The following is a 57,671-nucleotide window of genomic DNA, read 5'->3' as shown; positions in this document are numbered from 1 at the left end:
GGTCAATGCTATTTTCTACAATGACACTCATCCGCGTCAAATAACGAAGGGTCTTATCCCAAGCAGTCTTGAGTTCTTCATAGGACTTCATGTTGACAAAGCGACCAAATTCTGGGGCAAAGCGTTTGCCGGAAGCTGGATCAATACCATTATTCATAGTAATGAGCAATACTTTAGGAAAGTTCATATAACTCATACCAGTACAGCGATAGCCCCATTTACCAGGAACTGCCGTTTCCACACAGCCAATTGCTGAATAATCATAAGCATCTTCTTCTGTTACACCCTTGTTGATAAAAGACGGAATGATGATTTCATCATTGTTAAAGGCTGGCATACCAAAGCCTAGTTTCATCACTTCAATAGCTTCATTCATGAAATCTGGATCAAGTCCAGCATGGTAACGAACCGTCAAGTTAGGCTGCGGCAAATGTGTTTGGGCAACTGATTTCAAAACAAGGAAAGACAAAGGGTTAACCGCATCTTTTTTATCACGTGTCTGACCGCCGATAGTGACATTTTGATAAAGCGGTGAGCCCGCAGATGAGAAGGTGTGGGCTTGGCTGCGCACTTTATTAATCGTCAGTGTCTTAATCCAAAGATTGGTTAAGCGCTCAACAATTGACTCTTCAGTTTCACGACCTGCTTCTATATCTGCCTTCATATATGGATACATATATTGGTCAAAACGACCGTAGGAAAGAGAGTGACCATTTGATTCAATCTGAAGAATACATTGGATAAACCAGACAGACTGCACAGCTTCTGCAAAGTTTCTAGCTGGATGGTAAGGTACGTGTTCACAAATCGCTGCAATGTCAAGCAGTTCTTTGCGGCGCTTAGCATTAGCTGTCTCTGCCATTTCTTTTGCCAAAGCTGCAAAACGCTCTGCATAAGTCTTGACAGCCTCTATTGTAATCAAGATAGAATCATAAAAATGGTATTTATCAATGCTGGCTGGATCTGTCAAATCAAGATTGGCCTTAGCTTCACGCGTACGCTTTTCAAAACCGATAAGTCCTTGTTCAAGTAGTTTTTGATAATTGACAGCCAAATGAGCATCTCCGGAATTCATCTTACCTTCCATGCCGAAGAAACCTGTTTCCATATACACCTGCACTTCATCCGGAAGCATAGCACTTGCTCGAGCACGCAAGTTATTATTTTCCCAGAAAGGAGCAATTTCACGAATTTGCTTTTTGGTTTCTTCTGTAATGTAGAAAACATCCCCATCACGCTTTTCAAAAAGATCCAGTTCGTTTAAAACAAATTCAAGGGTGTATTCAGGGAAGATTGGTGCGTCTTTATCACTAGAAGCTTGGTTGCCAACAATCAAAGTTTCATCATCAATATAGAGGGACATTTTTTCCAAGATATTTTTAAGCATGTAAGCACGCTTAAGAACATTTGGTTTTTCCTGATGTTCTTTATAAGCTTCAGTAGCAAGAAGGGCACGTTCTGCATCAATGTAAGGCTTCTTGTCAAGAACCTTATCACGGTAGTTATACATGCGTTCTGTTAAATAACCAAAGTGTTTTTGAGAATTTTTTTGAACATCATTGGTATATTTTTGAGTTAAAAGTTGAACTGTCATTTCCTCCTCCTTTTTATGTTCGTAATATAATAGATTTCTTTCGTAACTATAATAACAGTATCTTTTCCAAAATGCAATTGTTTTTCGTAAAATTCAATTGTTTTTTAAAAGAGTCAGTTTTTGCAAATGAGACTACTGACCCTTTATTACTTTTTATTCAGATTTTACAGCTTCAAGTTCAGCATTGTAGGTAATTCTATCTTGTATTTTAAAGAATGGGAAATAGATGAGAGTTGATAATACCAAGATTACGATCTGAATGACAGCGCCTTGCCATCCTGCAACCGTAAAGCCTGAGATAATGGCAGGTATTCTCCAAGGCAGGGTAACACCTAAGAAAGGTTGCATAAAGCCAATAGCAATTGAAGCATAATCAATCAAGGCTGCAATAATAGGAACTAAGATAAATGGCAGGAACACAGCTGGATTCAAGACAATAAGAAAAACAAAGACAAAACGATCTTTTGAAAATTTAACTCAATCAGCTTTTCCCCTCAACTAATCAGCAACAAGTTCCACTTTTTTTAAACCATATTTTTGACGAATATATTCTTCCAAGGCAAATAGATCGGAATCATAATCTTTAATACTGATTTGAACGATCCCCTCAGCTCTAGCACGATGCAACATGCGGCTGACTGTTGTTCGATAGATATCCATTTCTTTTGAAATCTTGTCCTGACTTTTGCCTTCAATATAATAAAGGTATGCTGTTTTGGCCAGCAAGCGTCTTCTTTCTTTATTCATAGCAGCCTTTCATTATTATTTTATTTTTAGTCCACCAACTTTAGATTAATATGATTCGCCTTTAAGTGCTCACGTAAAGTTTTCGAAACATCAGAATCTGTTATGACTTGCGAGACTTGGCTTAAAGCAAATTGATTGACCAAACTGCGTTTAGCAAATTTACTTGAATCTGTTAAGACAATTAACTCATCAGCTGATTTAGCCATATATTGAACAACCTCACAGCGCATCATGTCTTTTCCCATAAAACCTAAATGCTCATCAAAACCATCAGTGCCTACAAATAATTTTTCAACATGAAATGACTTGACCATCTCTTTTAACAAGGGGCCGACAGTGACTTCGGAATTAGGCTGATAATTGCCACCAAGCAAAATCACATGGCAAGAATCATACTTTCGAATATAAGTCGCAATAAAGCAAGAATTGGTAATGATTTTAACATTGCGTCTGTGTTGACAAATAGCTTCCGCTAATAAAGCACAGGTCGATCCTGATTCAATCATAATCGTTTCATTATCACTGACCATTTCAACTGCCTTTTCCGCAATGGCTTTTTTGATCTTATAATGATAAGAAAGTCTGACATTTAAATCATCACCGCTATTCAATACTGCATAACCATGCTCACGATGCAGCAAGCCTTTGCTTTCTAATTTGTCCAAATCTTTACGGATAGTTACTTTAGATACACCTAATTTTTCAGACAAGGTATTAACATCTATTTTTTTAACCTGAGAAACTAAATTAATAATGTCATCTAAACGTTTCATATAATCACCTCTGAGTTCATTTTATCAGATAAACAACAAAAAAGAAAACAAGTTAGGCTTTACGTTCGTAATTGTTTATGTTTCGTTTTTATGATAAACTAATGTTAAGACAAAAAGAAAGGTAAAACCATGACTAGTGAAAAAGGAATCATTTTCAATATTCAGCATTTCTCTATCCATGATGGCCCAGGCATTCGTACAACTGTTTTTTTAAAGGGCTGTCCCTTGCGATGCCCTTGGTGTTCCAATCCTGAATCTCAAAAACGTCAGCCCGAACAAATGCTGGATGCTGAAACAAAGCTTCCAACGATTATGGGAGAAGTAAAGACAGTGGACGATATTATATTTGAAGTAAAAAAAGATGTCGATTTTTATGAAGAATCCGGTGGCGGTCTTACTCTATCTGGCGGTGAGATTTTTGCACAGTTTGAATTTGCTAAAGCCATTCTCAAACGTGCTAAAGAAGAAGGGCTTCACACAGCCATTGAAACAACAGCTTTTGCCGAACACGAAAAATTTACTGACTTAATCCAATATGTTGATTTTATTTACACAGATTTAAAGCACTACAATACGATTCGTCATCGCAAGGTGACGGGTGTCAATAACAATCTTATTATTCAAAATATCAATTATGCCTTTACACACAATAAAACAATTGTTTTAAGAATTCCCGTTATTCCTGATTTCAATAACTCATTAGAGGATGCCAAACACTTTGCAAAACTATTTAATGATATTCAAGTGGACAAAGTTCAGCTGCTCCCTTTTCATCAATTTGGAGAAAATAAATATAAACTTCTAAACCGCAAATACGAAATGTCTGACTATACAGCTCTTCATCCAGAGGATCTTTATGATTACCAAGCTGTTTTTCTGAAACACGGCATTGACTGTTATTTTTAAAATGCAGAGCAAAAAACGCTGGAATATTCCAACGTTTTTTCATTTATCTTGCCTAAGGCTCAGTGCTCTCACTTGGTTAGTTCTGCTAGACCGATGGGGTTGCGTCCCAAGACGCGCTCGATGTCATTTGAAAGCCCAGCCTGTTCTCCTTTGGCAATGGCCGTATAAGTGGACACCCAAGCGTCATACTCCCAATCCTCTGCTGACCAAGCCTTGCGGGATTCGTAGGCTTCTTCGACCGTCTCTGGGACATAAGTGACCGTTTTCCCCAGACTTTGGCTGAGAATCCGAGCTATCTCGCCCATTGTCAGCTCTTCAGGCCCTGTCATATTCAAAGTTTGGTTGGCCCATTTACTTGGATTTTCTAAAATCTTGGCCAAGACCTGAGCAACATCTTGACGGGCCACCGCTGAAACTTTGCCATCTCCAGCAGGGCCCTTAATTTGACCATAGGCTCGACCCAATTCAACAAAGAAATCCAAGTAAAAATTATCACGAACAAAGGTATAGGTAAAGCCCTGCTCTTTGATATAATTTTCTGTCCCTGCATGGGTGCGGCTGAGCGTAAAAGTCGCATCAGGCTCAGCACCATAAAAAGAGGTATAGACAATCTGCTTGACTCCAGCCTTTTTGGCACTATCAATAAAAGCCTTATGCTCCTCTAATCTATCCATACTTTCACTAGCCGAGACCATGAGGAGAACATCCACACCAGCCAGGGCTTCTAATGTTTTTTGAGATCGATCGTAGGCCGATTGAAAAACAGGAACACCAGCAACCTTGGGAGCCCGCTCTGGGCGTCTGGCTAAATAACGCAAATCCATCTTTTTTCTGTCTAGTGCTTGAGCAACCAGACCGCCTAGATGGCCTGTCACCCCTGTTAAAGCAATAACCGTCATAGTTTGCCTCACTTTCTTTTTTCATTATAGCACGCCTCAGATAGTCTGTCCGTTTTTTAAGTTGCTAAAAGACCCCCACCTCATGGAGGCGAGAGTCTTCATAAACGAATTTATCAGCTCCAAAAACCTAGGCTTTAGAAATGACCAACTGTCCGTCTACCATATCGGCCTTAAGTGCTTTAACATCAAGATGATCAAGGTAGAAATCTGTTACCTTATCACGAATTTGGCCTTCAATAACCCGACGCAGAGGCCGAGCCCCCATGGCTTCATCGTAACCTTCCTCAATCAGGTAGGCCTTGGCTGCTTCGCTCACTTCCAATGTGATATTCTTTTTAGCCAGAGTGTGGTTAACTTCATCCAGCATAAGATCAACGATTTCTTTCAAATCTTCTTTCGAGAGGTGAGAGAACTCAATGACACCGTTGAAACGGTTGAGAAATTCTGGACGGAAGAATGGGGCCAATTTATCGCGCAGACTGAGTTCTTTACCATCCTCTTCTGAGGCAGCCCCAAAGCTATAACCAGCATTAGAGGTTGCGATAATCACAGTATTCTTGAAGTTGACGGTGTTACCTTGACCGTCAGTCAGACGGCCATCATCCAATACTTGCAAGAGCAGAGTAATAACTTGTGGATCAGCCTTTTCGATTTCATCTAGGAGGATAATGGAGTAAGGATTGCGGCGGACCCGTTCGGTCAAGGTATTGGCGTTATCATCGTAGCCTACATAGCCGGCAGTTGTCCCAATCAGCTTAGAAACGGCTGTTCGATCGCTGTACTCTGACATATCCAGACGGATAACCGCATCCTTGGTGCCAAACATATCCAAAGCCAATTGCTTAGCCAACTCAGTCTTACCGACACCAGTAGGTCCGACAAAAAGGAAGCTACCGATTGGACGATTTCCTTCGTCAAAGCCCGCACGGTTTCGGCGAATGGCCTTACTAACAGCCTGTACAGCTTCATCTTGGCCGATGACTTTACCTTTAAGGCGGCTGCCCATTTCTTTCAGGCGTTCAATATCAGAAGCACCCATTTGCGAAACAGGAATACCGGTCATACGCTCAACAGCTTGAGCAACATCATTAATAGTCGCCACAACCTTTTGATTTTCAGTGTGGTTATCGATTTGTTTTTGCAACTCATCGATCTTAACCTTTTCAGCCAAAGCTGCTTCATAATCTTCCTTATCAGCCGCGGCTTGCTGACGATCACGCGCCTTAGCTATATCAGCTTCTAGGGTTTTAACATCGGTCGCTGGATGTTGAGCTGCCAAGTGAGCTGCAGTGACATCAATCAAATCAATAGCCTTATCAGGCAGGGCCCTTTGTGGCATATATTGAATAGAGTAATCTACCGCAGCCTTCAAGACCTTATCTGGTAATTCCACATTATGGTGTTGTTCATAGAGAGGTCTAATGCCTCTCAAAATAGCAAAAGTGTCTTCTGCCGAAGGAGCATTAACCTTGACCTCATTGAAACGGCGAGCCAAAGCCGCATTCTTCAAAATGGTGTTGCGGTATTCATCTTGGGTTGTTGCCCCAATAACCGTCAGCTCGCCACGAGAGAGGGCGGGTTTGATAATGTCGGCCAAACCCTTTGAACCTTGACCGTCACCAGTACTACCAGCTCCGAGGATTTGATGAATTTCATCAAAGAAGAGAATAATATTTCCAGCAGTCTTGACCTCATCTATCAGTTTTTGGATATTTTCTTCAAAGGCCCCCCGATATTGGGTACCAGCTTCCAAACCAGAAATATCGATAGAGATGATTTCCTTATTCTTGATTGACGCTGGAACATCCCCAGCGACAATGGCTTGAGCCAAGCCTTCGACAACCGCAGTCTTACCAACACCGGCATCCCCCACCAAAACGGGATTATTCTTAGTCCGGCGAGCCAAGATTTCAGCCGTATCCTGAATTTCTTGATTCCGCCCGATTACAGGATCCAGCTTACCCTGACGAGCTTCCTCAGTCAAGTTACGGCCCAATTTAGCCAAAATACCATCCTGTTTGAGCTGACCTTTGCCAGCTTGAGCAGATTCTTCTTGCACCGCTTCTTGATTAGGCAGGTGACCGGTTTGACGGTAATAGTTAAATTCTTCAGGAGTGACTTCCCGGCCATTGATACGATATCGGCGAGTTTCCGAATTGAAACCACCCATATTCCCCATCAGTTGATTGAAAATATCATCCATATTATTAAATCCAAAATTGTTGTTCATAGCTTTACCTCTTCTACTTTTCTATTTAAATTTTTGACCATTACTGACCTTTAGCTGAAAAATTTTTCAGAACAGCTAGCTCTACGAGTAAAGCACTGTTCTGACCTTTATATAAAAAATAAAAAGCCAAATCTAATTTTTTAGCTGCCAGCTTCTTCATCAGGGCTCTCCTCTCATCTCCTAACCCTGTGATACTAATATACCACTTTGGTCAGTAAAGGTCAATAGTTTTTCTGACTTTTTTTGACCTTTTTTATCAATTCCATCAAATTAAGAATAATTGCACTAATACCTTAAATAGCCACAAGAAAGTTATTTATAAATATGTCATTTTATATTTTAATAATATCTACAATTTACAATTCTTTATCATTTTAAAATTTTTCAGGAAATCGATTCCAAAAAATGCTAGAATAATCTAAAAATTATTTTAAAGTGAGGGTATTTTCTATGGAAAAACAAACACGCTTCAAACTGCATAAAGTCAAAAAACACTGGGTGACTATCGCGGTAACTGCAACAGCTGCTACAGCACTTTTTGCAGTGGGCAGTCAAGCCAGCGCTGACCAAGTGGCACCAGCTCCTCAAGAACAGGCAGCTGCTCAGCAAAACACACCAGCCAATCAGGCTGGTGATCAAAAAGCAGAACAGGCACCTGTTGTGCAGCAAGAAACTCCAGTAGCCGAACAAAAACAAGCTCAAGACACACCTGAGGTGGCTCCAAACCAAGACGAAACGGGCGGTGACCAAGGTCAGCCTGGAGAAGTTAAGCAAGCCGCTGAACAAAACGACAAGGCAACTGATAATCAAGATATCCAAGCTAATAATAAACAAGCCGATGCCCAAAATGGCCAAGCAGCTGAGAAACAAGAGGGGCAAGCTGCCAATCAAGCGGCTGATAAAAATAACCAAGCAGCCCAAAAGCCAGAAGCACAAGGCAACAATCAGGCAGAACAAGCAGCAACTCCGGCTCAGCCTGCTGATCTAGCTATCCAAGCGCCACACAACAGCCGAGCTGCCAATTCCTTCAATGAAGAAAACGGTCAGTGGTACTTCCTCGATGCCAACAAACAAAAGGTGACTGGCTGGCAGACCATCGATGGCAAAAAGTTTTACTTCAATCAAGATGGCAGCCAAGTTAGGGGAAATATTGCTGAGAACAATGGCAAAATCTATTATCTTGATAAGGACAACGGACAAGTCATTACTGACAAAATTGGGATTACCCCTGATTCTAAAGCCTATTACTTTGCTGAAGACGGTAGTCGACTAGATGTCACTGGTTTACACGAAGTTAATGGGAAGACCTATTATTTCAACGATGATTTCAGTATTGCCGACAGCAAGGGTTTCTCTGGCTGGCAGACCATCGATAACAAACAAGTTTATTTCAATAAGGGCTACCAAGTAACAGATGGCTTTGCGGACATTGACGGGAAGACTTACTATTTTGATGAAAACGGTAATGTAAACCGCACAGGTGGACTCAGAAAAATTCAGAGTTCCCGTTACTACTTCGACAGCCAAGACGGTACACTCTTTAAGAAGCAATTTGTCCCTCACATTGATGAAGACTCAGGACAACTCGTTTACTACTATGCTGACGAAAACGGACGATTAGTTTATGGTTATCAGACGATTGACGGTCTGAATTACTACTTTAAACAAGACGGCCGTCAGCTCAAAGGAATCGGTTATGATAAGTATGGAAAAGCTATCGTCACAGATAAAGATACAGGTATTATCCTAGAAGGAGAAGCAGCCAGAACAGCTCAGTACCGTGACCAAGTCAGCAGAACCTTCACCAAAGGCCAGTCTGATATTATCTATTATGATGAAAACGGCAATACTGTCAGCAACCGTTTTGTCTATGATAAAGACTATCCAACTAACATCAAGCGAAGTGCCCATCAAACAGGCTGGCTCTATATTGGAGAAGATGGCAAAGCCGTTAAAGGCGATCAGCTTATCGACGGAGTGCTCTATCACTTTGACAAAAAGTACGGCGGACAATATAAAAATACCGTCTATCACCAGCAAGAACAAGGCTTAGACGGCAGTGCTGCCGGCTACTACTATCTTGACAGCAATGGCCGTCCTGTAAAAAATGCCTTTATTCAAGTGAATACCGAAGACTATCAGGGCTATTACTATGCTAACGAAGATGGACAACTGGCTGAAGGCTGGAAAACCATTGATGGTAAAACCTACTACTTCGCTAAACCAGAAGACACAACATACTATTATGATCATCGGACTAGATTTGGACAGATTAAGGGGCAAATGCTGATCATCGATGGTGCCAAATATTACTTTGACCCAAATACTGGTGAGCTGGTAAAAAATAAAACAGTAACTATTGATAAAAACAATAATCCTTCAGAGCCTCTGGGATATCCGAAGATAGAAACAGTAACTGTTGATGGAAAAGATTACACCCTAGGACAGGATGGCAAAGCCCAGGAAAACTACGGTTTTATTACCAAGGAAGATGGCAAAACTTATTATCAACTAGAAGATGGCAACTATGCCAAGGGCTTAATCGTTATCGATCATAAAAATTATTATTTCGATAAAGAAACAGGGGAAATGGTAAAAAATAAAATTATTTTGGACGAAGACCACGCTCTCTACGGTTTCCAGGGTAGTCGCTACTACAGCACCTATTACTTTGGCAAAGATGGCTATGGGGTTAAAGGTTTCCAAACTATCGATGGCAAACGCTATTACTTTGGAGATGGCGGTCAATCTGTTTCCAGCAATTATCCACGCCCTATCTATGTAGAAGATGATCTTTACTATATCAAGAATGACCAAGTAGTCACAGACACCTTAGTGCAGTATGGCCTCGCATCATTTGGCTATAATCCATCTTATAATAATCAGGTTGGCTACTTTGGTGCTGATGGTAAACTGCAACAAGGTTGGTATGAAAAAGATGGCAAAACCTACTATACCGTAGAACCCGAAAATGCAGATATCTATCAGCCGTCATACACACGTGCAAACGGAGTTCACGGCGTTGATCAGGATGTCTATGGTTTTGATAAAGACAGCGGAGAACTCAAGCCAAGCGGTTGGTATCAAGCATACCCAGATAGAAATGAGTGGCGCTATCTAGATGCCAATGGAAAAGTCCTGACCGGCTGGCAGGTAATTGATGGCAAAACCTACTACTTCAGTCTTGGTCATATTGATAAGGGTGTCGGTGACGAATATAAGCGCCTGCAATTTACAGAAAGCACTGGTATCCAAGTCAAGGGAGAATTGGTCGACATTGATGGCAATCAGTACTACTTCGACCCTGACTCTGGTGAACTTTGGGTCAATCGCACACTGGACTACGAGGGACATACCTACCAACTTGACGATAAAGGGAAAGCTACTTTAATTCATTAATCCTCACCAAAAAGAAAAGAGGCTGAGACAAAAGTTCTCAGCCTTATTTATTTGGTCAATTTTATTTGCTAGGCACAGTGGTTGGGAGTAAAACTTGTTGGCTGTGCCAGCTTAGTCTTACCCCTGCACAGTTCATTAGGTGCTTTAGCACCAATGAACCACTGCTGGTTGGATAGCCTTATCTTGGAGCGCCTGAAAATAAGAATATGCCCCCTTAAACAGTTCACTGGACTGTTTAACTACTCTACAAGTGATAGCTCCAACAGTTTGGGGAACTGTTGGAGGTTATCTAATATCATGAACTTTGTTCATCATATTTCCGGTCTCCCAGATCTTTGGAGCTATGCGGAGGTGGTAGTGAAACGGTCTGGCAGATCGTTTCAGGTCGAACGCCTAGAAATAAAAGAGCGGAGAGAAATCAAATTCTTGAAATGATTAATTTCTGTCCCACTCTCCTTTTTTATATACTCACTATAGGCAATACCGTTCAATAGCACGGCTAACAAAATCAGCAGTTCCTGCTCCGCCAGCTTGATCAATGGTTTGACTGAAACGATTATCAGTCGCATACATCTTCCCAAGTCCGGCTAAGATTTCTGGGCTACAAGGGTAGAAATGCTCTGAGATATAATCCTGCAGGAGCTTAACTTGGGCTTGAACCTTATCATCAACGACATCCAAATCTTTCAGGCGTCCAAATTCAGCCATGATAGCCAACATCTCATCAGTCACTTGGGCAAAAGCCTCCTTATCCGTCTTGGCCTCAAAAGTTTGATAAGCCTGAGTATCACCCCAACGCTCCTTAGCTTCAGTCTCAAGGGCTTGCAGCTGAGACTTATCATAAGCGGTAAATGTCATCGTATCTCCTCCTTCTTGCAGACGACGAGCATGAGCTAAAACGCCTTCCAAATGTGCCTTCTTGGCCTCCAAAAGAGCTATCTGCTTGGTCAAAGCTACCTTGCGGTCATAACTCGGACTATCCACAATCTTCTTAATGGTTTTGAGAGGAAATTCCAGCTCCCGAAACAGCAAGATTTCCTGAAGGCGCTCTATCGCCTCATGATCATAATAGCGATAGCCATTCTCAGCCACCTGACTGGGCTTGAGCAGATCGATCTCATCATAATAATGCAGCGTGCGCACACTGATACCCGACAGCTGACTCATCTCCTTAACGGTCTTCATAGGAACCTCCTCTCTACTGAGGATACTAAGCTCTTACACTCCAAGATCTTAACAAGCCCGACAAAAGTAATCAAACACTTAGAAAGACTTAGCTATGTTCACAGAAGTGTAGGCTCTGTTCACCTCAACTATGAGTATAGACCATGACGTGACGTGAGGGTCAAGGGGGAAGAAGGAAAAATCTCCAAAAAAATTTGGAGATTAGATTTAGTAATGATCTCGTAGTGAAATGAAAGTGACACCATCATCTTCAATTAGATAAACGAGACGATTTTCAGCATCAATTCGTCTTGACCATGCTCCTTGATAGTCGTGCCTTAAGGGTTCAGGCTTACCGATTCCTTCAAAAGGAGAACGTTGAACATCTTTTAAAATCCTATTAATGCGCTTGAGTGTCTTTTTATCCTGATTCTGCCAATAACAGTAATCTCTCCACGCAGAATCTGTAAATTTCATAGGCATAACTAATCCTCAATCTCATGAACTTCAACCTGACCCGCTCTTGCTTGAGCAAGCCCTTCAATAATCTTATCCGAAAGATATTTATTTTGTGAAATTCGAAGGGTCTCCTGAATACTGTCCCACTCACTTTTTGAAAGAACAACGATATCTTCATCAGGATTTTTATTAACAACTATAAGCGGTTCAAATTCATTATTGACCTTTTTCATATAGTCTTTGAGATTATTACGAAAAGTTGAATAAACGACTGCTTCCATGATAAAACCTCACTAATTCCTAATATTTAACCACAGTATAAAATAAAAGAAAAAACTTGTCAATAAATTGTACAAGTTTTCATATATAAATCCTTATCTATTAAATGTTTTCCATCGTGGTATATAAAACTAGTGATGAGACTGGAAAAATCTCAGCCTCATCTCAACTTTAGCTTTCCTAATCAACTTGATTGATAAAATCGTTGTTGTAATCTACATTTTCTGATTTATAATTACTCAGAAATTCTTCCAACTGTTCTCTTTCTCCACTTCCATTTGTTGCAAAGCGTTTTATTGGAATACCATATTTCTCTAAAATTTTATTTTTCATAGAATCTCGTTTAGCTTGGTCAGAACCTAGTGTATGATACTTATAGCCATCAACTTCTATTGCTAAAATTGGCTGTTTAGTTAGCGCATTAAACAGTAAAAAATCTAAGTGAGTGTTGCCATGACTAGCATACTGTCTCTCTCTATCATTCATAAGTGAGAAATTTTTAACTAATTTATTTAATGGATAATGTGACAATACACCTAATGTAGGATAATCAATTAATAAATCTTGTAACAAAGCAAACATTAAATTTTCTGAATCAAATCGTGATATTTTTGCTCTGCTCTTCAAATATTCTTTTCTTCTTTCCTCATATTGCTTATAAAGGTAATCAAAAATCGAACAAATTTGACTGTCTTTTACATCAAAATTTTGATACTTTATGTAACCAAGCAGATCACTGATATTTTTCCCAGATTTCTGCTTATTTCCAGAAGTAACTAAAATTAACTTATTCTTAGCTCGAGAAATAGCAACATTCAAAAGATGAGGATCATCAGTAAAACGAGTAATTTGGTTATCAACTGTGGTAATAATCATTGTATCATCCTCACGTCCTTGAAATTTATGCACAGTATCGCTTGAGTAAGTATTTAACTGTTGTCTTAAAAGATTAACTTGATTTCTGTAAGGTGCTATAATCCCTGTATTGTTGGCGTTTAAATGATATTTATCAATAATTTCTTGTTTAATAATATCTAATTCTCTCTGATTGGTATGTTGACGAGCATGATTTCCCTCAACTGATTTATGAACTATTAAAACATCCGTCTCATTATGATCCTCAGTCATTGCTAAAAGTTCCCCGTTATAAAACTTTTGATTACAAAATTGAATAATCTTAGGATGACATCGATAATGTTCTTGGAGTAATGTCTGTTTTGCTTCTGGAAAAAGAGAAATCATAGTTTCAAGAAAACTGTTTTTAAAACTATAAGTCGGTCCAATACGATACTCTTTCCTAATCTTCTCGGTTTTATCTCTCATTTCCTTCGTAACAATATTTGATAACTGCTGACTATCTCCTACCACAACTACATTTTTTGCACAAGAAAGTGCCAACGCACCTGTTACAATATCAACTTGGGAAGCTTCGTCTATAATCAAGTAATCATAAATAATATCTTTGTTCAAACTGGACTTGGCTGAAAAGGTTGTACTTAAAACAATCGGATAATCTTTCAAAAATTGCTTAGAACCTTTAAAATATTTCAACTCATCTTGAGTAAATACTTGACGTGCTTCACCAGCTTTATATTTTTTGGATAAGAAAGATTTTAATACCGATTTTGATTCTCCAATTAATAATTCAAGCCTTTCATCACCATTAGACTTATTATATTTGTCTTCTAAAATTCTTAATTCACTATTTAACTCTTTAATTTTTTGCTCATAAAAATGTTTTTGAACAGTTGCCGTTAGCTCTGAATACTCTTGCTCGTAAAATGACCAATCTCGAATCTTGTATTTAAAATAGCTCTTTATCTTAAAAAATAATCCAAGCTTTTTGTCTGAATTATAATGGTTCTCACAATCTGCTAATAAATCAAGAAATTTTTGAGCTGAAATACTACTTAGTTCAATATCTGAAAAATGATTTAATTTTAAAAAATCTTTGAAATGTTCATACTCAATTTCTATAGTAGATATTTCATATTTTAATGCAGCAATTCGTTCTCTATTCTCAAAAAGTTTTGCTAACACATTAAAATCGCTATATTTACTATTTTCCTCTATTGCTACTTCTGGTAAGTAATTTGGATAAACTTCTAATTGTTCCTCCATAAAACGACTCTTATTTTCTGCTTTCCCTAAAAAAGCTGATAAAAAATCTAATCTATAATCTGATTCCTCAAGCTTTTCTCGAATATTTTCAATAGCTGAATTATTGTTTGAAACAACAAGGGCAGTTTTTTCTTGGAGAATAATATTGGAAAGTATATTTAAGATAGTCTGTGTTTTTCCTGTTCCAGGTGGCCCTTGAATAATACTAATTTGATTCTCCATCGCATTTTTAGTTGCTTCACGCTGACTTCTATTACAACCAAATGGGAAAATTAAATTTTCTACATTTCTACACTGATGCTCTAACTTAGGATTTAAAAAATTGGAAAGAACTGTATCTTTTGACAAAAAGTTAATCTTTTTATAATAGTTTTCTAAAAGACTTGTTTCATCACTCTTTATTTCACTCAACTTAGACAACTCTTTTAAATAATTAAATACTTTACCTGCTTCTTCATTCTTAAAAAAAGACTCTTCAACTTGTAAATCTGCTTCATCTACTATGGCTTTTTTATTAGAATTAGTAAATGTAAAAAGAATTTTAGCTTTATTACCACATATATATCGCTTTACAACAGATACATTATTATAAAAATTATACCCTCTTCTAGCATATCTTAAGTTGTCCGTACTTAACTCACCGTAATATCTATAAATCTCAATATTTTGACTATTGTATGAATAGGACTCTCCATTAGTATGAGTTACTAAAATTCTTCCATCACTTTCAAACTTATAATCCAAAACCTGAGAAGTTTTATCTTTACCTTTGATAAATATTAGACTATTTAAATCTTCTTTCATGATTTCATCACCACTATCAATTTTATATCACTATAGCATAATTAATTAATTTACTTACTATACAAACCAATTTTTTTTATAATAATCGGCACCCGCCCCCAGTTTTGTTCCTGAATATCTAGGCTGCCTAGTTGATAAACTCTGTCAGCTTGCTGGGTCATGGCATCCCACGGTTTGGCACCGATACGAGTGATAATCTCCGCAGATTTTTTCACGGACTTGAGATGTTGCTGGCCTTTATGCGTGAAGCCCAAGACATGAATAGCCTCTGGTAAGGCTGTTTCTTTAGCATTGACCAAAATATAGGTCAGGATACGTCGCACCCGTGCCTTAGTGTAGCGTTTAGTCGCCACCTTATCCACCAAATCATCAAAGTTAACCGCCGTCTTAACAGCCTCTTTGATTCGGCTAGCCAGTTCCTCATTGACCTGAAAAATAGCAGTCAGATCAAGATTTGTCATAATTTGATACTTGAGTAGAGGAAAATAATTCGCCCAATTGACCTTCGTTGCCTGCTCTAAGAGCTGAGGAGCAGGCATAGTTTTCCCTAAAAACTCTCGATCATTCAAATGTTTACGAATAGCAGTGGCTGAGGCAATTTGCTCTCGCTTGCTGTCGGAATGATAGCCTGCTCCAATGCGCGAAATAGGCGCTAGTTTGATACCGTAGGCTGCGCAAGCCTTGGCATAAGCTAGACCCAGAATATGATTAGGAGTATTTCCAGAAAAATCTACACCTGCAAACTTTTCCCACATGTTCTGGGTCTTCTGGGGATAAGACAGACTGTCAGGTAACTGGGAAAGAAAGGTCTCCATCTCAGCCCCCTTAGCTGCATAAGTATCTGAAATAGCTTGATAATCCAAAGTTTCCTCAGTTCCAAAGACCAGCTGATCAATGCCCAATCGTGCCAATATATCCACAGCCCCCTGAGCAAAATAATCTGCTGACTGAACCGACACCAAAAACGGCAGCTCAATCACTAAGTCAGCACCGTTTTCCAAAGCCATCTGCACCCTTGTCCACTTATCAATAAGGGCAGGCTCACCCCGCTGGACAAAATTACCAGACATAGCAATGATCTTGACGCCTTCTGCCTGATCCAACAGATACTTGTGCCCATTGTGAAAGGGATTGAATTCAGCGATAATGCCTGTTGTGGTCATGAGGTTCCCTCCATTTTAGCCTAAAATCCAGTTATCTAAAAAACAATAAAAAGATAGATCGGCTATCAAGATGATAGCTGATAAAAAGATAATTCCTGTGACACCATATCTAATAGGTTGCCGATATCTTTTATAAAAAGCATTAAATTTATCAATAAAGACATGATGTTTGTTGCACATAACAGCTAAAATCAGCAGGAAGAGCGGACTTTGGCTGATCAGTACCCAGAGAAAATTGTAAAGCAGCGATAAGAAAGTATCATTTACTTGACCAGACAAAGCTAGCACGGCTAAAAAAGTTGGATCCACGATAGCTGTATAAATCATGAAGACCGCTGCTGCGTAGATTCCCTTGCTATTCTTTTGACTATTTTGACTGTCCAAATCTTCTACTGCCAGCAGACGTTTGGTTCCCCAAGCCATTAAGACAGCAATAAGCACCAAATAAATCCAAACCCATACTCTATCAGGAAGTTGACCAAGGGCTTGTGCTAGATTCAATATCTCATTACCCAATATGAGTGATAAAATGAAACCCAGCAAAGCCGTTCCAAACAGGACTAAGCCACCAAAAAGATAGACTTTTTTAAGGGATAAACCCACTGCCTGCATGGTCATCAGCAATATCATGCCAACAGGATCAATGCCCGCTAGCGCCAAGCCTATGACAAAAGCCAAATTCTTCATAACTGTTCCTTCCTACTTCTCACACACAAAGAACCATCTTTTGCTTGTTTCAGTAGGCTCTTTGTCTTCAAAGTCAGCATAGACCTTAACTGTTTTGAAACCTGCTTGTTCAAGGAGGATGTCGTAGGTTAAAAGCTCATAGGTGCGCTCTTCGTGGACTTCGTCAAAGCGGATAAAGCGTCCATCCTCATCTTGGATGAAGAAAGTCAGCTCATGCACCACTGAATGTGGCGCTTCATCTTCGTAGCTGTCCCAAACCATAGCAAAGTCTTCCGCATTTTCATGGTAAGCGTAGCCTGGAAAAACTTCATCTGTCTGATAGGTAGAATGCACATCAAAGATAAAAACACCACCGTCATTGAGATGAGCGTAAATCTGCGCAAAGACATCACCCACATCTACCTCATCTTCCATGTAGCAGATAGAGTCCGAATAGCAAGTCACCATATCAAAGATTCCGACAGGCGATAAATCCAGCATATTCCCCTGAATAAAGGGAATGTCAAGATGGGCAGACTGGGCACGTTTACGGGCTAAGTTCAGCATCTCGTCACTCAAGTCCAGCCCTGTCACATCGAATCCTGCCTGTTTAAAACGAATGGACTGAATCCCCGTCCCACAAGCCAATTCTAGGAGTTTGGCATTTTTTGTTTTTGGAAAATGGCGCAGCGAAAAGTCCGTCCATTGATCATAAAGTGAATCCTCCATGATACTGTCATAGACTCTCGCAAAAGTTTCATAAGTTGTCATATCTCTTATCCCTATTCTAAAAAAGCAGTCTCAGCGACTGCTCATTGTTATCCAAGATAGGCCGTCACATCCACCATCGGTGCTTCGTGCCAGAGTTTTTCCAGATTATAGTGGTCGCGCGCTTCTTCGGTAAAGATATGGACGACCACGTCATTGAGATCAAGGAGAACCCAACCGGTTTTGCTATCCCCTTCAATGTGGCTAGCATCACCACCAGCTTCCTTGACCTTTTCACGGATATTATCCGAAATAGCTTCTAACTGACGGCTGTTCATAGCACTCATGATGGCGAAATAATCTGTCAAACTGCTTAAACCAGCTAGATCAAGCACAACAATATCTTCAGCCCGCTTTTCATCAGCAGCTTTAACAACCAATTCTAAAAGTTCGTCTTTAGTCATTAATCTTTATTTCCTTTAATTAAATAGTCTCTCCAGAGGCAAAACCTGAGCAAAGCGGTCATGCCAAATCGTCTCATAGTAGTCAATCAAGATATTTGCTGGGATATCTGATGTCCCAAAGGTCGTCGTACCATGTTCCACCACAGCAACTTCATAACCCATCTCAAAAGCCACCTTGACCGTCGTATCGATGCAGTAATCAGTTGCCATCCCTACAATAATCAACCGCTCCACACCCTTGCTTGCTAAATAAGCTCGCAAACCTGTTTCTTTAAAAGCCGAATTATAGGCTTTATCAATAACCAATTCATTTGCTTGAGGCGCTACTGAGTCATGTATCTTCCACTCCCTGCTGCCCATTGGCAAGTCATCATCATGATGGCGGACATAAATTACCTCAGTCTGACGTGTACGTGCTTGTTTTATGGTTTGCGCCACAGTTTCTAAGAAAAGCGACACCTGATAAGGCTGCTCCGCCATTAATCCATTCTGCACATCTACAACCAATAAAGCTGTCACCATCTAGGTCTCCTTCAAATAACTGACATAAGCATTATAGGTCTCAATGGTCTGCGGATAGATGGGCACAGCTTGGTGAGCCAAATGCTCAATGGTATGGGCTGTTTCATAGGCAACAGCCTTATCCAAAGATACTTCGGCCAGTTGACGCGCTTCTTCAACGCCTGGAAAATGACGATTGTCTTCGATATAGTCAGCTACATAGACAATCTTAGCTAAGACACTCATATCCTTGCTTCCTGTCGTATGATCTTCAATAGCAGCTAGGATTTCAGAATCTGTTACCCCTAGATCTTCCTGAATCTTATAAATACCGACCTTGCCATGCCAAATATTATTGCCCCAGTTTTTCAAGTCTGGATCCAGCCCATACTTGTCAATCAGAGCCAGAAACTCCTCATCAGAGAGTTCCTTGGCATAGTCATGCAAAAGCCCTGCTAAACCTGCTTTTTCAGGTTCATAACCATTTTGCCTAGCTAATGTCATAGCTGATTTTTCCACACCTAGACAATGTTGAAAACGCTTCTGACTGAGTCTTGATGCCATAAGAGACAAAAGCCCATCTCGATCATAGCCAAAACCAATATAATCTTGATACATCAGCGATAGAGCCCCGCTTTCTTGATATAGGCTAAGACTGACTGAGGTACCATAAAGTTGGGGGTATGGCCAGTCTTAATCAACTCCCGAACATTAGTTGAGGAAATATCCATTAGGGGCACATCAACCCAGATAACCGGATAAGACGTCCCGACTTTATACTTGGGACGCTGCACCCCAACAAACTGCACCAGCTCAACCAGATCGTCAATGCGGTGCCATTTAGGAAGATATTCCACCATATCCGCCCCGATGATAAAGTAATAATCCGTATCGGGATTCTTCTCCGTCAGATACTTCATCGTATCATAGGTGTAGCTAATGCCTTGACGCTCCAGCTCAATCGTCTCGATATCCAAACCTTCGATACCATTGATAGCCAACATGAGCATATTGAGACGGTGCTGCTCAGCAATGGTCTCCTTTTTATCAACGTGAGGAGGAATGAATTCCGGCATCAGAAAAACTTCATCTAGACACAGCTGCTGACGAACCTGATCAGCGACAAGCAGATGAGCATTATGAACAGGGTTAAAATTGCCGCCTAAAATTCCAACCTGCTTACGACCAGTTTTCTCAACAGCTGTCTCCAATTCCACCTTAGTAAATGGCGTTACTAAATCAAGTGCCATAGACTTCTCCTCATGCTTTACGTATCAACTCTTTTAGCTTTCATTATAGCATAAATAGGGCAAAAGAAAAAGCCGACAAAACGGCTGGTTGAAAGCGATAAGACTACTTTTCAAGACTATTAACAAGGCTTATACTTTCACAAAACTATAAGACACTAAACGCTAAATTTCCTTGACTTTCTGAGATAGTTTTCGATTTTCCTTTTTGGCAGATTGCTTATAAAGAGTAAGGATGCGGCCAGTTTTGGCAACCGACTGGGCTCCAATTTCATCCTCTAAAATTTCAGCTACCTCATGAATCGTCTCATCAGTATTTTGCAACAGCTTGACCTTGATGAGCTCACGCGCATCTAAGGCATTGCGAACACTGGTCTTGATTTGGTCGTTGAGGCCGTTCTTACCGATTTGAACGATCGGCTTCATCGCATGAGCCTGACTATTGAGATAGGCACGTTGTTTTGATGTTAACATAATAATTTCCTTCTTTTTTAAATCAAAGCCTTGCGAACCAGCACTCCAACACCTTCAGGAGCCCAGCCAGCAACAAGGACAGGTTTGTCAGGCTTGGCAGCAATGCGTATCCAACCAAGACCAGAAAAGACCAAATCAGCCTTATCTTTAATGGTAAATTCGTGACGAACCAGTCTAGGAAAATTATCCTTGTCCTTAGCAGATGGTGGTGTCAAAAGACTGCCCGTATGCTTGTCGTAAAATTCATCGGCTCCCTCAAGTTTAGTCCGGTGGAGCTTGAGATTATTGTCAAAGTAGGCCGTAAAGCCCTGCTTATCTCCCTGAATAAAATCAAAGCGTGCCAGCCCCCCTAAAAATAGGGTCTGTTCAGAATTGAGCTGATAAGTCTTGGGTTTAATCTCCTTTTTAGGACTGACATACTTGAGGTCCTTGGCAGACAGGTAGTGGGCCATCTGGTGGCGATGAATAATCCCCGGTGTATCAAAGATATAAGAACCATCATCCAGTGGAATCTCAATCTTATCGAGTGTTGTCCCTGGAAAACGTGAGGTCGTGATAACATCCTTGTCTCCAGTGATTTCCTTAATGATAGCATTAATCAGCGTTGATTTCCCAACATTGGTCACTCCGACCACATAAACATCACGGCCAGCACGAAGCTCCTCGATCCGCTCAATCAAAGTCTTGATGGCATGATGATTTTGAGCACTGGCCAAAACAACATCTACTGGTCGCAAGCCTTCTTCGTGCGCGCGTTCACGCAGCCACTGGGTGACCTTGCCATCCTTAACAGACTTGGGCAGAATATCTTTTTTGTTCCCTACTAGGAGAACATCATTCCCAGATACAAAGCGGCTGAGACCTGGAATAACAGAGCCATTAAAATCAAAAATATCTACAACATTGACGACTAAAGCCTGACTATCCCCAACTTCATGAAGCAAGGTCAAAAATTCGTCATCGCTAATATGGACATCAACGATATCATTGTAGTGGCGCAGACGAAAACAACGCTGACAGTATAGTTCACCATCGCCTTCTGCTGCCTTCTCAATACTGGAGCGGGGCGTATAACCAGCAGCATCCTTATTCTCACTTTGAATCCTAGCGCCACAGCCAATACAATATAATTCTTCCATTAAATTTCCTTTTTGTAAGTAATTTCACCGTATTTCTCAGTAATCTTGCGCATAACCCGCCGCTCCCTAGCACGATTAAACTTGGTATTCCAGGCATCCGACCTCACCAACGGTTTGACCAAGATAGAACGGATACCTGCTCGGTGACAGGCCCTAATATCCGTCATAAGCTGGTCACCAACCATGACAACTTCATTGCGATCAAAGCTATAGCGCTCAATCGCCTTGTTAATACCACGAGTGAAGGGTTTCATGGCACGGCTGACAAAATCCACATGGAAAGGTTCAACCGCACGTTTCACACGTTCAAATTTATTATTGGAGACGACGACCACTGGGATACCAGCCTCTGTCATATCATCCAGCCACTCCCGCAGCTCTGGTGTGCCATCAGGATTATTCCAAGCAATCAAGGTATTATCCAAATCCACCAGCACCGCCGCAATGCCATGCTTACGCAAGCTTGCAGGCTTCAAATCATAAACAGCTTCCACCGCAAAGGTGGGTATGTAATCTTCAATACTCACAGCTTTCTCCAAAATATGATAGTACGCCCTATTATAGCATAATTTAGAGCTCTTTTGAGGGGAGAAAAAAATTTATCCTTAGTAGCATTCTTTACTATCCTACCTTTACGATAATAGGACTATGGCCTCTCAAATTATGATGCCATATACAAAAACATCTCTGTCCACGAATGAGTATGTAAAAAGCCCCAGTAGTACTAAGGCTTGTTTACATCTGAAAATGATACTCAAAAATCCAAATGTCCTATCACACAGAAAAAAACTTTACCGGTGCTGATCATTCAGCCAGTCAAAGAGATTATCGTAAGCTTTACCATCAACCTCAGCCTGAGCAGTACCGCCGGCTGATTGGTTGTCAGCTTGGAAACCCGTTAAGTCATCATGACTACTGATTTTTTGGACATCCTGAACACCTTTGACCTTATCGTTAAAGTAATAAGTCCAAGACCAATGGCCATTATAGTGGATTCCTTTCATATCAGAACCTTCAACAGACTTAAAGAAAGAGAACCATTTATTTTTGGCACCGCTATCCACCAAGGCTTTGTAAACAGGCAGAGCATAAAGTTCTGGATTAACAACCTTATCATTTTCTGCGTGGATAAACCATATTGGTATATCCTTCAAGGCGGCTACTTTTTCAGTATCAAAGTAAACCTCATCCGTCCTCACGGCTGCATAGCCTGACAGACTGTCCTTGCTGGCCACCATTTTATAGGTTCCATCATTATTACGTTCATAATTGTAATAAGAATAGGCTGCTGATTGAAGAACAAGGGCTGCAAAGTAATCAGGATAATGAATAGCCATGTTGAGTGTCATATAGCCGCCATTAGAGCCCCCACTCAAATAAATACGATCGGTATCAATATCTGGGTTACTAGCCACATATTTTTTAATCGCTGCCATCAAAACCTCAGTATAACGAGAATTTCCTGAACCAGAACCATTGCTGCCATCTCCTTCATCCATCCAATAGGTCGGGCATTCCACCGCCAAGACATAAGCTCCTTTGGTCTTCCCAGTTGTAAAGTGATTTTGAATAGTCTTTTGTGCCAAGGCAACGGCTTCATTGCCTAGAAGCGTAATATTCAGGTCATCGCCGCCTTCACCTTGTCCATGAAGCCAAATAAGCAGAGGATTTTTCTTACCGCCAGCTAAGGAATCTGGCTCATAGGCCGCATAACGCAGGGTAAGGTTTTCCTTAACCTGAGTGATTGGATTGCTATAATTGCCTGTAAAGTCATCACGTTTATTAAAGCTATCTGCCTGAGTTAAGATCCGATTGCCAATAACGTTTTCCTTATAGTTTAGACTCGTTGTCTTCCCACTCTTTGAGACTTTAAGTCCCTTAATAGATACCGTATAAGCCGTCACCCAATGGTTATGGAAATCATCCAAATCAAAGCTGAAAGGACTGGCAACCGCTGCACTTTTCTTAGTATCAAAAGAAACAGGAAGCTGAATCGTCACATGATGGCTGGATTTTTTAGACGTCCGATTGCCCTCAGCATCAGAGAGAAAAACTGTTTCTACTTTTTGCTTAACACCAGCCGTAGTGACGCTTAAGTCTTTTGACGAAACATTGGTGACAGCACTATCCAGGTCAATAACCAACTGACGGACAGCCGGACCAAATTCATATCCTTTAATACCAAGATTTACTTTATCAATAGCCACACCTGAATCTCCTTTCAAGCCTGAACAACCAACGATCAAAAAACTTAAAGCTAGAAAACCTAATATTAACTTCTTCTTACTCATATCCTTTCCCCTTTACTAAAAAATTTTACAAGTGCTGACACTAGAATGGAAAGTCCAAAAGCTTCACTTTCTGAAGCCAACCATCGCCAGAAGTATAATGAGACAAGCAGTCTGAGAGACTACAGTGGTATATTCCAAACTTCCCATTGTCTGTACTGACTTGCATCAGTAACTCCATGGCATGTCATCTATCTACACACCTATATTCTAGCACAAAAAATGTAAGCGTCAACATTCTTGAGGCAATCACTGTCCTCATTCATTTAGAAAAGCAAAAAGAGTGAGAACGAGCCCTAAAATTGAAAATTTCAGCTCTCACCACGTCCTGATTTAAGGGGGTGACCTGAAACTGTCCTTTCCCTACCCCCGCACAGCTTAAAAGATCCAAGGGACCTTTTAAGGTTGGAAATAAGATAAACGCTGGTTATCACATTTGTTTAGTTTTTCCAATTTGATCTTGTCCAGCTAGCAGTGGTTCAGTGAAGCTGGGGAAAAAGTATTCCAGCCTTCTATTTTTTGCAGTAATAACAGTTTGACGCAGTGGTTGGTTGGAGGTGGGACAACGAAGTCAATTTATATAAAAAATCGACTTCTTATACGTAATCTTCAAAGATTACAATGTTTTGTGGGTGAGAACGAAGCCATCATGGCTGTTTGTCCCACTCTCTAATGAACGTACAGGGGTAAGAGTTCATTCCGAAACAAGAAGGCTGGACGAGTTTTCGCCCAGCCTCTGTGAGATTATTAATATGATTTAGCAAAAACGACAAAGATTATCAAGTGCTACAAGTACTGACCTACCAATCAATCCTGAAACTCACATTCTACTTTTGCATCCTTATCAATAGAAGTTAGAAGTTGCCGATAGTATTCTTTAGCAGAATCTTTGATCATTTCCTTGTACTCCTTTAGATAACCCTCTTGTTCCTTATCAGCTAGACCACCTGCAACAAGCTTTCCAGTATCGACATCATCAGTTGCTCCACTTAAGAAGCCACCAGAAGTATCATACAATTGGTAAGGATTGTCTTTAGCTAATTCAAAACCTATAACCTCAAATTTTGGAACGATAACTTTATAGCTTGATTCTCCCAATTTCTGCACTTTTACAGGTTTTTTAATACCAAACTTTGCCTTATAATTAAGGATGATAATAGCTTCCTTTTCGGAAAATGGCAGATCTAAATCTGTAAAAAGGACTTTCGTCGTTTCTTTCGAAGTAATGACTTTTTGGATACCAACATTAAGGAACGTAATTTGATTAACTTTTTCTAAGGAAGTAATCCTAGCACTTACAGTTGTAGTTGGCTTTTGCTCAAAAAAACTATTTAAGAAGCCAGATCCCATAATAAAAATTACTACAAGCCCAATACACACAATCCAAACGAAATAGGTTAAAGTCTTTTTAATCATGGTTAATTCCCTTTCACAAGGTATCCTAAAATTATTACAATTATTCCTAACCAAAGATTTAAAAAGGCTAAACATACTCCGAGGATAACTAATATAACAGATAAATATTTCACGAATGACACCTACTTCCAACTCTGCGAAATTATCAATTAATCACTCTGATTCCAGCGGAACAACTGCTGGTTCCCCTTTGAACGAAAAATACGGTTTAATTTCTAGTTCTAAATCTTCATCACTGTTAACAGCAAAATGTTGAGTTGCCCCTTTATAATCGCGACCAGCGGAAATAGTTTCGAAAGTATTGTCATTAGCATAAGATTCCATTTTAGCTCCGTTTGCATAAAGCTCTAAATCATCTCCAATAACATAGTCATCGTCTGATAAATTTTTAACATCATAAGTAACCTTCAATACCTTTTTAGGCTGCGTATCTTCAAACTCATTTCGCTCATCCGTCCATTCAACTGACGTAATGGTGTACTCAACTTCCCCTTTAAAAGTGATTTTGTCGCCAACCTTATAAGTCTTTTGACTTTCTGACGATTTGGAAATACTTGAACCTCTTTTTTCGCTTTGCCTTGTTGGTTTATCATTTTTCCCCAAAGCATTATCCAGTACAGCCCCATAACTCGCCTGTGTCACCAGAACAACGATAAAAGAAATGATGGCAATCATAATTGAAATTAGAGCTAGCAATTTTTTCTTTTTCAGGTTAATGAACAAAGCAATCATTCCCAAAACAAAGGCAATAATCGCTAGAACGGCGGAGGCGTTATTGACAAAGGGTATCCATGAAGTCACCAAGGCGATACCACCAAAGATTAAAGCAATGATCCCCAAAACTTTCTTCTCATCTTCTTTAACAGGTTTCATCTCTTTTCCTCCATTTTTTAATTTTACAAAACTATTATATATATATATAATATGTCAATAACGTTACAAAGAAGTGGAGTTTTTGACTAAGCACTAAAATCGGTTAGTCAATTGGGCTTTATGCGCAGTGCTGCCTTAGAATACACAAAGAACGGTATCACTATCAATACCGTTCAACCGGGCAATGTTCTAACTGAAGGCCTGATTGCCCAAGGTCAATCCTATTTAAATGAAATGAAAAAAAACTATACCGATACACACATTGGGAGCTCCTGGGGATATTAGCACAGCTGACGCCTTCCTTGCATCAAAAGAAGCTCACTACTACATTATCGGACAAAGATTGCGGACAGATTTTGCCAGAATCTTTTGATGCTATTTTATAAATTCTATTCCTTTAGACAATAACAATAAGAGAGGCCTAATCTGGCCTCTCTTATTGTAAATACTAGGTTTCTTGCTAACCTACTCGGCTAGTTTCTGGCCTTCAGGGCTCTTTTGAAGCTCTTCTTCTGCTTTTTAACCAAACTGATCAAGGCTTGCCCTTCTTTGGCATAACCGCCTCTCTTATTATAAAAGCTGCGGTCAAAGTCAGCTGTTTTTCTTTCCTTCCAAAATCGAGCCAGTCGGACTCTACCCGTTCGATTAGGGGAGCGATAGCCCTTGGTTGCTTGACGGCGAAATGCAGGATCGTGCGGACCAACAGGATAAACATCAAGACGGAAATGACTTTTAGTTGTGTTGCCATAATTAAAACTAGCCCCATTAATAATCCCATTGGCAGTCATTCTTTCAGCATCAACTTCATTGAGAAAATTCCCGTGACTGTCAATAATAAATTCTGTCCGGAACTGGAGTAAAACCTTTATATTATAAGATTCTTGACCATCTGGAAAGAGAAAATCACCTGCCTTCAAGCACCGTTTATTATGCAAGCGGGCATGATCCCAAAGACTAGGGCGCAAATAGTTATCCCGCAGATAAGCAATCAAGGCTTCCTGATCTGTCATGCTTGATTTTCTATAAAATCGACGGACATACTGAGCCTGCTGACTTGAAATGATGTATCGAAGTTGATGAAGCTGACGATTAAAGAGAGTCTGCTCTTGAAAATCCTGCCCCTTCATTGCTAGACGAACCTGTTTGGCCAGATCAGCCCAAAATTTATCGTGAGGAGCTAAGTCCTCTGAAAACCTGGCGACCAAGGCTTGATTCTCTGTCAAATCTCCTGATAGATCCCTAGGCAGATCCAGTCTTTCCAGAAGGAAGCGCAGTGCCTTACTAGCATCTTTATCTTTTCTAAGTTCATCCCATTTAGTCCTGAACAATACTGAACCAATCTTGAGCATAAGAACCTCCCTTTTCTAGTATTATAGCGGGACTTGATCTAAATAGCAAAGGTTCCAGTCATCCGCATTTTGTGAAAATATCTTCGAGTTCTCTTACCCATCTTTCAGCAGACTGCTGACCAAGATTAACCCGCAAAACGTGGTAAAGTTCGTGAACTTTTATCAGCCAATCGCTCAAGCTAAAACTAGCCGATAATTTTCACGGCACCAGCTCAATTGACATCCTGAGACTCCTAATTAGTGATGTGGAATCAGAGCATAAGCTATAAAGCTAGCCAACACCTAAAGATGGCTGAAGCCGTAAAAAAAAGCCATTCCTAAGAATGACTTGCTAGTAGTCGTTGAGCGAGATGCGCTTAGCCCCAAACCTCATCAATAATCTCTTTAACAAGAGCCAGCTTGTTCCACTGATCTTCTTCTGTGATGAGATTGCCTTCTTGAGTTGAAGCAAAGCCACATTGAGTTGCTAGCCAGAGTTGTTCCAGGGGCAAAATCTCCTGAGCTTGACGGATACGCTTGATAACAGCCTCTTTATCCTCTAGTTTTCCTTCCTTTGTCGTAATCAAGCCAAGAACAGCTACCTTATCAGGATTCTTAAATTCTGCCAAAGGTTCAAATCCACCAGACCGCTCATTATCGTATTCAAGGAAGTAAGCTGTCGCCCGTTCGCGACCAAAGAGTGTCTCAGCCACTGCTGTGTAAGGTCCTGTTGTCGCATAGGTTGACTGGTAATTTCCACGGCAGACATGGGTATTAATTTGGAGGTCTTCTGGAAGATTTTCCAAGGCCTTATTATTGATATAAAGCAACCCTTCACGAATGGCATCCTTATCAATCTGACCACCTGTTACGGTCTTATAAAACTCATCATCCATGATAATACCCCAGGTACAATCATCCAGCTGAACCGTACGAGCACCTTCTTCGTAAAAAGCAAGGATAGCATCGTGATAGGCTGCAGCCAAATCGTCAATCAAGTCTTGCTGATTAGGATAGACCGCTAAGGCCTTTTGGATATTAGTGCCGCGTTGCAATTCAACCAAGCACTGAGCTGGTGCGGGAATGCTGATTTTAGCCTCCACGCCACGCTCATCAGCCAGTTTCTTCAAAAACTGATAGTGCTTGATGAAGGGATGATGTTCCTTGGTAAAACCAATTTTACCAGTAACGATAGCCGAATCATCGTTAGTTTCTACCTCTTGAAAGGCCAAACCTTCCCCATACTGATAGCGCTTAATGCCATCAAAGCCCCAGAAAAAATCCACATGCCAGTTAGCCCTACGAAACTCACCATCAGTTATTTTTTCAAGACCAGCAGCAACCTGCTTATCGACCAAGTCTGTAATCAGCCGGTCTTCAACTGCAGTCAAGTCTGCTTTCGAAATCTTACCAGCTTCAAAAGCTGCACGTGCTTCCTTCAATTCTGCTGGCCGTAAAAAGCTACCTACGTGTTCAAAATATTTTTTTGTCATGTATTCTACCTCTTGATTGTTATAGGTTCATTGTATCAGAGGGTGCTATAAGTGTAAAATATATATTTTATATAGAAAAACATAGTTATTAGTTATATCAAAAAGGGAGAGCGAGGAAAATCAAAATCGTGATTTTATCACGATTTACTGATTAAGTCCCACTCTCTCTTAGGGTTTAGGTTTATATCAATCTAATAGTTTTGCCAACTCTTCCTTGAGCAGTTTTTGAGCCACCTGCGGGTTAGCTTGGCCTTTGGTTGCCTTCATGAGGAAACCAGTAAAGGCCTTGTCGGCATTGCGTTTACCTGATTTGAAGTCAGCGACAGCTGCTTCATTATCCGCAAAGACTTGGTGGATAATCGGGATCAAGACATCTGGATCGGAGATCTGTACCAAACCAGCCTTTTCCACATAGTCACGCGCAGAACCGCCATTTTTAGCCAGATGGACAAAGACCTTTTTAGCAATCTTAGATGAAATGGTGCTATCTTCGATCAAGCCCAGCATTTCTACCAGATTTTCTGGTGTCAGATTAATGTGTTCAATGGTTTTAGCTTCGCTATTAAGAAATTGGGCCACTTCACCTTGGAGCCAATTGGAAACCTGCTTGGCATCGCCGCCTAGGCCAACAGCTTTTTCAAAGAAGTCTGATGTCGCTTTAGTCGCTGTCAATTGACTAGCATCATAGTCCGTCAGACCCAATTCATTCACATAACGAGCTCGGCGGTCTTTGGCAAATTCAGGCAGGCTACTCCGCATGTCCTCGATCCAATCATCAGAAATCTCAAAGATTGGCAGATCGGGCTCTGGGAAATAACGGTAATCGGCCGAACCCTCTTTAACCCGCATAAGAATTGTTTGTTTTCCAGCTTCATCGTAACGGCGGGTTTCCTGACGAATCACACCACCGGAACGCAGGATTTTAGCTTGACGCTCTACTTCATATTCCAAGCCCTTGCGAACATTGCTGAAGGAATTGAGATTCTTGAGTTCGGTCTTAGTACCAAATTCCTTTTGACCATAGGGACGCAAGGAAATATTGGCATCGACCCGCATGGAGCCTTCTTCCATTTTGACATCAGAAATACCGGTGTATTGGATAATCTCCTTTAAAGCTGTCAAATAAGCATAAGCCTCTTCAGGAGAGCGCATATCAGCCTCAGAAACGATTTCAATCAAAGGCACACCCTGACGATTGAGGTCAACGTAGGAATAACCATCATCAGCGTGGGTATTCTTACCAGCATCTTCTTCCAAATGCGCCCGTTCAATACGAATTTTCTTTGTTGAACCATCATCCAGCTGCGCTTCCAGCCAGCCATCATAACCGATTGGTTCATCAAATTGTGAAATTTGATAGGCTTTAGGATTATCTGGATAGAAATAGTTCTTGCGGTCAAAGTGCATGGTCTGATGAATATCCATATTGAGCGCCAAAGCAGCTTTTATGCCTGCATCAATAACACCCTTATTCATAACCGGCAAAACACCCGGGAAGGACCAATCGATGATATTAGTGTTGGCATTGGGATTCTCACCAAAATGAGCCGATGATGGTGAGAAAATTTTTGAATTGGTATTTAATTCCACATGGACTTCCAGCCCAATAATGGTTTCAAAGTTCATTAGTTCTCACCTCCAAAAATTGCTGGCTGCTGCTTATGGTAGTCAGTCACTGCTTCAAAAGCAGAGGCTGCTTGATAGATAGTTTCCTCACCATATTTAGGACCAATTAATTGCAATCCAACTGGCAACCCTTCCACAAAGCCTGACGGGATCGAAATTCCTGGCAGCCCAGCTAGATTGACCGGAATGGTCAAAAGGTCAGCTAGATACATGGCAACAGGGTCATGATTGAGTGTATCCAGGCCAAAAGCTACCTGCGGTGCTGTAGGACCAAGGATAAGGTCATAATTGACAAAGACCTTTTCAAAATCTTGAATAATCAAGCTACGTACCTGACCAGCCTTTTTAAAGTAGGCATCATAGTAACCAGACGACAGACTGAAGGTCCCCAGCATGATACGGCGTTTAACTTCATCACCAAAACCTTGGCTGCGAGTCTTGACATAGATATCCTCTAGAGATTCGGCACCTTCTGCTCGGAAACCATAGCGAATCCCATCGAAGCGTTGCAGGTTGGAGGAAGCTTCTGAAGAAGCAATGATGTAATAAACCGCCACACCATACTTGGAATGGGGCAGACTAACTTCTTCAACAATGGCTCCCAAGTTTTCAAACTGCTTAGCCGCTGCTAGAATATTTTCTTTAATTTGTGGATCAATGCCTTCGCCCAAGTATTCCTTAGGCAGGGCAATTTTCATCCCTTTGATGTCTTGCCCAATCTTACTGGTATAATCAGCAATCCGAACAGGAGCAGAGGTGGAATCCTTCTTGTCCTCGCTGGCAATAGCATTTAGCAGTTGGGCATTTTCTTTAACAGTCTGCGAAAATGGACCAATCTGATCCAGCGAGCTGCCAAAAGCAATCAGGCCAAAACGGGACACCGTACCATAAGTTGGCTTAAGACCGACAACACCATTAAAAGCTGCCGGTTGACGGATGGAACCACCCGTATCAGATCCCAGTGACAGACGAACCTGACCAGAAGCTACTGCTGTCGCTGAACCACCTGATGAACCACCGGGGACCTTGCTTTGATCCCAAGCATTTTTAGTCTTCTTGAAGTAGGAAGTTTCGGTTGAGCCGCCCATGGCAAACTCGTCCATGTTGGTCTTACCAACGACGATCATACCTTTTCCATAGGCATTTTGAACAGCTGTCGCATCAAAGATGGGTTCATAATTGTAGAGAATTTTCGATGCAGCAGTTGTTAAAATCCCCTTAGTCGAAATATTATCCTTAACCGCTAAAGGAATTCCTGACAGGACATTATCCGCATCAATTCCTTCTTCATCTATAGTCTGAGCCTGCTCCAAAGCCGCCTCTTCCGCTACCGTGATAAAAGAACCAACAGCCGTCTCACGCGCCTTGATATCCTCGAGTGTCGCCTCAGTCAGTTCAGTCGCAGAAATTTCTTTTTTGACCAGAAGGTCGTGTAATTCTTCAATTGTTTTATGATTAAAAGACATCAGGCATCTCCTCCGTCATCTAAGATCGCCGGTACCTTGATATAATAATCTTTCGACTCCGGTACATTTTTAAAGAGCTGATCGCGATCAGTTCCTTCTTCAGCCACATCAGGGCGAATAACTGTCTTGCGGTCAGCCATGGTTGTTGTAATAGGCACACCAGTCGTATCAACTTCATTCAACAGCTCAACCATGTCGACAATTTTGGTCAAGGTAGTCGCAAATTCAGCCGTTTCTTCATCTGAGAAGGACAACTTTGACAAAGCCGCTACATGGCGAACTTCTTCTTCAGAAATTTTCATCCATTTTTCTCCTATAAGCATTACATAGTCTTCAAAATTATATCACACTTTTAAAGATAAAAACATTCTTTCAAAATTGTAAGGGCAGGGCTTCATTATTTTGGTACACTGATATTAAGGAGGAAGATGCCATGAAAACACTAAAAGGATGGAATACTAATCAGCTTAAATACATCGCCCTGACTTTTATGGTAATGGATTCTGCATTTTTTGCCTTCCCTGGCTTGCCAAGCTGGCTGCATCTCATGACACGATTTGTTGCTCCTGTCTTTGCTTATTTAACACTGGAAGGTTTCTTTCATACCAGAAATCGGCAAAAACATTTGCTTCGATTGTGGGTGGCTGCCATTCTCATGCAGCTGGGTGACTTCCTATCTTTGCTGCTCCTAGGATCTAAGCACCAGATCGTAGATAATATTTTTTTAACCCTCGCTTTAGGTTACAGCATGATCTATTTTTGGCAAAAAGCTAAAGACTCCACCAATCAGCGCAGCCTTAATCTTATCTTGGGAACAGTGATTTTCATCATGGGACTTTTCCTATCGCTTATCGGTCTGCCTCTTGGCCAGCACCTCAGCCTGACACTGGAAGGCGGTGTCCCAATTCTCTTTCTTATGCTGATTTTTTGGGGATTCTACGGCAGTCCTAAAAGGCAGCTGCTCGTCTTTGGATTATGGAGCGTCTTGCTCTTTATCATAATGGGACCAGACCTTAATATCAGTCATTACCCAAGTCTGGGCGTCTGGTTTGAGATGTTTTGTTACAACAGCGATGCTATGAGCTTCCTCTTCCTTCCCTTCCTATTTTTCTATAACGGGCAAAAAGGCAGCACTAAGCCTATCCACAGATGGTTTTTCTACATCTTTTACCCTGTCCATCTTTGGATCTTGCATATACTAGCTTTCTTCTTGTAAATGGATCTTGCACATCATAAAGAGGTTGGGAACGTTCCCAACCTCTTTTAACCTGCAGAGAGGATGATATCACCAACACTTCTGCTGGAAATTTATCACTCTGCTGCCTGTAAAGCTTCCAGCATATCAAGATATTTGAGTCGATAGTGAACAAATACCCCTAATCCTACAAGAATAAGACAAATAAAAACAATTGGGATCACATAAACCTGAATATCAACATTTGTCCCAAATAATACATTATCAGAACCAATCATCTCCATGATTACTTGATGCAAATAATGACCAGCTAAGAGTCCCAAAACATTTCCTACCATTGAAAGAACAATCGTTTCACGGTAAATATACAAGGTAACCTCACTATCGTAAAAACCAAGAACCTTTACCGTGGATAACTCTCTAATACGTTCAACAATATTGACATTAGTCAAGTTATAAAGAATAACAAGGGCCAAAAGAACTGTATTGACAACCAGAACAATCATGGCTGCATTCAAAGAGGTAACAATTGTTTTAATCATCTTCATCCGAGATGTATTTTGAGTCACCGATGCAACCTCGTTCATAGCCAGTAATTTCGTTGATATATCCTTAATATGAGAAGAAGAATCATCCTTTAGGTTGATAAAATAAGCATTATCATCGGGCTTCTGACCAAAAATATCTTGATAGACTGACCGAGTCATAAATAAATAGTGGCCGACATTCATCTTGGCAATGGCAGCAACCTTGATACGGCGCTTCTTACCATCACTGTCCTTAAGATAAAAACTCTTACCCTCATCGACCTTATAAAAGCGGGCTAATTTTTCAGAGATAACGACACCGTGCTTAGGCAGTTTTAAGTCCTGATTAGTACGGGCATCCTTTAAGCGAACAAAGTCGTCAAAGTTGTCGCCATCCGTTGCCATAACAGCAATACTCTGCCGGTCTTTTAACTGAGGGACCTCTTCAGTCAAGTTAGTGTAATAAATACTCTGATAACGCGCAACGTCCTTTGACCTTAAAAAGTTCGTTAAGCTATCATTATCTTTGACACCTTCCTTTTTCATAGCTACCAGATGATAAGGGGTCAACTGCGTAAACTGTTCCCTAATCACCTTTCCCAAAGAGGATTGGATTCCTAATCCTGCAAAAAGAAGTGCAACTGAACCAGCCACCCCCAAAATCGTCATCAGCATCCGCTGCTTATAGCGAAAAATATTACGGACGGTCACTTTATGAGTAAAACTCAAACGCCGCCACATAAACCCTATCCGCTCTAAAAAGATCTTCGACCCTCTCACAGGCGGCTTAGGCAGCAGCAACTGAGCCGGTTTTTCACCCAACTCCTTACTGGCAATAAGATAAGCCGGTAAAACAGCACTCGCCAATCCTAACAAAACAGCGATTAAGGTATAAGACCAGTAAAAGGATAAATGGGGACTGCCCAAGACCATATTCCCTGAAAAAATCTGTAGCACAATTCTTGAAAGTAAATAATGGCCTCCGATAATACCTAAGAGGCTGCCCAGCATGCTAGCTACAAAACCATAAATAAGAAATATCCGGATAACATCCTGTTTCGTATAGCCCAGAGCTATCAGTAAACCCGATTTGTTTCTTTCCTCATCAACAAATCGAGTCATCGTCGTAAAGGTAACCAAGGCAGCAACACCATAGAGTACAATAGGAAAAATATTGCCGAGATTGCCCATACTGTCTGCATTGGCAGAATAGACCGTATAACCTTCTCCGCCCAGCATGGTCGAACGTGTATAAGTATTATAGATTGGTTTTGGCATGGCATCAATTTGAGCCTGAGCTTTTTGAATCTGCTGCTCCTTTTGAGCGATTGATTGGCGCGCTTGACTAATAGACTGCTGAGCCAACTCTTGCTGATAAGGAGGTGCTGATGCTAGAGCAGCTGTACTTTCTTGCAGCTTCTTTTTTGCGTCAGCCAAGGCTATTTTACTTTGGTCAACTTTTTTCTGCGGTGCCTTTTTCAAGTCTGCCAGACGCTTTTGGCCATTATCCTCTAACACTGTATCTAACGCGTCTTGATAACTATTCACTTTTTTAGTGTAACCATCGGAAAAAGGATTAAGCTTTTTCAGTCGGTCATAGCGAATTCTAGCCAAAGTATTGGTGCTATTCGCAAAGGCTGAGGAATTCACAACACCATAACTTGTCAGATTACCATCTCCTGCTGTCGATGATCCTAAATTTAAGTTAGACCAAATTTCAGATGACTTGATGAAACCGACTATTTTGAAATCTTTTTCTACCAAATTAGACTTCTCAGAAAGCTGAAAGGATAATTTATCACCCAGTTGATATTTCTTTTTCAAAGGAGCAGCCAGAGCAATCTCATTCTGTTTCTTGGGTAAATTGCCTGATTCTAACTGGTAAGTCGAGATGGTCTGACTTTTGGAAAACACCCTCACAGCATTGTCGGTATCCTCAATCGTCACATCTGTTACTTTCCCAAACTCTACCTTAGCACCATCAACATGCTCTAACTCTTCCTGATCAGCCTGACTAAAACCATGGCTGGCTGTTACAAATAAATCTGCTGTTTGATGGGCTTGCAGATACTCATCAGCTCGCCCTTGCATATTGGGTCTTGTTGCTTTTAAACCGATAAAGGTAAACGATCCTAAAAACATCAAAAGCATAATAGAAAGAAAGCGGCCTTTTGATCCCAACAAGGCCTTCCAGATCGTTTCCCAGTAAACCTTTTTTCTCATAAAATCACCCCTTTAATACTCAAGACTATCAATATCTAAAGGCTGATCATTGCAGGTAATCTTACTAACCTTGGCATCATGCAGATAGATCACTCTGTCAGCAATTGGCGCCAAGGACGAGTTATGCGTGACAATTATAACAGTGGCCCCTCTTTGACGAGACATATTCTGTAAGAGTTTTAGGATCTGCTTACCTGTTTGATAGTCCAGAGCTCCTGTAGGTTCGTCACATAAAAGTAACTTAGGGTTTTTAGCAAGAGCACGGGCAATAGATACTCGCTGTTGCTCTCCCCCAGACAGCTGGGCAGGAAAGTGGTCTAACCGATTTCCAAGCCCAACTTCCTCTAGGGTTTCAGCAGCATCTTTAGCATCAGACACTATTTCTGAAGCCAGTTCCACATTTTCTTTGGCTGTCAAGTTGGGAACCAAGTTATAAAATTGAAAGACAAAGCCAACATCATTGCGGCGATAAGCCGTTAACTCTTTGGGACTGTAAGCGGCAATATTATTACCATCAATCCAAACTTCCCCATCATCATTCGTATCCATACCACCAAGAATATTAAGAATCGTTGATTTGCCGGCACCAGAAGCTCCCAAGATAATAACCAGCTCTCCTTCATCAATCCCAAAGCTGATATCATTATTGGCGATAACTTCTCTTTCTCCCATCTGATAACGCTTATAGGAATGTTTCATTTCAACATAACTCATCTAACCATCTCCTTATTTAGACACTTGTTGCTTTAATCTTTCCTTTAGTATATAATAGACTAAAGTGAAAAACAAGCAGCATTATATAGACTTTTGTCTATTTAAAGAGAGGATATCCTATGACTCAAAAACGTCACACACAAAGTAAGGCCAAAATAAAAGCAGCTATTACCGAGCTGCTGCTAGAAAAGAAAGCATTTGGAGATATCACTATCCGTCAAATCACTGAAAAAGCCCACATCAACCGCAGCACTTTTTACCTTCATTATCAAGATAAATATGACTTGATTGAAAAGCTTATGCACGAAATCACTGACCATCTCCGCAAAGAATTGAGCGATGATCCTGCCAGTATTAAAGAAAAACTCATTCACAGTCTCAATTACCTACAAAGCCAGCAAGAATTTATCAAGCTCATCATTGATATAGCACCGATAAATTTTTCACAAAAAACACGCCAGTTTATTACTGAGCTGGTCGAGAACGATCCTGCCCTCTTCTATGATGCGGTCAACCCAGATCTACCCCTCCCCCAAGATTATAGGCTGACAACCTATGTTGCCAGCATTGAAAGCATCTATGCTCATTGGATGCTAACAGGTGCTCAAGAATCTCCCCAAGAGGTTGCGGATATGATTCTAGTTGTCCGAGGATTTTATCAAAAATAATCAAAAATATGGAGGTCGCATTATGGCAAGGCTATCTATCCATCGAAACATCAGTCTTTTCAACGTCCGAAGTCCGCTCTTTCTCATACTTGACAATAAGAATATTGGCCAACTGACAATTATCAAGCCGAGGGAATGCTCTATCCCAGCGAGCGAACACACTGTTTATGTCAAAGATATCTTAGGATTTACCAGTCCAGTACTGACTATAAATATTCGAGAAGATAGAGAATCTGTGGTAAAGGTAAGCAACAAACTTTCCTTACTGCTCCTATTGCTCTTTCTAATAGTATTCAGTATTCTGCTCAAAAGTCTTCTAGTCTCATTCCCTGCCTCAGCGATTAACCCTATCTTAATAACTATCTGGCTGATATCTCTTGTAGTCCTCTTCATCTTTTGCCGCCACTCCTTTTATAAGGTTCAGGAAGACACCCCAGTCCAGAACAAACATCTATGATGGCTTTGCCTTCACCCATAAATATGGGAATCTCTGAAGATTGCGTATAAATCCACGGTCATTAAGTTAAGTCAGACACATATTCAAACAACCAACTGGACATCAGGAATTTTTTCCGCCTGAGATCCAGTTGGTCATTTTTGTGTGTACTAAACAAAGTTTGAAATTATGGCACTCAGTAGGTAAGGCTTACTAAAAATTGCGCCTGTAGTCATCGCTTAAATAGCGATTCGATATCTAATCTGTCATTCTGTAATAGTCGCCCCCAAGACATTCTTGAAATGATCAAGGGCAAATTGATGATTTTCTTGAGTCAGGCTTGCCACGCAGGAAGCGGGAATCTCGATATCATAACCCAGATTATAAGCATCAACAGCAGTATGGAGGACACAAATGTCGGTGAGAACACCAGTTAAGACTAAACTTGTCACTCGTCTTTCCCGCAACCGAATATCCAAGTCCGTCCCTGAAAAAGCTGAATAATGGCGCTTATCCAACCAAAAAACCCGACTGTCACCCTTGATAGCTTCATAAACATCAGCCAGCTGACCATAGAGGTTGCGTCCGCTGGTTCCCTTAATATTGTGGGGTGGAAACAGTTTGGTTTCTGGGTGAAAGCTATCTCTTTCATCATGGCCGTCAATGGCAAAGAAAATATAAGCACCAGCTTCATAGGCAGCCTGAGTTTTAGCAGCAATGGCTGTTTCAATGGCCTGAGCAGGCTTACCTGCTGTTAGTTTACCATCATCGGCCACAAAATCGTAAGTGTAATCAATCGAAATCAAAGCTTTAGTCATCTTTATCCTCCATTGTGAAATATCTATATTTTCTTCATTATACTAAAAAATCCTGCCACAGAGACAGGATTTTTCTACTACTCAAAATCTTTAATCTTATCGAAGATACCTTCGTTAATAACCTTAAGATAGGTGCCTTTCATTCCCAAAGAACGACTTTCGATAATACCGGCACTTTCCAACTTTCGCAAAGCATTGACGATAACAGAACGGGTAATTCCAATCCGATCAGCAATCACAGAAGCAGTCAAGCGCCCCTCAAGACCGCCTAATTCATTAAGAATGGCAGCTACAGCTTTCATTTCCGAATAAGACAGGGTATTGATGGCCATATTAACAGCTGTTTGCTTGCGGATGGTTTCTTCCAAATTTTCTGTTTGCAGATTGAGCAATTGAATCCCAACAACGGTCGCTGCAATTTCAACCAAAATCAAGTCATCATCGGTAAATTCATCATCATTGCGCCAGATAATTAAAGATCCCAGCCGCATGCCACCACCATAGATCGGTGCTAAAGTGGTCAGACCTCTCGGATAGATATCTCGGGACTCTACTGGAAAGATGGTTAACTCGCTGGAGACAGGGATATTGGCTTCGGTATCGTAAACCCGACTAATCCCCCGCATATAGTCATCAGGAAACTGCTGAGCGTCAAAAATTTCCTCAACACGGTCAGTATTGGTTTTATAATTCATGGCATAACCAAGAAGCGTTCCCCCACCATCAACGATACAAACATTACAATCAATAATATCAGCCAGCTGCATGGCCATAATATTGTAGGGTAAATCCTCTTGAAGACTGTCAACCGAGCGCTGCAAGATAGATGTGATTTTTCTTGTTTTTTCTAATAAGCTAGGCATTTCTCTTTTCCCTCTCTATTATTTCACCTCATTATATCAGAGTATTTTTGAAATCGCAATCAATTATCAGAAAATTTCTTATAGTTCCAAAATTGTAGTCAATAATTTACAATTTTAATCGAAATGTTCGGATTTTATCAGATCTTTTTCTCTTTCCACATAATAAACCAGCTGATGTCCTGCTCAAAATCAAGCTATTACCACTTGAAAATCCTTGCAATGCTTGGCAAACGCCAAAAAAAGAAACCTCCCAATTTTAGGGAAGCTCCTCCAATAATAGACTTTTTAGCTTTAACGTTTATACTGAGCCAAGACCCGAGTAATCTTTTCTTGAACCTCTGCCAGTTCGGATACCCGAGGCAGATAAACAATGCGGAAGTGATCAGGCTTATTCCAATTGAACCCTTTGCCAGGAACTAGCATGACCTTTTCTTGTTTAAGTAAACGCAGCACAAATTCTTCATCATCATCAACCTTATACATGTTCGGGTCAATCTTAGGAAAAATGTAGAGGCCTGCCTTAGGTTTGACGGCTGTTAAGCCTGGGATATCATTGATAGCCTTGGTGATAAACTCTCTCTGCTCATAAATTCGACCACCTGGGACTAACAATTCATCACCAGATTGATAACCACCCAAGGAAGTCTGAACGACATGCTGAGCCAAAACATTGGAGCAGAGTCGCATGTTAGACAGCATATTAAGTCCTTCAATATACCCCTTGACAGACTCCTTAGGTCCGGACAAAACCATCCATCCAACCCGAAAACCACAAATGCGATGGGACTTGGAGAGGCCATTCATAGACACACAGAAAACATCAGGAGCCAGACTGGCAATGGCTATATGCTGTGCCCCATCCATCACTAAACGATCATAGATCTCATCCGCAAAGATAATCAAATCATTCTGCCGAGCAAGCTCAACAATGTCTTCCAAAATATCCTTAGGATAAAGGGCACCTGTTGGATTATTGGGATTAATGACCACGATCGCCTTGGTATTTGAGCTAATTTTGGACTTGATATCATCGAGATCCGGATACCATTCAGCCTGCTCATCACAGAGATAGTGGACAGCCTTGCCTCCCGCTAGACTGACACAAGCCGTCCAAAGGGGATAGTCGGGCATAGGAACCAAAACCTCATCCCCATCATTTAGCAGAGCTTGCAGGGACATAGAGATCAGCTCAGAAACCCCGTTACCGATATAAATATCATCAATATCAACCGGTGGGAAGCCCTTGGTCTGACAATACTGCATAATAGCCTTGCGGGCAGAAAAAATTCCTTTAGAATCTGAATACCCCTCACTCTCTCTGACATTTAAAATCAAGTCTCGGATAACTTCGTCAGGAGCTGTGAATCCAAAAGCTGCAGGATTCCCTGTGTTGAGGCGGAGAATTTTCTCACCATTAGCCAACATACGATTAGCTTCATCAAGGACTGGCCCACGAATGTCGTAGGCCACATGTTCGAGTTTGGATGACTTATCAAATTGCTTCATACTTGTAACCTCTGTCGCTTTATTATAGCTAAATTAGTAAAAAATTGGAAACAATTTTAGGAACTTTTGGAAAAAAAGATAGCTGAGAAGCTTGGAAAAAATTTCCGAAAATTCCAGCAATCGCTTTCATAAAGTTTGAAAAAGAGGTATAATAAAATTACGAAAATAAGATAGGGGGAAACAATCCTATGATTCAAGCCTACAAACATATCCTCGTCGCTGTCGACGGTTCGGATCAAGCTGAATTGGCTTTTAAAAAAGGGATCGCTGTTGCTAAGCGCAATGATGCCGAACTCGTTCTAGCCCACGTTATCGACACACGGGCTATCCAAAATATCGCTGCTGTTGACACCTTCACTTACGAAAATCTTGAACAAGAAGCCGATGCTCTTTTGGGCGGTTACGAAAAAACAGCTAAAGAAGCTGGCGTCAAAGAAGTCCGTAAAGTAATCGAATTCGGTAACCCTAAACGTCTCTTGGCCATTGACATTCCTAAACGTGAAAAGACTGACTTGATTCTTTTAGGAGCGACTGGTCTGAATAATTTTGAACGTCTTTTAATTGGTTCTTCTTCTGAGTACATCATGCGTCATGCTAAGGTGGATATTTTAGTCGTTCGTGATGAACAAAAGACTTTGTAAATCAGTTAGTAGCTGTTTGCAAAAATAATGAAAAAATCCTTGCTCAATGGGCAAGGATTTTTCTAATAACTTCTGCTTTCGTCAATTCGGAAAGTAGATTAGTCTTTATCTTTAGGACTGTTAGCCTCAGTAATTTGCCGCCGCAGAGCTTTATGCAGCTGGCGATCAACTTCTCGCTTAATGGCAGGCTCTGGAGCAAAACGCTTTTCCCAATCATCCGGTTTTAAAATTTTGTGAGTCACTGGGTCAAAATGGGCTTTGCCATCTGGGAAAGTCTTACCCATATTAGCCGCATGAACAATATCAAAAATACCACTAGGATCAACCCCCATCAGGACGAAGGAGCCGTAGGTCAGATAGAGCAAATCAATCAAAGCATCAACTTGCCCAACCAGCGGGCTCTCTGGATGCTTTTTAGACTGCACCTTGGTTGCTGCCTTATCCAAAGCAGTATGCAAATTAGCTAGGGCCCGCTCAAAGTCGTCCGGAGTCTGGCAGGTTGCATAAATGAATTCAACAATTTCCTCCAATTTAAAGTCAGCCCGATGGCTTGCTTCTTCAAGGCCGTAGACTCGAGGAGTATTGTTAGTTGCCCCATCCATAAGTCGGTGAAAATCACGCACTTTGTTGAAATTATCATCAGTCGACAGAAAGTCAGATTCACTTTCCAGATGGATGAGACCGTAATGGGATAGAGCCTTGGCAATACCATTTTGATTGTTGGAGTCAGTGATATAGTGAGCCGTCTGCTTGAGCGCCTCAGTCCCATTCCCCATAGCAATACCGATACCAGAACCCAACAGCATCTCAATATCATTTTCGGAATCGCCAAAGGTCATGACTTCGGACAGCTCAAAATCAAAGATCTGACCCAAGCGTTCAATCCCTTTAATTTTAGACTGGCCTTCTGAAATCAAGTCAGCTGAGTAGGGACTGGAACGAGTGATCTTAATATGAGGAAACCGATCCTGAATCTTACTGGTCTCTCCTTCTGTTGCCACCATGACAACCTGATAGACAGGCTCACGCATGATAGTCTTTAGAGCCTCTAAATTCTGAGGTTTGACTCGGCGAATAACATTTTTAAAGGACCGTTCAACAAACTTGGTCAGGCGTTTGGGGACCAGTCGACTGGCTACTTGGCCGAAACGGGAAGTTCCCATATTGATGATATTAGAACCTAAGAGGCCGACCGATGTCCCTAGAGAAACTTCTCTTCGACGTTCTTGAGCATATTTTATCAAACGGTAGACAGTTGATTTGGGTAATTGATTCTGATAGATAACCCGATCGCGACTGACGATATACTGACCATTATAAGTGACCGCAAAATCCAGCCCCAGATTTTCCATGAAAGGAGCGACAAAAGCCGGACCGCGACCAGTAGCTAGGCCAACAAAGATGCCTTGATTTTTCAGCTCAGCAATAGCTTGCTGGGTCGTCCGTGAAACATTTTTGCGATCGTTCAAAAGCGTGCCATCAATATCAAAAAATACTGCTTTAATTACCAAAACGCCGGCTCCTTCCCAGTCTTTTATGATAGAATAAATTATAGCACAATTTCAGAAAGAAAAAAGTACGATGAAAAAAATCCTTGTTCTCCATACTGGCGGCACTATTTCTATGCAGGCAGACGATGCTGGTCGAGTTAACTCCAGCAAGGATAACCCTATGAGACATATTGGGCTAGACCTGTCTAATATTGAATTAACCATTCTTGATTTTCTTAACATTCCCAGCCCCCACATGACTCCTTATCACATGCTGGCTCTTTACCATAAGATTAGGGAATGTGCCAACCAATTCGATGGAGTGGTTATCACTCATGGAACTGATACTTTGGAAGAAACAGCTTACTTTTTGGATACCATGGCGATTCCTGAGATTCCCATTGTTTTGACAGGAGCCATGCGCTCCTCTAATGAATTGGGAAGTGATGGTGTCTATAATTACCTGTCGGCCATTCGAGTCGCCAGTCATGATAAGGCAGCAGACAAGGGGGTGTTGGTAGTCATGAACGATGAAATCCATGCAGCCAAATATGTAACCAAGACCCATACCACCAATGTGGCTACCTTTAATACCCCAACCCACGGTCCTCTTGGTATTATTATGAAACATGATATTCTCTTTTTTAAAACGGCAGAACCCCGGGTTCGCTTTGATCTAGATACTATCACTGGAACAGTCCCCATCATCAAGGCCTATGCTGGCATGGGAGTAGGTGATGGGATTATCAGTCTTTTAGATCCGCAAAAAATTGATGGGGTGGTTATTGAAGCCTTAGGTGCTGGAAACCTACCACCCGAAGCAGCTAGTGAGTTGGAATGGCTAATGAGTCAAAATGTACCAGTTGTGCTTGTCTCGCGTTGCTTCAACGGTATTGCCGAACCTGTCTATGCTTATCCCGGTGGCGGTGTCAAACTACAAGAATCCGGAGTTATGTTTGTCAAGGAACTCAACAGTCAAAAGGCTAGACTCAAGCTTCTTATCGCTCTGAGCGCTGGATTAAAAGGGAAAGCATTAAAGGAATATATTGAGGGATAATAAAAGAGTAAGAAGGCAAGATTAGTGGTCGCTATAGGTGACCAGCTTAATTATTCAGACTGTTTAACCTATAGGTATACTGTATTCTCTGCGGATACTGATTAATGCTTAAACCATCTAGTCTACCATCACAAATCCCCACTAAGTTAAGAGAGCTATTTCAAAATAATAGGCTGGAAAAAAAGTATTCCAGCCTTCTATTTTTTTGCAGTAATAACAGTTTGACGCAGTGGCTGGGAGTAAGACTTGTTGGCTATACCAAGAAGTCTTACCCCTGCACAGTTCATTAGGTGCTTTAGCTAGCACCAATAAACCACTGCTGATTGGAGGTCCTTATCTTGGGGTGCCGTCCCAATTTCAGGCATCCCCTTAAACAGTCCACGGACTGTTTAACTACTCCGCAATTGTTAGCAGCCAACCTAATAACTGTGCGGAGGTGGGACGACGATGTCAATTGATTTATATAAAAATTGACTTCTTATACGTAATCTTCAGAGATTACAATGCTTTGTGGGTGAGGGCTAAACTATCATGGCTGTTTGCCCCACTCCCTTTATTTCATCATATCTCGATAAATAGCCATTTTATCCTTCAAATTTTTCATAAACGATTGGTAATCAGCTATCTTAGATTCCAGAAAAAGTTGATGCTCTTGTAAAATTTCAAAACGCTCTTTAACAGTCTCTTCACCCTGATATCGCAAATCAGCATAGCGCTTGATTTGTGATAAGGGCATTCCCATGGACTTTAAGCGTTTAATGAACTCAGCAAATTCTAAATCCTTATCCGAAAACTCTCGAATACCATTATGACGTTGGACCTGCAGGAAACCCTGCTTTTCATAATACCTTAATGTACTTTCTTTAATCCCCGTTTTTTTAGCAAATTCACTAATTTTCATTTTTCCCTTGACTTAAACCTCCCTTTAAGTTTTACAATCAGTATATCACATGAATTTGTGAAATAAAAAATGAAAAGAGAAATCTTATGACACAATCGCGCTTTGACATTGGTTTAGAAAAATTCGCTGAAATTGACGGGGAGTTAGGGCAGGCCACCAAAGAAAATTTAGACCAAATTTCACCTGACCTTTCTAGAATGGTCATTGAAATGTTTGGGGATGTCTACAAAAGAGAAGGATTACCCCTAAGAACACGGGAACTTATAGCCATATCTACCTTGCTGGCTATGGGAGGCTGTGAAGAACAGCTGCGGATGCACACCTATGCTGCCTTATCTGCTGGTGTGACCAAAGAAGAAATCGTTGAGGTTTTGATTCAAGACATCAACTATTGTGGTATTGCTAGAGTTTTAAATGCTGCTAAGGTCATCAAGGAAGTTTTAGCCTAAACCACTTAACTATTCAGAAAGGAAAAATTTCTTTTCTGAATTTTTTATTGTTTTCTAATCAAAATTTCCTCGTTCTTTTAAATTGGCTGAGAGCATGGACCAACGGGGATCGGCCTGCCAATCCTTCTGAGCAACAATTTGACTGGCAACTTTTCTAGCTTCCTCTAAGATATTATAGTCTTCGACAATATCTGCCACTTGAAACTCTGGAATTCCCGACTGACGGGTACCAAAGATTTCACCGGACCCCCGCATTTTCAGATCTTCCTCAGCCAGAACAAAGCCATCAGTGGTCTCACACATGGCTTGCATCCGCCGTTTACCAACCTCATTTTTAGGATTGGCTACCAAAACACAGTAGGACTGCTTATCACCCCGACCGACTCGGCCTCGCAGTTGGTGGAGTTGGCTGAGACCAAAGCGGTCAGCATCCATAATAATCATGACTGTGGCATTGGGAACATTGACTCCAACTTCGATCACAGCCGTTGAAACCAGAACTTGCAGCTTTCCATCATTGAAGTCCTGCATAATCTGATCTTTTTCATCATTTTTCATGCGACCGTGCATGAGAGCTATCTGGGTTTGATCTCCGAAGAAATCAACCAGCTCTTGATGCAAATCAAGAGCATTTTTCAAATCCAAACTCTCTGATTCTTCAATCAAAGGAGAAATGACATAGGCTTGTGCCCCTTTACTTACCTCTCCCTGTAACCAAGTCAGGACTGTTTCTAACTGTTCATGTTTAACCCAGCGGGTAATAATAGGCTTGCGCCCAGCCGGCATCTGATCAATAACAGAGACATCCATTTCGCCAAAAGCCGTTATGGCCAAAGTTCTAGGGATAGGGGTGGCTGTCATCATGAGAACATCAGGATTATTCCCCTTCTCACGGAAAATTCGGCGCTGATTAACGCCAAAACGATGCTGCTCATCGGTAATGACCAGTCCCAACTTGTGGTAGGAAACCCCGTCTTGAATTAAAGAATGAGTCCCAACTACCATATCCACCGAACCGTCTGCAATCCCAGTCAGAGCTGCCTTTTTAACTGCTGATTTCATGCCAGCAGTCAAGAGAGCAATGTTAAGGTCAGGAAAAAGCTTAATCAGGCTCTCAAAATGCTGTTGAGCCAAGATTTCTGTCGGTACCATCAGGGCTGATTGAAAACCTGCCGTATAGGCCGCATACATAGCCAGACTGGCGATGACTGTCTTGCCAGAGCCCACATCACCTTGCAAAAGCCGGTTCATGTGGGCACCTGATTTCATGTCAGCTAAAATTTCTTCCAAACTCCGCTTCTGGGCCTGAGTCAAACTAAAGGGGAGCTGGTCAATCTCTTTTTTGAGGGCCTGCTCGTCGTAAGGGATAGCTAGTCCGTTGCTTGCCGCCCTGTTTTGCGATTTAAGAACCTGCAAATTGAGCTGAAAATAAAAGAGTTCTTCAAATTTAATTCGTCGCAAGGCCTGCTTGTATTCAGCTAGGTCTTTTGGAAAATGCATAGCCCTAGTTGCTGTCTGACGATCTAAAAGTCGGTACCTTGCTAGCAGTTCCTGAGGCAGATTCTCTTCAAGTTCTTCCAAAGCTCCGCTATCAAAGGCTGCCTTGATGGCCTTGACTAAGGCATTTTGCGAAATTCCTTGGGCTACGTGGTAGACTGGCTGCATATCATCTTGAACTTGAGCTAGAACCTTCATCCCCGTCACAGCTGACTTGAGAGCATCCCACTTGCCAAAGATAGCGACTTCTTGCCCTAGTTCAATTTTATCGGCCAGATAAGGTTGGTTGAAAAAACTGACTGCAATCACAGCATCGCCCTGCTTGAGCTTAAAGGATAGACGATTTCGCTTAAAGCCGTAATATTGAACATTGGCAGGTGTCACAACAGTTCCTGTAACAACAGCCTTTTCCCCATCAAGCAGTTCGGCGACAGACCTAGCCTTAAAATCCTCATAGCGAAAAGGATAGTAAAGTAGGAGATCTCCCACTGTATAAAGCCCTAACTTGGTAAATTTTTCAGCGGACTTGGGCCCAAATCCTTTGAGCACCGCAATTGGTTGGTCACATAACATGAGTTTATTATAACACACTGTCCGACTGGGAGGATACTCAGCTACTATCGCCGATTCCTATGATTGCCAAAATTAAATTATCAGATTTTTATAATAATATCCCGTTCACGACATATTTTGACCGTTTCACGACAAGTATATATTATCACTGACATTTTATGCTACTATATTCCTGCCTAATATATTTGAAGAAAATTTTTCTAAATTCTTATCAAGTTCATCTCTTGCATTTTCACCATATCAGGAGGCCAGCAGGATATGCGAAAACAAAAATTAGCATCCTTACTGATTTTAGTAGTTTTAGGAATCACAAATTTATTTAGACATCTGGGATTATTAGCGCAAGTGATTAACCTCCTTGGCCTCTCCCTTTTGCTATATGCAATTCTTACGGATAAGGATAAAAGCTAACGAGACTAGCTGAAAAATAGGCTTAATCCCCCCTTAAATAATAGAAATAGCCCCCACTGAAACAACAACGGTTGCTAAGTGAGGGCTGTTTGATTACTTTTTATTCATATTCTCTCGGTACACGATCACTAAGTAGGCAGAGTACTTCATAGTTAATCGTTCCCCGCTTTTGAGCCACATCGGTGGCTGAAATGGTTTGATCAACGCTTGTACCAATTAGAGTCACTTTTGTCCCCAAAGGATAACTTTGAGGCAATTTGACTGTAATCTGATCCATAGACACACGTCCGACAATGGGGCATCTCTGCCCATCAATCAAAACATCAAATCCTTGCATATCCCGGGTCCAGCCATCCGCATAGCCAAGAGGCAGGGTACCGATCCATTCTTCCTCAGAACTAGTATAAGTGGCCCCGTAACCTATATCTGTGCCAACCGGAACTTTTTTCACATGAACTAAGGCAGACTCCAAGGTCAGAGCAGGTTTTATTGTATAGGGTAAAGTCAACTCACAACCGCTAGGATTGAGACCATAAATAACCAAGCCTAAGCGAACAGCGGTAAAAATGCCCTCCCTGTGCCAAAGACTCGTTGCCGAATTACTCGCGTGAACAATTTCTGGGCAATAATCTAAGCCTGCTACTAACTCCTTGAAAAAAGCCAGTTGTTCTTGGAACTTATGATCATCAGCTTCATCAGCTGTAGCAAAATGGGTAAAAATCCCTCTGACCTGACTGCCAGCCTTCAATAGTCCTGAAATCAAGTCGTTAGCCTCAGCCAGACTGCGAACCCCAATTCGCCCCATACCTGAATCTACAGCAACATGAATCAAAATTCCTTCTAAATCAAGCTGCTTCTGCTGAGCTGCTTCTAACCATTCTAAACTGGCTACTGTCAGAGTCAGGCGATAATCTCGAGCTAGGGCAACTTCATCTGGCAGAACCACACCTAAGATGAGAATAGGCTTTCTTATTCCAGCCTGACGCAGCTCAATCCCTTCATCAATATTAGAAACACAGAAACCATCTACCAACCTTTGAATATGGCTGGCAACAGCAACAGCTCCATGTCCATAGGCATTGGCCTTAACAACAGCAAAGGTTTTAACTGCTTGAGGAATACGATCCTGAACCTGTTTAATATTATTTGAAATAGCTGACAAATCAACCTTAGCCAGAGTTGGTCGGTGTAAACTTGAAATCATATCAGAACCTCTTTTTTGATTTTATTTCAAAGACAGTAAAAAAATTCTAACTTCCGCTAATCCACTTCCAAAATCACACTGGCTTGAACAAAACCACCGCTATGAGAAATAGAGACAAAAGCATTACCTGAGAAGACCTTGCTGGTAATAATAGGAGCTCCTTTTTCATTAGTTGCCACCTCAATATCATGAAAACGTAATTTACCGATTCCAGTCCCCCAGGCCTTGGCAAAAGCTTCCTTGGCTGACCAGCGTCCTGCCAGATATTCCATTTTTCTTCGACCTTCGAGAGAGTCAAAACGCTGAAACTCTAAATCGGTCAGAACTTTTTGAGCAAAAGCAGGATTGCGGACATAAGCTCCTTCAACCCGCGAAATCTCCTGCAAATCAATACCGTGTCCAATAATCATCTTTTATCCTTCACATAAAATTCATCCCAGCCTAGAAACCCGGGCTGACTCTTTCTTATTGCAGTATGTTTCAGTAAAATAATCCCTCGTTCAGCTTAAAAAGCGTGATTTTTAAAAAGAGATTAGCCACTGACTTCCACCTTAATCTCACGGTAAAGGAGCTGAGATTTTCCCAGCTCCCGACCATTAGTTATTTAAAAAGTCTTCAAAGGAATCCTTACCTAAGGTTTGGTAGATTTCTCGAATCAATTTTTCGGTCTTATCCCAACCCAGACATGGATCCGTAATAGATTTACCAAAGACTTCTGGCTTGTCCTGACGGCCATCTTCTAAATAAGATTCAATCATAAAGCCACGCACATACTTGTTAATCTGCTTATTCCAATCACGATTAATCAAGGTTTGCCGAACAATTCGAATTTGATCCAGATAGTTCTTGCCAGAATTATCATGATTAGTGTCGATCAGGATGAAGGGATAAGCTAATCCCATCTGCTCGTAACGTTCAATGGCCTTGACTAAAATATCATAGTAAAAATTAGGCTCATTTTCACCATGTTCATTCGTTGCTCCACGCAGAATGGCATGAGCCAGTGGATTTCCATCAGTGTCAACTTCAGCATCATGATAGATAAAGTTCTGCTTGTTCTGAGCTGCATAGATAGCATTAAACATAATATTAAGATTGCCGGAAGTTGGATTTTTCATACCAGTTGGGACATCAATCCCCGAAGCCACAAAACGATGTTCCTGATCTTCAACTGAACGCGCCCCAATCGCATGGTAGGAAACCAAGTCATCAACTAAGGGTAGATTTGAAGGATAGAGCATTTCATCTGCTGTGGTCAAACCAGTTTCGGTAATCACACGATAGTGCAGATTTCGGACTGCTGCAATCCCATTGATGAGATCGGGTAATTTTGAAGTATCCGGTTGGTGAATCAGGCCCTTGTAGCCATCACCATTAGTCCGTGGCTTAGCTGTATAGACCCGCATAACCATAAAAACACGGTCTTTAACTTCTTCCTGCAAGGCAGATAGGCGGTGAGCATATTCTAAAACAGCATCTTCATTATCGGATGAACAAGGTCCGATAACCAAGAGCAGGCGATCGTCCTCTCCTTTAATGATAGCATCTAGTTCTTTATCTCTAGCTTCTTTTTTAGCCAGTGCCTCTCCTTCAAGTTTTGACAGTTGTTTAACTTGAGCAACGTTAATTTTTTGGCTCTTTTGATGAATTCCCATATTATTTTCCTAGTGTTTCGTATATTTCGTGGATGAGTTCAGCAGTTTTATCCCAACCCAAGCAAGGGTCAGTGATAGACTTACCATAGACATCTGGTTGGTTTTGACGGCCGTCTTCTAAATAAGACTCAATCATAAAGCCACGAACAAATTTGTTAATTTTATCACTCCAGTCACGGTTAATCAGGGTTTGCCGGACGATCCGCACCTGTTCCAGATACTGCTTTCCAGAGTTATCGTGGTTAGTATCAATAACGATAAATGGATTTTCCAAGCCCATCTCTTCATACTGATCGATGGTCGCCAGAAGATCATCATAATAGTAGTTTGGCACATTCTTACCATACTCATTGAGAGCCCCCCGCAAAATAGCGTGAGCTAGAGGGTTTCCTGTTGTTTTGACTTCCTGACCGTTATAGAGGAAGTTCTGCGGAGATTGGGCAGCATACATGCCATTGAACATAACATTGAGGTTACCTGAAGTTGGATTCTTCATGCCAGTTGGGACATCAATACCCGAAGCTACAAAACGGTGTTGTTGATCTTCAACCGAACGAGCTCCAATAGCAATATAAGATACCAAATCATCAACTAAAGAGAGGTTTTCTGGATAAAGCATTTCATCTGCCGTGGTCAATCCAGTTTCGGTAATCACCCGATAATGGAGATTACGAACAGCTTTGATACCATTAATCAGATTGGGCTGACCTTGAGCATCTGGCTGGTGAACCAAACCCTTGTACCCATCACCATTGGTCCGCGGTTTAGCGGTGTAAACCCGCATCACCATAAAGACGCGTTCTTTGACCTTTTCTTGTAAATCAGCCAAACGATGGGCATAATCTAAGACAGCATCTTCATTGTCTGATGAGCAAGGACCTATAACCAAGAGCAGACGGTCGTCCTCTCCCTTGATAATCGCCTCTAGCTCTTTATCACGTGCTTCCTTACGTGATAAGGCTTGGCCGGTTAATTTAGAAATCTGCCGAACCTTCTCAACATCAATTTTGTCACTTTCTGGAATAAATGCCATACTTGCCTCCCTTTTAATATAAAATAAAACTCCGAAGAGACTTATTTTGAAGACTAGATTTGCTAGGGTAACTCCAAAAACTTGGGAGGAAATTGCCCTTACAACCCAGTAACATTTTGAATTTGTAAAAGTAAAAGTGATATAAAATACATTATATCACTTTCTAGTCTTATTTCAATCTGATTTTAGACAGTTATGCAACTCTATACCAGCATTAAGAACTTGTATTCACATTTTTTGACAGTTAGCCTTATGTGGTAGGGACGCAAGCGACCTCCTAACGGAGTTCCATTGCTCATTTTCAAGCCAGAGTCTTGAAAATCCCCTCGACGATTGACTTAAATAGGACAATCGTCTTTTTACCACGGCGGCAACTGTCTGTTTTGAGCGACCTTATGGTCGCTTTTCCCAGCTGACGCTAAGAATTTAAACTTGTGAATACAGTTTCTAAGTTCTGCTGACTTTAAACGGCTCAACAATCTGCCTGCCTAACTAACCCGACGACGGCCGTGGCAATTTTTGAACTTCTTACCAGAACCGCACGGACAAGGATCATTGCGCTTGACATCGGTGAAGTCAAGGTCTTGATCTGCTACTACTTGACCAGACCTTTGAGCTGCAATATTAGCCGCTGCAGTTGTATGAGCCTGAGCTGTTGTTTTTTCCCGTTCTTGCTGATGAATTTGTGCCTTCATCATCAGACGAGTCACATCAAACTCAATGGCTCCAATCATATCATTGAACATGCGGAAACTTTCAGATTGGTATTCAACGATAGGGTTATTCTGGGCATACCCACGCAGACCAACGGAATTACGCAATTGATCAAGAGCATCGATATGGTCGGTCCATTTGTTATCCACAACTCGTAAAATCAGCACCTTTTGAAACTCGATAACAGACTCTTGATCCGGCAGCTTAGCGATCTGCGAATCGTAAACGTCCATAGCGCGGTCGTAGAGTTCATCCTTCATTTCTTCATAAGACCACTCATCTAAGTCATCCATACTGATAGAATCTTCAGGCAGGAGATTATTGTGAGCAAAATTAAGAATAGCTTCCAAGGCTTCGTCAACATTACTATTGCGACTATGACCATCTATGGTACGGTCAATGGTCCGCCGAATCATCGCTTTAATTTCTGGGCCAAGATCGCGTTCAGCCGTAATAACATCATAACGCTCGGCATAGATGATTTCACGCTGTTCCCGCATGACATCATCGTATTGGAGGACTTGTTTCCGAATATCGTAGTTATTTCCTTCAACGCGTTTTTGAGCAGACTCCACCTGACTGGTCAGAAGGCGCGATTTTATCACCACATCTTCATCCTCTGGCGAGACTCTCTCCAAGAAGAACTTAACTCGCTCAGACCCGAAACGTTTCATCAGGTCATCTTCGAAGGATAGATAAAATTGAGATTCTCCCTTGTCTCCTTGACGACCTGAACGACCGCGCAGCTGGTTATCGATCCGGCGGCTTTCATGGCGTTCTGTACCAATAACGCAAAGGCCGCCTAACTCTACAACACCCTTACCAAGCTTAATGTCTGTACCCCGACCAGCCATATTGGTTGCAATGGTAACAGCGCCGCGTTGCCCCGCATTCATAATAATTTGCGCTTCTTTTTCGTGGTTCTTGGCATTTAGGACCTCATGCGGAATACCAGCCTTTTGCAACTTCTTAGAGATTAAATCAGAAGTCTCAACTGCTACGGTACCGACCAAAACAGGCTGTCCTTTTTCATGACGTTCCTTAATATCTTCAATAACCGCCCTAAACTTAGCATCTGTAGTTGCAAAAAGCAAGTCTGGGTGGTCAATACGCTGGACAGGTCGGTTGGTTGGAATCGGAATGACCCGCATGTTGTAAATTTCACGGAACTCTTCTTCCTCAGTTTTACCAGTACCAGTCATCCCTGAGAGCTTACGATACATCCGGAACATATTTTGATAAGTGATTGAAGCCGACGTCTTGGATTCATCTTGAATTGGCACACCTTCTTTAGCTTCAATGGCTTGGTGGAGACCGTCAGAAAAACGCCGTCCTTCCATGGTTCGACCAGTGAACTGATCGACAATGAGAACTTCTCCTTCAGAAACCACATAGTCCATATTAAGAGTCATGATATAGTTGGCCCGCAAAGCATTATCAATATAATGGGTCAAGGCAACATTATCAATATCGTAAAGGTTTTCTAAATTGAAGAATTCCTCAGCCTTATCAATTCCTGAGTCCATAAGGCCAATGGTCTTAGAAGGGACATCAATAGCATAATCGACAGATTCCAACGTCTTAACAAACTTATCAGCCCGTGTATAGAGAGCACTAGTTTCGGAACTGACAGGCCCTGATACGATCAAAGGTGTCCGCGCTTCGTCAATTAGAACCGAGTCAACTTCATCAACCAGAGCGTAGTTAAGCGGACGCTGTACCATATCCTCCTTGCGGACAACCATGTTATCACGAAGATAATCAAATCCGACTTCTGAGTTGGTTGAATAAGTAATGTCACAGTTATAAGCTTCCCGCTTTTCAGCTGGCGACTTAGAAGACAAGTTAATCCCAACCGAGAGACCAAGCCAGCTGTAAAGCTCTCCCATCTCAGTGGCATCACGAGCGGAAAGATATTCGTTGACGGTAATAACATGAACCCCATCGCCTGCTAAGGCATTGAGGTAAACAGGCATAGTTGCCGTCAACGTTTTACCTTCACCAGTCCGCATTTCTGAAACATCACCATTGTGGAGAACAATCCCCCCCATGATTTGCACACGGTAAGGGAAGAGGCCAAGCACCCGCTTAGCGCCTTCACGAACAACCGCAAATGCCTCAAACAGCAATTGATCCAGCGTCTCTCCCTCTTGATAACGCTTCTTAAATTCCTCAGTTTTGCCTTGAAGTTCTGAATCTGACAATGCTTCCATTTCGTCCGCATAAGATTCAACCTTCTTGGCCATCTTTTCTAATTTTCTAATTTCGCCTCTGTCATTTTCAATGACCTTGCGTAAAATATTTGCCATCTCTTTTCCTTTCGATAGTCACTAACATCATATTTTATCATAAAAGCCATACCGATACAATAATTCAACTAGCCTAATCCATTCAAAATACTAGGTTGAATTGGCCATTTATTTTTCTAACAACAAAGTATCTGGCAGCCTGCTATGGATAGTCAGATTTAATAGGCTTATTCAAAAATAAGTCAGATTACAATTAATTCAGTTCGTAACTCAAATCGCTTCCCTTGATTGCGATAGGAATAAACTATAATTGAAAAGTCTTAAATTTGGCATTGAAATGTTCCTCTTCTATGCGAATAAACACTATTGCATAACCTATCTTTCTCGGTTAGTTGATGATGAAATGATCAATGTTTGCTACATCAATACAGATACCACAAAACTCAAATCACTTTAAGCTAAAAAGCAACAGTCAATCAACTGTTGCTTTTACTGTATGGGACTATTTATCAACTTAGACCTAAATGAAGCTAAATTTAACTTCCGTATTGCGTTAATTAAATATCGCCATCTTGTCTTTTTCCAAATACCCCAACCATGACTACAAGGACAAGAGCGCTACCTGCAAGACTAGCAAAACTTAGATTTTTATCACCTGTCTCTGGTAAACGTTTTGACTGTCTATCATGCTTTTTCGTCACCAACTGTACAGGTACTTCATTAACAACGACGCTGGTCTTTCTACTCTCACTAGAAACTGAATTTGGAAGATCAGTATCATGAGTCCCCGGATCGTCAGATGAATCAGGAGTAGGGGCATTAGGTACAATTGGAGGGAGCGGAGGCAGAGGTTGACCAGGAATTACCGGCGGACAACCACAGATACCGCCACGACCATCTTTTCCATCCCTAACAGTCACTGTTGACGTTGATCCATCTGCATTCGTTACTGTAATCGTATAGCTACCATCATGATTATCGGTAACTTGTACGATTGGTGCTTTACCATCTTTACCGTCTTTACCATCTCTTACAGTTACTGATGAGGTTGTTCCATCGCCATTCATTAGCGTAATAGTATATGTACCATTTCCGTTATCTTTAACGGTTGCAGTAGCCGATTTACCGTCCCTGCCGTCTACACCGTCACGACCAGCGGCTCCGGTGTCTCCTTTGTCACCCTTATCGCCTTTAGCTCCTTGGGCGCCATCAGAAACGGTCACGCTGCTCTTTTCGTCTTCGGAAACGACACCATCACCGTTGGTGTCCGTACCAGTGGTGATCGTCTTAGTACCGTCGTGGTTATCGACAACATCGACGAAGCCAGCCGCACCAGCTTTGCCGTCCTTGCCATCTACGCCATCACGACCAGCGGCTCCAGTATCCCCTTTATCGCCTTTGGCTCCGTCGGAAACGGTAACGTTGGTCTTCTCATCGTCAGAAACGATGCCATCACCGTTAGTATCGGTTCCTGTGGTGATCGTCTTAGTACCGTCATGGTTATCGACAACATTGACGAAGCCGGCGGCGCCTGCTTTACCATCTACACCATCACGGCCGGCTGCACCTGTATCGCCCTTGTCACCTTTAGCTCCGGTGTCTCCTTTTTCACCCTTATCGCCTTTAACGCCTTGGGCACCATCGGAAACGGTAACGCTGCTCTTTTCGTCGTCAGAAACGATGCCATCACCGTTAGTATCGGTTCCTGTGGTGATCGTCTTAATACCGTCGTGATTATCCACGACATTGACAAAGCCTGCGGCGCCGGCTTTACCGTCCTTGCCGTCTACGCCGTCACGACCTGTAGCTCCGGTATCACCCTTGGCACCTTGGGCACCGGTGTCTCCTTTTTCACCCTTATCGCCTTTAACGCCTTGGGCGCCATCAGAAACAGTGACACGGCTCTTCTCATTTTCTGAGACTACACCATCGCCATTAGTATCCGTACCTGTAGTGATTGTCTTGGTGCCGTTGTGGTTATCCACGACATCGACGAAACCGGCGGCACCAGCTTTACCATCTACGCCATCACGACCGGCGGCACCTGTATCGCCCTTGTCACCCTTGGCACCTTGGGCGCCATCGGAAACAATTACGCTGGTCTTCTCATCGTCAGAAATGATGCCGTCACCGTCGATATCCGTACCTGTGGTGATTGTCTTGGTGCCATTGTGGTTATCGACAACATTGACGAAACCGGCGGCACCTGCTTTACCGTCCTTGCCGTCACGGCCATCGCGACCGGCGGCTCCAGTGTCTCCCTTGTCGCCCTTAGCACCTTGAGCTCCATCGGAAACCGTTACGTTGTTCTTTTCATCGTCAGAGACAACGCCGTCGCCGTTAGTATCGGTTCCTGTAGTGATCGTCTTGGTACCATCGTGGTTATCAACAACATTGACGTAACCAGCCGCACCTGCTTTACCATCTACGCCGTCACGGCCATCGCGACCGGCAGCTCCAGTATCTCCTTTAGCGCCTTTATCTCCCTTGTCGCCTTTAGCGCCTTGGGCGCCATCGGAAACAGTCACACTAGTCTTTTCGTCTTCTGAGACCACACCATCGCCGTTAGTATCCGTACCAGTCGTAATCGTCTTGGTGCCGTCGTGGTTATCTACGACAT

At 41.6% G+C, this 57,671-nt stretch carries 47 protein-coding genes and 4 pseudogenes (2 of these 51 cut by a window edge); 9 read left to right on the top strand and 42 right to left on the bottom strand.

All coding sequences use genetic code 11. The annotated features are described in order from the left end of the window. From ACFSN5_RS02245 to ACFSN5_RS02230, 4 genes and pseudogenes are all read right to left on the bottom strand, one after another. On the bottom strand, positions 1 to 1,594 hold the 5' portion of the coding sequence (locus tag ACFSN5_RS02245) for a glycyl radical protein (RefSeq protein ID WP_165329220.1). Its footprint begins 863 nt before the window's first position; 1,594 of the gene's 2,457 nt are visible here — the first part of the coding sequence; the start codon lies at positions 1,592 to 1,594; the stop codon falls past the left edge of the window. A 153-nt stretch (positions 1,595 to 1,747) separates the two neighbouring features. After that, a pseudogene (locus tag ACFSN5_RS02240) lies at positions 1,748 to 2,047 on the bottom strand (PTS sugar transporter subunit IIC); the annotation flags it as partial. A gap of 54 nt (positions 2,048 to 2,101) precedes the next feature. After that, a pseudogene (locus ACFSN5_RS02235) lies at positions 2,102 to 2,341 on the bottom strand (helix-turn-helix domain-containing protein); the annotation flags it as partial. A gap of 26 nt (positions 2,342 to 2,367) precedes the next feature. Then, on the bottom strand, positions 2,368 to 3,114 hold the full coding sequence (locus tag ACFSN5_RS02230; protein WP_165329222.1) for a DeoR/GlpR family DNA-binding transcription regulator: 747 nt from the start codon (positions 3,112 to 3,114) through the stop codon (positions 2,368 to 2,370). A gap of 129 nt (positions 3,115 to 3,243) precedes the next feature. Here ACFSN5_RS02230 and ACFSN5_RS02225 point away from each other — a divergent pair, with 129 nt between their 5' ends. Next, the gene (locus ACFSN5_RS02225) at positions 3,244 to 4,020 is read left to right on the top strand and encodes a glycyl-radical enzyme activating protein (protein ID WP_165329223.1); all 777 of its coding nucleotides are present in this window, start codon (positions 3,244 to 3,246) and stop codon (positions 4,018 to 4,020) included. 68 nt (positions 4,021 to 4,088) lie between these two features. On the opposite strand, the gene ACFSN5_RS02220 is transcribed toward ACFSN5_RS02225, so the two are convergent. Together ACFSN5_RS02220 and ACFSN5_RS02215 are read right to left on the bottom strand one after the other, a co-directional pair. Next, positions 4,089 to 4,919, bottom strand: coding sequence for an SDR family oxidoreductase (locus tag ACFSN5_RS02220; RefSeq protein ID WP_165329224.1), 831 nt, complete (start codon positions 4,917 to 4,919; stop codon positions 4,089 to 4,091). A 127-nt stretch (positions 4,920 to 5,046) separates the two neighbouring features. Further along, a complete protein-coding gene (locus ACFSN5_RS02215) occupies positions 5,047 to 7,149 on the bottom strand; it encodes an ATP-dependent Clp protease ATP-binding subunit (protein WP_165209008.1) in 2,103 nt (700 codons plus the stop codon). A 450-nt stretch (positions 7,150 to 7,599) separates the two neighbouring features. Here ACFSN5_RS02215 and ACFSN5_RS02210 point away from each other — a divergent pair, with 450 nt between their 5' ends. Beyond that, positions 7,600 to 10,548, top strand: a complete 2,949-nt coding sequence (locus tag ACFSN5_RS02210) for a KxYKxGKxW signal peptide domain-containing protein (RefSeq protein WP_165329244.1) — start codon at positions 7,600 to 7,602, stop codon at positions 10,546 to 10,548. Positions 10,549 to 11,019: 471 nt separating this feature from the next. On the opposite strand, the gene ACFSN5_RS02205 is transcribed toward ACFSN5_RS02210, so the two are convergent. The 17 genes and pseudogenes from ACFSN5_RS02205 to ACFSN5_RS02125 form a co-directional block, all read right to left on the bottom strand. Continuing rightward, complete coding sequence (locus ACFSN5_RS02205) at positions 11,020 to 11,733, bottom strand: MerR family transcriptional regulator (protein WP_165329225.1); 714 nt, start codon at positions 11,731 to 11,733, stop codon at positions 11,020 to 11,022. 207 nt (positions 11,734 to 11,940) lie between these two features. Continuing rightward, on the bottom strand, positions 11,941 to 12,195 hold the full coding sequence (locus ACFSN5_RS02200; RefSeq protein ID WP_165329226.1) for a Txe/YoeB family addiction module toxin: 255 nt from the start codon (positions 12,193 to 12,195) through the stop codon (positions 11,941 to 11,943). 2 nt (positions 12,196 to 12,197) lie between these two features. Beyond that, on the bottom strand, positions 12,198 to 12,452 hold the full coding sequence (locus tag ACFSN5_RS02195; protein WP_165329227.1) for a type II toxin-antitoxin system Phd/YefM family antitoxin: 255 nt from the start codon (positions 12,450 to 12,452) through the stop codon (positions 12,198 to 12,200). Positions 12,453 to 12,630: 178 nt separating this feature from the next. Then, on the bottom strand, positions 12,631 to 15,375 hold the full coding sequence (locus ACFSN5_RS02190; protein ID WP_165329228.1) for an AAA domain-containing protein: 2,745 nt from the start codon (positions 15,373 to 15,375) through the stop codon (positions 12,631 to 12,633). A gap of 50 nt (positions 15,376 to 15,425) precedes the next feature. Further along, a complete protein-coding gene (locus tag ACFSN5_RS02185) occupies positions 15,426 to 16,538 on the bottom strand; it encodes a nucleotidyltransferase (protein WP_165329229.1) in 1,113 nt (370 codons plus the stop codon). A gap of 420 nt (positions 16,539 to 16,958) precedes the next feature. After that, a pseudogene (locus ACFSN5_RS02180) lies at positions 16,959 to 17,168 on the bottom strand (hypothetical protein); the annotation flags it as partial. Positions 17,169 to 17,237: 69 nt separating this feature from the next. Continuing rightward, entirely contained in the window at positions 17,238 to 17,975 is a 738-nt protein-coding gene (locus ACFSN5_RS02175; protein WP_165329230.1) for a class I SAM-dependent DNA methyltransferase, read from the bottom strand. Between the two features lie 47 nt (positions 17,976 to 18,022). Beyond that, positions 18,023 to 18,376: a ribosome silencing factor gene (gene rsfS / locus ACFSN5_RS02170; protein ID WP_165208988.1), complete on the bottom strand. Its 354-nt coding sequence runs from the start codon at positions 18,374 to 18,376 to the stop codon at positions 18,023 to 18,025. A gap of 15 nt (positions 18,377 to 18,391) precedes the next feature. After that, positions 18,392 to 18,898: a cysteine hydrolase family protein gene (locus ACFSN5_RS02165; protein ID WP_165208984.1), complete on the bottom strand. Its 507-nt coding sequence runs from the start codon at positions 18,896 to 18,898 to the stop codon at positions 18,392 to 18,394. Next, on the bottom strand, positions 18,899 to 19,495 hold the full coding sequence (gene yqeK / locus ACFSN5_RS02160) for a bis(5'-nucleosyl)-tetraphosphatase (symmetrical) YqeK (protein ID WP_206221336.1): 597 nt from the start codon (positions 19,493 to 19,495) through the stop codon (positions 18,899 to 18,901). Beyond that, complete coding sequence (locus ACFSN5_RS02155; protein WP_165208980.1) at positions 19,495 to 20,127, bottom strand: nicotinate-nucleotide adenylyltransferase; 633 nt, start codon at positions 20,125 to 20,127, stop codon at positions 19,495 to 19,497. The genes yqeK and ACFSN5_RS02155 overlap by 1 nt, the downstream gene beginning before the upstream one ends. 162 nt (positions 20,128 to 20,289) lie before the next feature. Beyond that, positions 20,290 to 20,601 carry a ribosome assembly RNA-binding protein YhbY gene (gene yhbY, locus ACFSN5_RS02150; protein WP_165209752.1) on the bottom strand — a complete coding sequence of 104 codons (312 nt, stop codon included), beginning with the start codon at positions 20,599 to 20,601 and terminating at the stop codon, positions 20,290 to 20,292. Between the two features lie 14 nt (positions 20,602 to 20,615). Continuing rightward, positions 20,616 to 21,737, bottom strand: coding sequence for a ribosome biogenesis GTPase YqeH (gene yqeH / locus ACFSN5_RS02145; RefSeq protein ID WP_165208976.1), 1,122 nt, complete (start codon positions 21,735 to 21,737; stop codon positions 20,616 to 20,618). Beyond that, a complete protein-coding gene (locus tag ACFSN5_RS02140) occupies positions 21,737 to 22,264 on the bottom strand; it encodes a YqeG family HAD IIIA-type phosphatase (protein ID WP_165208972.1) in 528 nt (175 codons plus the stop codon). The genes yqeH and ACFSN5_RS02140 overlap by 1 nt, the downstream gene beginning before the upstream one ends. A 264-nt stretch (positions 22,265 to 22,528) precedes the next feature. Further along, the gene (locus tag ACFSN5_RS02135) at positions 22,529 to 24,028 is read right to left on the bottom strand and encodes a prolyl oligopeptidase family serine peptidase (protein ID WP_165329231.1); all 1,500 of its coding nucleotides are present in this window, start codon (positions 24,026 to 24,028) and stop codon (positions 22,529 to 22,531) included. Positions 24,029 to 24,832: 804 nt separating this feature from the next. Continuing rightward, on the bottom strand, positions 24,833 to 25,441 hold the full coding sequence (locus ACFSN5_RS02130; protein ID WP_165208964.1) for a DUF4230 domain-containing protein: 609 nt from the start codon (positions 25,439 to 25,441) through the stop codon (positions 24,833 to 24,835). Positions 25,442 to 25,594: 153 nt separating this feature from the next. Then, positions 25,595 to 26,314, bottom strand: coding sequence for an immunity protein (locus ACFSN5_RS02125; protein ID WP_165208960.1), 720 nt, complete (start codon positions 26,312 to 26,314; stop codon positions 25,595 to 25,597). 108 nt (positions 26,315 to 26,422) lie between these two features. Here ACFSN5_RS02125 and ACFSN5_RS02120 point away from each other — a divergent pair. After that, positions 26,423 to 26,700: pseudogene (locus ACFSN5_RS02120) on the top strand (SDR family oxidoreductase); the annotation flags it as partial. An 87-nt stretch (positions 26,701 to 26,787) separates the two neighbouring features. Here ACFSN5_RS02120 and ACFSN5_RS02115 read toward each other — a convergent pair. From ACFSN5_RS02115 to gatC, 5 genes are all read right to left on the bottom strand, one after another. Continuing rightward, complete coding sequence (locus ACFSN5_RS02115; RefSeq protein WP_165208956.1) at positions 26,788 to 27,663, bottom strand: DUF3114 domain-containing protein; 876 nt, start codon at positions 27,661 to 27,663, stop codon at positions 26,788 to 26,790. 356 nt (positions 27,664 to 28,019) lie between these two features. Then, positions 28,020 to 29,135, bottom strand: coding sequence for a 5-methyltetrahydropteroyltriglutamate--homocysteine S-methyltransferase (locus tag ACFSN5_RS02110; protein ID WP_165208951.1), 1,116 nt, complete (start codon positions 29,133 to 29,135; stop codon positions 28,020 to 28,022). A gap of 186 nt (positions 29,136 to 29,321) precedes the next feature. Beyond that, positions 29,322 to 30,761: an Asp-tRNA(Asn)/Glu-tRNA(Gln) amidotransferase subunit GatB gene (gatB, locus tag ACFSN5_RS02105; RefSeq protein ID WP_165208947.1), complete on the bottom strand. Its 1,440-nt coding sequence runs from the start codon at positions 30,759 to 30,761 to the stop codon at positions 29,322 to 29,324. Then, positions 30,761 to 32,227: an Asp-tRNA(Asn)/Glu-tRNA(Gln) amidotransferase subunit GatA gene (gene gatA / locus ACFSN5_RS02100; protein ID WP_165208943.1), complete on the bottom strand. Its 1,467-nt coding sequence runs from the start codon at positions 32,225 to 32,227 to the stop codon at positions 30,761 to 30,763. The genes gatB and gatA overlap by 1 nt, the downstream gene beginning before the upstream one ends. Then, positions 32,227 to 32,529, bottom strand: coding sequence for an Asp-tRNA(Asn)/Glu-tRNA(Gln) amidotransferase subunit GatC (gatC, locus tag ACFSN5_RS02095; RefSeq protein WP_165208940.1), 303 nt, complete (start codon positions 32,527 to 32,529; stop codon positions 32,227 to 32,229). Before gatC ends, gatA begins: the two co-directional genes overlap by 1 nt. Before the next feature lie 131 nt (positions 32,530 to 32,660). Here gatC and ACFSN5_RS02090 point away from each other — a divergent pair, with 131 nt between their 5' ends. Next, a complete protein-coding gene (locus ACFSN5_RS02090) occupies positions 32,661 to 33,443 on the top strand; it encodes a TraX family protein (protein ID WP_165208937.1) in 783 nt (260 codons plus the stop codon). A 95-nt stretch (positions 33,444 to 33,538) separates the two neighbouring features. On the opposite strand, the gene ACFSN5_RS02085 is transcribed toward ACFSN5_RS02090, so the two are convergent. Further along, positions 33,539 to 36,172, bottom strand: a complete 2,634-nt coding sequence (locus tag ACFSN5_RS02085) for an ABC transporter permease (protein ID WP_165208934.1) — start codon at positions 36,170 to 36,172, stop codon at positions 33,539 to 33,541. A gap of 12 nt (positions 36,173 to 36,184) precedes the next feature. Beyond that, on the bottom strand, positions 36,185 to 36,886 hold the full coding sequence (locus ACFSN5_RS02080; protein WP_165208931.1) for an ABC transporter ATP-binding protein: 702 nt from the start codon (positions 36,884 to 36,886) through the stop codon (positions 36,185 to 36,187). 119 nt (positions 36,887 to 37,005) lie between these two features. On the opposite strand from ACFSN5_RS02080, the gene ACFSN5_RS02075 reads away from it, so the two are divergent. Continuing rightward, positions 37,006 to 37,554, top strand: a complete 549-nt coding sequence (locus tag ACFSN5_RS02075) for a TetR/AcrR family transcriptional regulator (protein WP_165208928.1) — start codon at positions 37,006 to 37,008, stop codon at positions 37,552 to 37,554. Positions 37,555 to 38,256: 702 nt separating this feature from the next. On the opposite strand, the gene ACFSN5_RS02070 is transcribed toward ACFSN5_RS02075, so the two are convergent. From ACFSN5_RS02070 to ACFSN5_RS02060, 3 genes are all read right to left on the bottom strand, one after another. Continuing rightward, positions 38,257 to 38,808, bottom strand: a complete 552-nt coding sequence (locus ACFSN5_RS02070) for a cysteine hydrolase family protein (protein WP_165329232.1) — start codon at positions 38,806 to 38,808, stop codon at positions 38,257 to 38,259. Positions 38,809 to 38,885: 77 nt separating this feature from the next. After that, positions 38,886 to 39,671 carry a GTP-sensing pleiotropic transcriptional regulator CodY gene (codY, locus tag ACFSN5_RS02065; RefSeq protein WP_165329233.1) on the bottom strand — a complete coding sequence of 262 codons (786 nt, stop codon included), beginning with the start codon at positions 39,669 to 39,671 and terminating at the stop codon, positions 38,886 to 38,888. Positions 39,672 to 39,962: 291 nt separating this feature from the next. Continuing rightward, positions 39,963 to 41,177 carry a pyridoxal phosphate-dependent aminotransferase gene (locus ACFSN5_RS02060; RefSeq protein WP_165329234.1) on the bottom strand — a complete coding sequence of 405 codons (1,215 nt, stop codon included), beginning with the start codon at positions 41,175 to 41,177 and terminating at the stop codon, positions 39,963 to 39,965. Between the two features lie 191 nt (positions 41,178 to 41,368). Between ACFSN5_RS02060 and ACFSN5_RS02055 the strand changes: the two genes are divergently transcribed. Continuing rightward, on the top strand, positions 41,369 to 41,818 hold the full coding sequence (locus ACFSN5_RS02055; protein WP_206222662.1) for a universal stress protein: 450 nt from the start codon (positions 41,369 to 41,371) through the stop codon (positions 41,816 to 41,818). Positions 41,819 to 41,916: 98 nt separating this feature from the next. On the opposite strand, the gene ACFSN5_RS02050 is transcribed toward ACFSN5_RS02055, so the two are convergent. After that, on the bottom strand, positions 41,917 to 43,329 hold the full coding sequence (locus tag ACFSN5_RS02050) for a Cof-type HAD-IIB family hydrolase (protein ID WP_165329236.1): 1,413 nt from the start codon (positions 43,327 to 43,329) through the stop codon (positions 41,917 to 41,919). 70 nt (positions 43,330 to 43,399) lie between these two features. Between ACFSN5_RS02050 and ACFSN5_RS02045 the strand changes: the two genes are divergently transcribed. Then, a complete protein-coding gene (locus ACFSN5_RS02045) occupies positions 43,400 to 44,365 on the top strand; it encodes an asparaginase (protein WP_165329237.1) in 966 nt (321 codons plus the stop codon). 553 nt (positions 44,366 to 44,918) lie between these two features. Here ACFSN5_RS02045 and ACFSN5_RS02040 read toward each other — a convergent pair. Beyond that, a complete protein-coding gene (locus ACFSN5_RS02040; RefSeq protein ID WP_165329238.1) occupies positions 44,919 to 45,266 on the bottom strand; it encodes a MerR family transcriptional regulator in 348 nt (115 codons plus the stop codon). Between the two features lie 86 nt (positions 45,267 to 45,352). On the opposite strand from ACFSN5_RS02040, the gene ACFSN5_RS02035 reads away from it, so the two are divergent. Further along, positions 45,353 to 45,715, top strand: coding sequence for a carboxymuconolactone decarboxylase family protein (locus ACFSN5_RS02035; protein WP_165329239.1), 363 nt, complete (start codon positions 45,353 to 45,355; stop codon positions 45,713 to 45,715). Between the two features lie 54 nt (positions 45,716 to 45,769). Here the strand turns inward: ACFSN5_RS02035 and recG are convergent, their stop codons facing one another. Continuing rightward, positions 45,770 to 47,785 carry an ATP-dependent DNA helicase RecG gene (recG, locus tag ACFSN5_RS02030; protein ID WP_165329240.1) on the bottom strand — a complete coding sequence of 672 codons (2,016 nt, stop codon included), beginning with the start codon at positions 47,783 to 47,785 and terminating at the stop codon, positions 45,770 to 45,772. 258 nt (positions 47,786 to 48,043) lie between these two features. On the opposite strand from recG, the gene ACFSN5_RS02025 reads away from it, so the two are divergent. Then, on the top strand, positions 48,044 to 48,196 hold the full coding sequence (locus ACFSN5_RS02025) for a hypothetical protein (protein WP_165208902.1): 153 nt from the start codon (positions 48,044 to 48,046) through the stop codon (positions 48,194 to 48,196). A 100-nt stretch (positions 48,197 to 48,296) separates the two neighbouring features. On the opposite strand, the gene alr is transcribed toward ACFSN5_RS02025, so the two are convergent. The 6 genes from alr to ACFSN5_RS01995 form a co-directional block, all read right to left on the bottom strand. Continuing rightward, complete coding sequence (gene alr, locus ACFSN5_RS02020) at positions 48,297 to 49,400, bottom strand: alanine racemase (RefSeq protein WP_165208898.1); 1,104 nt, start codon at positions 49,398 to 49,400, stop codon at positions 48,297 to 48,299. 56 nt (positions 49,401 to 49,456) lie between these two features. Then, positions 49,457 to 49,810, bottom strand: a complete 354-nt coding sequence (gene acpS / locus ACFSN5_RS02015) for a holo-ACP synthase (RefSeq protein WP_165208895.1) — start codon at positions 49,808 to 49,810, stop codon at positions 49,457 to 49,459. Between the two features lie 186 nt (positions 49,811 to 49,996). Continuing rightward, positions 49,997 to 51,055, bottom strand: a complete 1,059-nt coding sequence (locus ACFSN5_RS02010) for a 3-deoxy-7-phosphoheptulonate synthase (protein WP_165208891.1) — start codon at positions 51,053 to 51,055, stop codon at positions 49,997 to 49,999. 1 nt (position 51,056) lies between these two features. Continuing rightward, the gene (locus ACFSN5_RS02005; RefSeq protein WP_165208886.1) at positions 51,057 to 52,088 is read right to left on the bottom strand and encodes a 3-deoxy-7-phosphoheptulonate synthase; all 1,032 of its coding nucleotides are present in this window, start codon (positions 52,086 to 52,088) and stop codon (positions 51,057 to 51,059) included. A gap of 488 nt (positions 52,089 to 52,576) precedes the next feature. Beyond that, on the bottom strand, positions 52,577 to 55,111 hold the full coding sequence (secA, locus tag ACFSN5_RS02000; protein WP_165208882.1) for a preprotein translocase subunit SecA: 2,535 nt from the start codon (positions 55,109 to 55,111) through the stop codon (positions 52,577 to 52,579). A 497-nt stretch (positions 55,112 to 55,608) separates the two neighbouring features. Further along, positions 55,609 to 57,671, bottom strand: the end of a protein-coding gene (locus ACFSN5_RS01995; RefSeq protein ID WP_398600922.1) for a collagen-flanked surface repeat-containing protein. Its footprint extends 4,096 nt past the window's final position; only the last 2,063 of its 6,159 coding nucleotides appear in the window; the start codon falls outside the window, past its right edge — the gene reads right to left on this strand; it ends in the stop codon at positions 55,609 to 55,611.

Source organism: Streptococcus tangpeifui, assembly GCF_044503215.1.
GTDB classification, from domain to species: domain Bacteria; phylum Bacillota; class Bacilli; order Lactobacillales; family Streptococcaceae; genus Streptococcus; species Streptococcus tangpeifui.
This window is presented reverse-complemented; position numbering and strand designations above follow the sequence as displayed.

Bases quoted from the DNA above. Each gene is read 5' to 3' on its own strand.
- ACFSN5_RS02045 (WP_165329237.1), top strand. From the start codon at position 43,400: ATGAAAAAAATCCTTGTTCTCCATACTGGCGGCACTATTTCTATGCAG.
- ACFSN5_RS02060 (WP_165329234.1), bottom strand. From the start codon at position 41,177: ATGAAGCAATTTGATAAGTCATCCAAACTCGAACATGTGGCCTACGAC.
- ACFSN5_RS02075 (WP_165208928.1), top strand. From the start codon at position 37,006: ATGACTCAAAAACGTCACACACAAAGTAAGGCCAAAATAAAAGCAGCT.
- ACFSN5_RS02115 (WP_165208956.1), bottom strand. From the start codon at position 27,663: ATGCTCAAGATTGGTTCAGTATTGTTCAGGACTAAATGGGATGAACTT.
- ACFSN5_RS02130 (WP_165208964.1), bottom strand. From the start codon at position 25,441: ATGATTAAAAAGACTTTAACCTATTTCGTTTGGATTGTGTGTATTGGG.
- ACFSN5_RS02230 (WP_165329222.1), bottom strand. From the start codon at position 3,114: ATGAAACGTTTAGATGACATTATTAATTTAGTTTCTCAGGTTAAAAAA.
- rsfS (WP_165208988.1), bottom strand. From the start codon at position 18,376: ATGACTAAAGACGAACTTTTAGAATTGGTTGTTAAAGCTGCTGATGAA.
- yqeK (WP_206221336.1), bottom strand. From the start codon at position 19,495: ATGTATCAAGATTATATTGGTTTTGGCTATGATCGAGATGGGCTTTTG.
- gatC (WP_165208940.1), bottom strand. From the start codon at position 32,529: ATGAAAATTTCTGAAGAAGAAGTTCGCCATGTAGCGGCTTTGTCAAAG.
- ACFSN5_RS02135 (WP_165329231.1), bottom strand. From the start codon at position 24,028: ATGAGTAAGAAGAAGTTAATATTAGGTTTTCTAGCTTTAAGTTTTTTG.
- ACFSN5_RS02085 (WP_165208934.1), bottom strand. From the start codon at position 36,172: ATGAGAAAAAAGGTTTACTGGGAAACGATCTGGAAGGCCTTGTTGGGA.
- ACFSN5_RS02215 (WP_165209008.1), bottom strand. From the start codon at position 7,149: ATGAACAACAATTTTGGATTTAATAATATGGATGATATTTTCAATCAA.
- acpS (WP_165208895.1), bottom strand. From the start codon at position 49,810: ATGATTATTGGACACGGTATTGATTTGCAGGAGATTTCGCGGGTTGAA.
- ACFSN5_RS02195 (WP_165329227.1), bottom strand. From the start codon at position 12,452: ATGGAAGCAGTCGTTTATTCAACTTTTCGTAATAATCTCAAAGACTAT.
- ACFSN5_RS02070 (WP_165329232.1), bottom strand. From the start codon at position 38,808: ATGACTAAAGCTTTGATTTCGATTGATTACACTTACGATTTTGTGGCC.
- ACFSN5_RS02190 (WP_165329228.1), bottom strand. From the start codon at position 15,375: ATGAAAGAAGATTTAAATAGTCTAATATTTATCAAAGGTAAAGATAAA.
- codY (WP_165329233.1), bottom strand. From the start codon at position 39,671: ATGCCTAGCTTATTAGAAAAAACAAGAAAAATCACATCTATCTTGCAG.
- ACFSN5_RS02210 (WP_165329244.1), top strand. From the start codon at position 7,600: ATGGAAAAACAAACACGCTTCAAACTGCATAAAGTCAAAAAACACTGG.
- yqeH (WP_165208976.1), bottom strand. From the start codon at position 21,737: ATGGAAGAATTATATTGTATTGGCTGTGGCGCTAGGATTCAAAGTGAG.
- secA (WP_165208882.1), bottom strand. From the start codon at position 55,111: ATGGCAAATATTTTACGCAAGGTCATTGAAAATGACAGAGGCGAAATT.
- ACFSN5_RS02010 (WP_165208891.1), bottom strand. From the start codon at position 51,055: ATGGGAATTCATCAAAAGAGCCAAAAAATTAACGTTGCTCAAGTTAAA.
- ACFSN5_RS02080 (WP_165208931.1), bottom strand. From the start codon at position 36,886: ATGAGTTATGTTGAAATGAAACATTCCTATAAGCGTTATCAGATGGGA.
- ACFSN5_RS02165 (WP_165208984.1), bottom strand. From the start codon at position 18,898: ATGGTGACAGCTTTATTGGTTGTAGATGTGCAGAATGGATTAATGGCG.
- ACFSN5_RS02175 (WP_165329230.1), bottom strand. From the start codon at position 17,975: ATGACAACTTATGAAACTTTTGCGAGAGTCTATGACAGTATCATGGAG.
- ACFSN5_RS02185 (WP_165329229.1), bottom strand. From the start codon at position 16,538: ATGACCACAACAGGCATTATCGCTGAATTCAATCCCTTTCACAATGGG.
- ACFSN5_RS02125 (WP_165208960.1), bottom strand. From the start codon at position 26,314: ATGAAACCTGTTAAAGAAGATGAGAAGAAAGTTTTGGGGATCATTGCT.
- ACFSN5_RS02155 (WP_165208980.1), bottom strand. From the start codon at position 20,127: ATGGCACTTGATTTAGTAACGCCATTTACTAAGGTGGAATTGGAGACA.
- gatA (WP_165208943.1), bottom strand. From the start codon at position 32,227: ATGTCTTTTAATCATAAAACAATTGAAGAATTACACGACCTTCTGGTC.
- gatB (WP_165208947.1), bottom strand. From the start codon at position 30,761: ATGAACTTTGAAACCATTATTGGGCTGGAAGTCCATGTGGAATTAAAT.
- ACFSN5_RS02025 (WP_165208902.1), top strand. From the start codon at position 48,044: ATGCGAAAACAAAAATTAGCATCCTTACTGATTTTAGTAGTTTTAGGA.
- ACFSN5_RS02205 (WP_165329225.1), bottom strand. From the start codon at position 11,733: ATGAAGACCGTTAAGGAGATGAGTCAGCTGTCGGGTATCAGTGTGCGC.
- ACFSN5_RS02040 (WP_165329238.1), bottom strand. From the start codon at position 45,266: ATGAAAATTAGTGAATTTGCTAAAAAAACGGGGATTAAAGAAAGTACA.
- ACFSN5_RS02090 (WP_165208937.1), top strand. From the start codon at position 32,661: ATGAAAACACTAAAAGGATGGAATACTAATCAGCTTAAATACATCGCC.
- ACFSN5_RS02220 (WP_165329224.1), bottom strand. From the start codon at position 4,919: ATGACGGTTATTGCTTTAACAGGGGTGACAGGCCATCTAGGCGGTCTG.
- recG (WP_165329240.1), bottom strand. From the start codon at position 47,785: ATGTTATGTGACCAACCAATTGCGGTGCTCAAAGGATTTGGGCCCAAG.
- ACFSN5_RS02225 (WP_165329223.1), top strand. From the start codon at position 3,244: ATGACTAGTGAAAAAGGAATCATTTTCAATATTCAGCATTTCTCTATC.
- ACFSN5_RS02110 (WP_165208951.1), bottom strand. From the start codon at position 29,135: ATGACAAAAAAATATTTTGAACACGTAGGTAGCTTTTTACGGCCAGCA.
- alr (WP_165208898.1), bottom strand. From the start codon at position 49,400: ATGATTTCAAGTTTACACCGACCAACTCTGGCTAAGGTTGATTTGTCA.
- ACFSN5_RS02035 (WP_165329239.1), top strand. From the start codon at position 45,353: ATGACACAATCGCGCTTTGACATTGGTTTAGAAAAATTCGCTGAAATT.
- ACFSN5_RS02005 (WP_165208886.1), bottom strand. From the start codon at position 52,088: ATGGCATTTATTCCAGAAAGTGACAAAATTGATGTTGAGAAGGTTCGG.
- ACFSN5_RS02200 (WP_165329226.1), bottom strand. From the start codon at position 12,195: ATGCCTATGAAATTTACAGATTCTGCGTGGAGAGATTACTGTTATTGG.